Below are 55,656 nucleotides of genomic sequence, written 5' to 3'. Positions count from 1 at the left end.
CCGGCCGCGCCAGCACCGCCGTGCCGCCGAGCAGGCCCCCGCCCACCTGCCACAGCGGCCCGAGCAGCACCATCCCGGCCACCATCGCCACCACCATCCCGGCCAGGTGCCGGGTCCGCGCCCACCCGGCCCACCGCCGGGGTACGACCACAGTCATCTCCGTCATGCCCCGACCCTGCCGCCGCCGGGCGCACCGGAGAAGGCGCGTCCGTCACCGGGAAACCGTGCGGAACGCACGATCCGGCCGTGACATCTCGCAGGGGCGGGCGGGCCGGCGCACGCCCTAGGATCGGCGGGCATGACAGTCGATTCCGCCGACCACCGGCTGCGCCGGGCCCGGCGGGTCACCCTGCTGTCGCTGGCCACCAACGTGTGGACCACCGTGCTGCTGCCCGCCGTCGGCCTGACCCGTGAACCCGACCCGGTACGCGTCGCGCTCGGCGCCGCCGGGCTGCTCGCCTTCACCGCCGCCCAGATCGCGGTGCTGCACGCCGCCGTCACGCCGTGGCTGCCCGTACCGGCCCGCCGTCGCCGGCACGCCGCGCTGACCGTTGCGGCGCTGCTCAGCCTGCCGCTGCTCGGCCCGGTCGCGGCCGGATCCTGGCCCACCTGGGCGTGGCTGGGCGCTTCCCTGGTCGGCATGGCGCCGCTGCTGTTCCGGCCCGTCGTCGCGGCGGTGGCGGCGGCCGGCGTCCTCGCGGTGTCCGCCGCCGTCACCGCCCTGACCGGTGGGTCGCCGGCCCGGGCGCTGCTGGTCACCGGCGTCGTCGGCGCCGGGATCGCCGCGCTCACCTGGGTGCAGGTCTGGTTCTGGGACCTGCTCGTCGAGGCCCGGCAGGGTCAGGCCGCCCAGGCGCGGCTCGCCGCGGCCGAGGAACGCCTGCGCTTCGCCCGGGACGTACACGATCTGCTCGGCCACGATCTGACCGTGATCGCGCTCAAGGCCGAGCTGGCGGAGCGGCTGGCGCCGCGCGACGCCGGCCGGGCCGCCCGGGAGGCGGCCGAGGCGCGGCGGCTGGCCGGCTCGGCGCTGACCCGGGTCCGGGCGGCGGTGCACGGCTACCGCGCCGTCGACCTGGCCGAGCAGGCCGCCGCGGTGGGGGAGGTGCTGCGCTCCAGCGGGGTTCGCACGACTGTGGTCCCGCCGGCCGGTGAGGTGCCCGCGCCGATCGCCGCCGACCTGGCCGCCGTGCTGCGCGAGGCCGGGACGAACGTGCTGCGGCACAGCCGGGCCGGCTGGTGCCGGATCGAGATCACCCGGGAGGACGGCTTGGTGACGCTGACCGTACGCAACGACGGCGTCCGGGACGACGGCGGACCGGACGGGCTCAGCGGCGGCCTGCGCGGCCTGGCCGACCGGCTCGCACCGGCCGGCGGCCGGGTCCGGGCGCACGCCGCCGACGGCGTGTTCAGCCTGGTGGCGACAGTGCCGGTGACGCCGTGATCCGGGTTCTGCTGGCCGACGACGAGGAGCTGATCCGGCTCGCGCTCGCCGCGCTGCTCGACCTGGAACCGGACATCGAGGTGGTCGCGCACGCCTGCGACGGGCGCAGCGCCCTGGACGCGGCGCTGGCCCACCGCCCGGACGTCGCCGTGCTCGACCTGGAGATGCCACCGCCCGGCGGCGTCGAGGTCGCCGCCGAGCTGGCCCGGGCGCTGCCCGGCTGCGCCCCGGTGATCCTCACCGGACACGGCCGGCCCGCCCAGCTCCGGCCGGCGCTCACCGCCGGGGTACGCGGGTTCCTCGCCAAGGGCGCCCCCGGCGGCGCGCTGGCCGACGTGATCCGCCGGGTGCACTCCGGCGCCCGCTACGTCGACCCCGCGCTCGCGGCCGACGCGCTCACCCTGCCGGAGTGCCCGCTCACGCCGCGTGAGCTGGAGACGCTGCGGCTGGCCGAGCTGGGCACCCCGGTCGCGGTGATCGCCCGGCGGACCCATCTGGCCGCCGGAACGGTCCGCAACCACCTGAGCGCCTGCGTGCAGAAGCTCGGCGCCGCCGACCGGGCGGAGGCGGTACGGCGGGCGCGCGAGGCCGGCTGGCTCTGACGTACGGGGCGTCGCGGGCGGCTGACGCCGACTAGCCTGATCACGTGCGGACGGTCGAACTGCTCTGCTCGCCCGAACTGGAAGCGGCGGTTCGCGCTGCCTGGGACCGGCTCGCCGCCGCCGGGCTGCCCAGCCTGGCCCGCAACACGCACCCGACGAACCGGCCGCACCTGACGCTCGCCTCGGTCGAGGAGTTCCCGCCCGGCGCCGAGCAGCGCCTCGCCGACCTCTGCGACGCGGCGCTCCCGCTGCCGGTGCGGCTGGGCCGGGTGGCGGTGCTCGACGGCAGCGCGCCGCTGGTGTGGCTGGTCCGCCCGACACCGCAGCTCGTCGCGCTGCACGGCGCCGTCTGGGACGTGCTCGCCGAGGCGTCCGGCGGGCACTCGTGGCACCAGCCCGGCCGGTGGGTGCCGCACCTGAGCCTGGCGCTGCGGTTCGGCGCGGCGGACCGGCGCCGCGCCCGGGCGGTCGCCGGCGCGCACCCGCCGGCCGGTGCGTTCGTGGCGGCGCGCAGCTACGACGGCGACGCGCGCACCACTAGCGAGCTGACCACCGCCTGCCCGCGTTCCGGCGGCTGAGCCGGGGCCGCCCCCCACGTGAGGGGACGGCCCCGGACGTCAGCGGTGGAAGCGCAGGTAGTCGAACTCCGCCGTGACGGCCGGCGTCGCGCCGCCGTGCGCCACCAGCCCGATCCGGGGCGTCGTGCCGGCCGGGAACGTCCACACCGCGCCCCACGTCCAGTGCTTCCCGTCGCGGCTGGACCCGGCCCGGAACTCGTGCTCGCCGTCGACCGGGTCGATCCGGTGGGCCAGCCGCAGCCAGGTGGTGGTGCCCGGGGTGCCGACGATGCTGCCGCCGTACACGGGCTGCCCGGCGAAGGGCAGCTCGTAGCCGTACTCGACCTGCCGGGTGTTCCAGATCGCCACCTGGGTCAGCCGGGCGAACCGGTCGTCGTCGACGTACGCGACCAGGCCGGCCTGCTGGTAGTTGCGCACGCTGTCCTCGCCCAGGTCCAGCGTCACCTTCGTCTCGGCGACGTAGTTCCCGGCCGGCGCGTCGCACAGCAGCACCGAGGCGGTGTTGCCGGTGCCGGACAGGTCGGCGTCCTGGACCGGCCAGCGCAGCGCGCCGCCTGCCACGGTGGCGGCCGGGTCCTAGCGTACCCACTGCCAGGCCGGGTCGAGCCCGCCGGTGAACTCGTCGGAGTAGCCGCGCAGCACCGGGCCGACCCGCGGGTCGGGGGCGGCGTGCCGCGCCGGGCGGTACAGCCGGACGGCGCTGACGTTGTCGAACTCGGCTCGGCCGCCCTCGGCGCGCACGGACACCTCACCCGTCGCGGGGCGGGGCAGGCGCACCGACACCTGGGCGACGGGGTCGCCGAGGCGGGACGGGCTGAGCGTGGCGACGAGCTGCCGCCCGCGTACCTCGATCGCGAGATTGTGCCGGTCGCGCAGGTCGAGGCCGGCGGGCAGCGCGGTGGACGCGGCGCCGGCGCTCAGGCGGCCGCGCCCGACGCGGACGTCCACGCCGTGCAGCCGCAGCCCGGCGGTGGCCGCGCCGGTCAGCCGCAGGTCGGTCTCCACGCGCAGGTCGCCGCCCATGCGGGTACGCGAGGTGAGCGTGCCGCTGCCGGTCAGCACCCCGTCGGCGGCCTGCCAGCGGCCGTGCCCGGCCCGCCAGCCGCGCAGGTCGGCGGTGGCGAAGCGGGCGTCGACCGGGCCGGTGGTGACGGGCGCGGTCCGGGCGGTCCCGGAGGGGCCGGCGCCCGCGTTGACGGTGGGCCACCCGTCGATCCAGTCGAGCCGGTCCAGCAGCATCGGCCGCTCGTTGACGCCGAACGGCTCGTCCAGGTACGGGTCGGCGCGGTCGATCGCGTGGTAGGCGATCCAGTCCTGCCCGGACAGGTCGGTGAGGACCGCGTTGTGCCCGGTGCCGATCCAGCGGTTGCCGTTCTGGGTGAGCACCGGCGTGCCGCCGGCCCGGGACACGTCGAGGCGCTGCCCGTCGCGGTCGGTGAACGGGCCGCGCGGGTCACGCGACCGGCCGACCTGCACGGAGTAGCCGGTGGCCGGGCCGGCGCAGCAGTTCGCGGTGGAGGCGAACAGGTAGTACCAGCCGTCGCGGCGCAGCACGTACGCGCCCTCGAACTTGTTGTCGATCGCGACCGGCGTCGGCGTGCCGACCGCGCGCAGCCCGTCCGGGGACAGTTCGGTGACCGAGATGCCGCCGTAGTAGCTGCCGTAGTAGAGCCAGTGGCGGCCGTCGGCGCCGGTGAGCTGGCTCGGGTCGATGGTCCACAGGTAACCGCCGCCGGCGCCCGGGCGCGGCGCGACCACGGGCGTGTCGGCGAACGTCCACGGGCCCGCCGGGCTCGGCGCGGTGGCCACGCCCACGGCGGTGTCGAACGTGTCGTCGGAGACTGTGGTGTCGGTGACCGTCACGTACATCACCCACCGGCCCGCCACCCGCCGCACGTCGGGGGCCCAGAACGCGGCGCCGGGCGCGGCGTAGGCGGGCCGCTGGTCCGGGGTGAACGCGTCGCCGGCGTAGGTCCAGCCGACCAGGTCGGCGGAGCGGGCGATCGGCACCCGGTGCGTGCGGCCCTCGCCCTCGCGCAGCGGGTCGGAGGTGCCGAAGGCGTACCAGAGTCCGTCGTCGCCGCGTACCACGACCGGGTCGGCGAAGGTGTCGGCGAACCCGGCGGAGACCGGGTTGCGGTAGTGGTCGGGCCGGGCGGCGGACGCGGGGGCCGCGCCGGCGAGCAGAAGCGTGAGTACGGCGGCGAGCGCGCCACCGCGGCGGAGGTGTCCCATCGGGCCTGCCCTCGGGAGTAGACGGAGGTGCGGTGCCACCGTTTCTACAACGTTGGAGAGAGTGCTGTAAAGAACCCCGTGACCGTTCGGCGCGGCCCGAACCGTGCCCGTGTCAGCATGGGCCGATGACCACCGGTGCCGACGGCCGCGGACTCGCCGGATTCGCCGCGCTGCTCGCCGACCCCACCCGGGCCGGCTTCTGCCTCGCCCTGCTCGACGGCCGCGCCTGGACCGCCGGGGAGCTGGCCCGCGCCGCCGGGGTCGCCGCCTCCACCGCGAGCGACCACCTCACCCGGCTGGTGGCCGGTGGCCTGCTCGTCGAGGAACGGCAGGGCCGCCACCGGTACGTCCGCCTCGCCGGCCCGGCCGTCGCCCAGCTCGTCGAGGACCTGGCCGCGCGGGCGCCCGCCCCGGCCACCCCGCCCCGCACGTTGCGCGCCGCGTCGGCCGGTGTCGCCCTGGCGTACGCCCGCACCTGCTACGACCACCTGGCCGGGCGGCTCGGCGTGCTGGTGTACGACGCCCTGCTCGACCGCGGCGTGCTCGACCGCTCCGGCGGCCTGGCGCTGACCGGCAACGGCGTGACCTGGCTGGCCGGTCTCGGCGTACCGGTCGAACCGCTGCGCGCGACGCGGCGGCCGCTGGTGCGCGACTGCCTGGACTGGACCGAACGGCGTCCGCACCTGGCCGGCGCGCTCGGGGCGGCGCTGTGCGGGCGCTTCCTCGACCTCGGCTGGACCGTGCGGGGCGCCGGGCGAGCGGTGCGGCTCACCACGTCCGGTCGGGACGCGCTGGCCGAGGCGCTCGCGCTCGACCCGGCGCTGCTGGCCCCGCCCGCGTCCCGCGGCAGCGGCCCCGCCCGCGCCTGACCCGCCCGTGCCCGCGGCACCGGTCCCGCCCGTGCCGGACCGCCGGGTGGGCCCGGCCGTATCGTTCGGTCCGGACCGAACTGTCGGCGCCCTACGGTCGGACGATGGATTCACCGACGATCACGGCTGCTCCGGGCACACCGCCCTGCGGGCCGCCGACCTCCGACGACGGCGGCTGGGTGGTCACCCGCTACGCGGACGTGGTCTCCGTCCTGACCGATCCCCGCTGCGTGGTGCCACCCGCCGAGGGAGCGCCGGAGGGCGGCCTGGCATGGCTGCGCGCCTCGGTGAGCCGGTTCAGTCCGCCGGACCGGCATGCCGCGCGGCGAGCCGTCGGGGTGGCGGCGCTCGACACGCTCGACCCACCGGAACTGCGCGCGGCAGCGGAGCGGCTGACCGGGCGGATCGTCGACCGCGCCGCGACCGGGGACCGGGTGGACGTGACCGGTGACCTGGCTCGGCGCGTACCCCTTGCGGTGCTCGCGGAGCGGCTCGGCCTGGCCGACCCGGCGGCGGCCGTCGCGGAGGTGACGGCGGTGGCCGCCGCCTACCACCCGGGTGCCGGCCCGGCGGCGGTGCGGCGGGCGGACCGGGCGGTGGCGGCGCTGCAGGCCATGTCGCCGCCCGCTCCGGCTGAGGTGACAGCGAACCGGCTCGGGCTGCTGGTGCAGGCCGCCGACGCCACCGCCGGGCTGATCGTGGCCGCCGTCCGGCACGGGCTCGCCGCGCCGGACGGGCTCGGGACCGACGCGTTGCTCGCCGAGGTGCTGCGCCTCGACCCACCGGTACGGGTCACCCGCCGGGTCGCCGCCGACGCGCTGAGCCTGGACGGCCAACCGGTACGCGCGGGGGAGCGGCTGCTGCTGCGGTTCGACGCCGCCAACCGCGACCCGGCGGCCTTCGCGGAGCCGGACCGGTTCCGCGCCGGCCGGGCGGGTGCCGCGCTGACGTTCGGCGCCGGTCCCCGCGGCTGCCCCGGGCAGCGGCACGCGCTCGCCCTGGCCGCCGGTGTGGTCGGCGTGCTGCGCCGCCGCTGCCGTCCCGCCGGCCCGGCCCCTGACGTCCCGACGGCCCGACTCGAGGTGATCCTGCGATGACCGACCGGTACCGCGCGTTCCGTGACCTGCACCGGCCCGGCGAACCGCTGCTCCTGCCGAACGCCTGGGACCACGCCTCCGCCGCGGCGCTCGCCGCCCGGGGCCACCCGGCGATCGGCACCACCAGCCTGGGCGTGGCGGCGTCCGCCGGTCGGCCGGACGCGGTCCGCGCCACCCGCGCCGAGACGCTGGATCTGGCGTACCGGCTGCGGGACCTGCCGACGCTGCTCACGGTGGACGTCGAGGACGGCTTCCACGACGACCCGGCGGAGGTCGCCGCGTTCGTGGGCGAACTGGCCGGGCTCGGCGTGGCCGGCGTGAACCTGGAGGACGGCCGCCCGGACGGGCGCCTGGCCCCGGCGGAGCACGTCGCCGCCGTGATCGCGGCCGTCCGCGCCGCCGTGCCGCAGATCTTCGTCAACGCCCGCACCGACGCCTGGTGGCTGGGCGTGCCGTCGCCGCTGGCCGAGGCGCGGCGGCGGGCGGCGCTGTTCCGGGACGCCGGCGCCGACGGCCTGTTCGTGCCGGGCGCGCCGGACGACCTGGTCGGCGTGCTCGCCGCCGAGGCGGGGTTGCCGCTGAACGTGCTGTACCGGCCGGGCGGACCGGACCTGGCCGCCCTCGGGCGGCTCGGGGTGGCCCGGGTCAGCACCGGGTCGCTGCTGTTCCGGGCGGCCCTCGGCGCGGCGCTGCATCTGACCGACGCGATCGGCGCCGGGCGCGACGCGGGCCTGCCGGCGCCGCCCGGGTACGAGGAGGTGCAGGCCCTGGCCGGGCCGTCCGCCACCTGATCGGGCACTTCGGAGGAGATGGGACGATCGCCGCCCTCTCGGCTCATTACGGTGTGTGCAGGCCCAATCACGCCGTGTCCTGACCGAGAGGGGACGGAAACCATGCGAGTGCCCAGCCGCAGCCCCGGTCGCCAGCCCGGTCCCGCCGTCACGTCCACCGCTCCCGCGCGGCGGGTGCCCGCCGCCGGGCGGCGCGCGGGCAGCGAGCCGGACCTGTCCGCGTACCGGGCGGCGGTTGCGGAACTCCTGGTCGAGGTGGGCGCGCTCGCCGACGCGCCGTCCACCACCGCCCGCCAGGTGCTGCTCGACCAGCGGCTGCGCGAACCGGCCATCGCCGCCGTCCTCGACGCCACCCCGCAGGGCCTGATCGGCGCCCGGGAGACCCTGCTGCTGGAGATGGCCCGCTACCAGCCCAACGCGCGCAGCTCGGCGCAGGACCTCACCGCGCTGGTCCGGATCTACCTGCTCTCCCGCGTCGACGTGCTCTGGTGGCGGGACAGCCCCACGTTCCTCACCGACGACCAGGTCCGCGCCAGCACCGAACTGGTCGACCTGGAGTGGCTGCGCCGCCGCGGCCTGATCGAGTTCCGCTACCAGGAACAGCCCGCCACAGTGGTGGGACGCGGACTGCGGGCGGTCCGGCGACGGCTGCGCCCGGAGGCCACCCCGCGTACCGCCGGGCTGCTGTTCCGCCGGGCCCGCCGCGAGATGATCGCCTTCCTCAACGACCTGGCCCGGGAGTTCACCGCCGTCGCGCCGGACGGCACGCCGCCGCTGTGGGTGACCAGCCTGGCCCGCAGCGCCGAGCACCAGTACCGGCTGCGCCGCCTCGGGTACGCCGCGATGGTGCCCAGCGGGCACTGCCTCGGCTGGGCCGCCGACGTCGAACTGGAGTGGTACGACCGCTTCGGCGCCCGCCCGGCGCTCGCCGGCCTGCTGCTGGCCCGCCAGGACGCCGGCGAGGTGAACGTGGTCGACGAGGGACAGGCCTGGCACGTGTGCCTCGCCCCGGCAGCCCGCCGCCGGTACCGGCGGGCGTACGAGGCCGAGATGGGGGTGTGACCCGGTGTGCGGCATCGCGCTGAGCATCGGCCCCGAAGCGGACCCGGCGACGTTCCGGCGGATGCTCGCCGCGCTCGCGCCGCGCGGTGAGGTCACCGAGACCCGGCAGGAACACGGCCTCCTCGCCGGCGTACGACGGCTGAAGATCGTGGACCGGGAACGGTCCGTCCAGCCGTGGATGTCGCCGGACGAACGGCACCTGCTCTGCTTCAACGGCGAGATCTTCAACCACCACGAGCTGCGCGCCGAGCTGACCCGGCTCGGGCACCGGTTCCGCACCACAGGCGACACCGAGGTGGTGCTCGCCGCGTTCCACCAGTGGGGCGAGAACGCGGTCCGCCGGCTGCGCGGCGAGTACGCGTTCGTGATCGTCGAGCGGGACACCGGCCGGGCGTACCTGGCCCGCGACCCGCTCGGGGTCAAGCCGCTGTACTGGTCCCGCCTGCCCGGCTGCCTGCACCTCGCCTCCGAGGTCAAGGCGCTGGTCGGGCACGGCGCGCCGATCGGCGAGGTGGCGCCCGGCCATCACGGCTGGGTCGAGCCCGGCCGCCCGGTCCGGCTCGGCCCGCACGTCGACCTGCTCACCCTCGGTGACGGCCTGCCGGTGATCGACGACCCGGACGAGGCCGCACTGCTGGTCCGCGTCGCGCTCACCGACGCGATGCGCGCCCGGCTGGACACCGACCTCACCGTCGGCGTGGTGCTCTCCGGCGGCCTGGACAGCTCGCTGGCGCTGCTGCACGCCCGGGAGCTGCACCCCGACTGCGTGGCGGTCACCGTCGGCGTGCCGGAGAGCCCGGACGTCGCGTACGCCCGGCGGCTCGCCGCCGACCTCGGCGTACCGCACGAGGTGATCGAGCTGCGCCCGCGCGACATCCGGCTCGCCGACGTCCGCGAGGCGATCCGGATCTCCGAGCTGACCGAGTACGGCGACATCATCAACGCGGTCGTCTCCGTGCCGATCTTCCGGCGGCTGCGCGAGCTGGGCGTGCGGGTGGTGCTCACCGGCGACGGCTCCGACGAACTGTTCGGCGGGTACCCGATGTACCACCGGGTCGGGCCGGAGCGCTCCCGCCGGCTGTTCCTGCACAAGATCCGCAACCTGTGCCGGACCGAGCTGCAACGGGTGGACCGGGCCAGCATGGCGCACGGCGTGGAGGCCCGGGTGCCGTTCCTCGACTTCAGCGTCGTCGAACTGGCCATGCGGCTGCCGCTGAACGTGAAACTGCGCGACGGTCAGGAGAAGTGGATCGTCCGGCGGGCCTTCGCGGACGTGCTGCCCTCCTACGTCCGGCAGCGGCCGAAGAACCCGATGTCGTACTCGTCGGGACTGCACGAGCGGGCCCGCCTCTACAAGCCGCTGTTCGCCCGGCTGCACCGCTCCTTCGGCTACGACCTGCTCGAACCGGTCCGCCGGGACTTCGACAGCGTGCTCACCCGTTGCGGCAACGACCTCGACCGGGCCATCGCGGAGGGCATGGCCCGGCCCGACTACACAGTGCTGGAACACGCCCGGGACCTGGTCGGCGCGGCCCGCTGGAACGCCGCGCCGATGGTCCGCCGGCTGGTCAACCCGCGCCGTACCAGAGGCGACGAGGCGCCCCTGCCCGGATGAGCCCGGTCACCGCCGCAGGTCGACGTCGGCGGCCGTGCCGGAGACCGGGTCCATGCAGTGGACCGTCGCGCCCGGACGCAACCGGGCGTCCGAGGCGTACCGCCGGGCCAGCTCCCGCCCGGCGGCGGCGTCGCCGCGGTCGGCGGCCACCAGCAGCGCGGCGACCTCGTCGACGAGCGTGAGGTCGGCGCCGGTCAGGTCCTCGGTCATCGCCCCGAAACCGTCCCAGAGCAGCACCTCGTCCTTGTGCCGGTGGGCCAGCTCCAGCAGCACGTAGTCGTGGATGAACCAGTCGCCCCGGAACGGCAGCGACGGGTCCACGCCGTACGTGCCGGGGTCGATCCGGCCCGCCCGGTACGCCAGCCACACCCGGGCCGCCGAGTCGAAGTGCCCCGCCTCCGGGTCGATGTCGTAGCCGTCGAACGGCCGGTCGCCCGCCGGGTCCAGCTCCGGGTCGGACCAGACCCAGCGCTCGCCGTCCCACCACTCGGCGAGCACGTGGTCGTGGTGCCAGCCGGGCACGAAGTAGCTCGCGAACCCGATGCGGCTGCGCGCCGGGACGCCGTGCTGGCGCAGCGCCGCGACCGTGAGCAGCGTGTGGTCCCGGCAGCAGCCGGCGACCCGCTCGGCGGCCGGGCGCTCGGCGGCCAGCGGCAGCGGGAACCGGGACTGGTCGGCGTCGAGGATGCGGTCCAGCCAGCGCAGGTTCACCTCGGCCCGGCGGACGTCCGGCAGCTCCACGCCACCGGCACGGTAGTGGACGATCACGTTGCGGGCGGTCGCCGCGACGGTGGGCAGGTCGGCGGGCACGGCGTCGAGCAGCGCCGCGTGGTGGCGGGGATCGCTGTACGGGGAGTGGGTCCGGTAGTCGTCGACGTCCATCCGGCCATTCTCGGCGCCGGATGCGGCCGGCGGGTGCCCGCTCGGCGCCCAATTTCACGGCACCCGAACACCAGGTCCGATCGCCGCCAGCGGCGCGGACCGGGCCGCGCCAGGCTGGGACCGTGACGACGACCCGTACCGCGTTCGGAATCCGCCCGCTGCCCGCCGAGGAGCTCGCCGGACTGCGCCGCACCGGCCGCGACGCCACCGGGCAGCCGCCCGAGCGCCGGCGCGCCACCGGCGGCGAACCGCTGCGCTGCTGCCTGCGCGACGCCCGGCCGGACGAGGATCTGCTGCTTTTCGGCTACGCCCCGCCGCTGCCGCCCGGCCCGTACCGCGAGGTGGGGCCGGTGTTCGCGCACGCCACCGGCTGCGCCGGCCCGGACGACGTGACGTCGTACCCGTCCCGGTGGCGCGGACGCGAGCAGGTGCTGCGCGCGTACGACAGCCGGGGCCGCATCGTGGGCGGACGGCGACACGACGGCGGCGACCCGGAGGCGGTGATCGCGGAGCTGTTCGCCGATCCGGCGGTGGACCTGCTGCACAGCCGCAACGTCGTGTACGGCTGCTGGATGTTCGCCGTCGTGCGGAGCTGACCGGGTTCCGGATGGACATCGGCGGACGCCTCTTCTAGCGTCGCGGTATGCGGAGGACCCTCATCGCCGGCGGGCTCGCGCTGCTCCTGCTCGGCACGGCCTGCGGGGAGAGCCGCCGGTCCGGCCCGCCGGCCGCGGCCGGCTCACCGACCGCCTCCCGGCAGGACCCGGGGCAGGTCGAGCGGACCCTGGCCAGCCTCCGCAAGATCGACGATCTGCCGATGTACGAGATGACGTACGACGGCGACTACGACCCGACCGCCGGGCTGGCCGGGTCGACGCCGCCGAGCCCGGTCGGCTGCTCGCTGTTCGCCGCGCTCGCCGACCGGCAGCGGCCGGTGTTCGCCCGCAACTTCGACTGGGAGCCGAACCCCGCGCTGGTGCTGCGCACCGACCCGCCGGACGGGTACGCCTCGATCTCGCTCGTCGACATCTCGTACCTGGGCGTGCCCGCCGACCCGACCGGGGACCGGCGGCTGCTGGACGCGCCGCTGCTGCCGTTCGACGGCATGAACGAGCGGGGCCTCGCGGTCGGGCTGGCCGCCGACGACGGGGCACGCGCCGAGCCGGTGCCCGGACTGCCGAAGGTGGGCTCGGTGCGCATCCTGCGCCTGGTGCTCGACTCGGCCGCCACGGTGGACGAGGCGGTCGCAGTGTTCCGGCGCTACAACCTCGACTTCGACGGCGGGCCGCCGCTGCACTACCTGCTGGCCGACGCGACCGGCGCGTCGGCGGTGGTGGAGTTCGTCGACGGGAAGCTCACCGTGGACCGTCGACAGGGCCCGTGGCAGGCGCTGACGAACGTGCCCGCCGTGGGTGTGCCGGACCGGGAACTGCGGCAGGACCACAGGTACGGGGTGCTGGCGAAGGAACTGGACCGCACCGGTGGAGTGGTCGACGCCGCCGGGGCGCTGCGGCTGCTGAACGCGGTACGCCAGTCGCACACCCGCTGGTCGGTGGCGTACGGGCTGCGCAGCGGCGAGGTGCGGGTGGTGACCGCCGGCGGCGGCACCCGCGACTACCGGCTGCCGATGAGCAACTGACCGCGGCCGCGGTGGCGTCGCGTCCCGTTCCGTCAGACGATCGGCTGCCGGTACCTGGCGGCGAGTGTGGACAGGTCCGGCTCGCCGAACCGCTCGACGAGTGCCGCGAACCGGTCGGCCTTGTCCGCGCCGAAGCGCCGCACGGCCACCGCGTAGGAGGCGGCGGAGACGAACGACGGTGGCGTGGTCTTGCTGTGGAACTTGTCCGCGTACATCACGAGGTGTTCCTCGGCGGTGACGGCCGTGTAGTCGGCGGCCGGGATCGGCAGCCCTTGCCGGCGGACGTCCGCCCTGGTGATCCCGACGCCGGTGTGACGGGAGCAGAACCGGGCGATCACCTCGGGCAGCCCCGCCTCCCGCGCCAGCGTGTGGCCCAGCACGCCGTGGCGTACGTAGTTCCGCTCGTCGATCCGGCCGTTCGCGTCGTAGAGGCGGTAGACCCCGATGTCGTGCAGCAGGCTGCCGGCCCGCACGACGGCGACGTCCGCGTCCGCACCGCTGCGGCCGAGCAGTTGTTCGGCGATGTCGCACACGATCCGGCAGTGCGTCCAGACGAGGCGTAACGCCTCGCGGGACGGCGCGAGCCGTTCGTGCAGCGCCCGGATCAGGGCGTCGCCCGGCACCGCCGTCCGGTCGTCGATCGTCACCGGCGCACGTGTCCGTTCCCGTCCCCGGGACCGCACCGGGCCCGGTCCCCCTCGAAGGGGGCACCGGGCCCGGCGGCGGTCAGCGGGTCACCAGCTCAGGTAGCCGGCCTGGGTCTGCACGTTCAGCTCGGGCACCAGCAGGAACTGGGCCAGCCAGGTGCGCGGGTCACGCAGCTCCAGCACGTCCAGTCCCTTCTGGATGTCGCTGGAGTAGATGTGGCCGTTGTACCAGTAGGCCGACCAGGACCCGCCGGTACGCAGCTGCGAGGCGTCCAGCGGCCCGCGCTCCCAGTAGGCGATCTCCTTGGGCTTGCGCGAGTCGGTGAAGTCCCACACCGAGATGCCGCCCTGGTACCAGGCCTGGACCATGATGTCGCGGCCGGGCACCGGGATCAGCGAGCCGTTGTGGGCCACGCAGTTCTCCGTGTCCGTGTTGACGCGGGGGATCTTGTAGTAGCTGCGGAACTCCAGCTTGCGGGCGTCGCCGCGGCCGGTGATGTCGTAGATGGCGTCCGCGCCGCGGTTCGGGCCGACCACCTCGTTGCAGGTGGCCGCGCCGCCGCCGCCCAGCTCGTCGGTGAAGACGACCTTGGTGCCGGCGTTGTTGAACGTGGCCGAGTGCCAGAACGCGAAGTTCTCCGCGTCGGTGACCCGCTCGATCACCCGGGGCGCCTCACGGTTGGCGATGTCCAGTAGGACGCCGTCACCCATGCAGGCGCCCGCGGCCAGGTCCTTCGACGGGTACGCGGTGATGTCGTGGCAGCCGGTGGTGGCCGACGACTGGCCCGGGACGCCCGGGTAGCCGCCGTCCGGGAAGAGGTTCGGCGTGGCGACCACGGAGGCCGTGGTGGGGTTCTTCACCGGCACCTTGACGATGGAGATGGAGTCGTGCGGCGGCTGGCAGTCCGGGAACTCGGCACGCGGGCTGTACGAGGAGACGTACAGGTAGACGTTCCGCTTGTCCTTGCCGGGAACCAGGGTGTGGGTGTGCGAGCCGCACGCCGTCTCCACCGACTTGATGTAGCGCGGGTTGCGCTTGTCCCGGATGTCGAAGATCTTGATGCCCTCCCAGGACTCCTTCACCGACGCCGGCTGGGTGGTGCTGGCGCAGGAGTCGTCGCTGCGGGAGGAGTCGGTCGACAGGAACAGCAGGTTGCCGTGGACCGAGATGTCGTTCTGCGAGCCGGGGCAGAGCACCTGCGACACGATCGCGGGGCGGCTCGGACGGGAGACGTCGTAGACGACGAACCCGTCGTAGTTGCCGACGAACGCGTACCGCCCCTGGAAGGCGATGTCGGTGCCGAAGGCGGCCGTGGTGTCGAACGGCGCCTGCTTCGGCAGGTTCGCCACCTGACGCAGGTTGGGGCTGCTGGAGATCTCGTCGACACCGGGGACGGCGTTGTCCACGGTGGCCGGCGCGGCCTGGGCGCGGGGGATCTCCTGCGCGCTGCTCGGTGGCGCGGTGAACACGCCGGCGAGCAGCAGGCCGGCGGCGGCCAGGCTGACGATCCGGATGCGGGACGTGCGGATGTTGATCATCGGCAACACCCTTCGAAAGGGGGTCATGATTCGCCACACCTTACCTATTGACGACGCCCATCAATGTGACCTGGGTCACACTCGGGAACTTTCGTCTATGGATAGGATCGCTGTCACCTTGACCGGAGGAGGCGTCGTATGACCAGCCGGCAGGCGCGAGTGTGGGTGGGCGTCACAGCACTGGTGACCCTCGTGGTGGTCGGAGCGGTGACGCTGACCGGGCGCGACGACGCCCGTACCCCGGAGGCTGCCGGAACCGTCGCGGTGGCCGGGCCGAGCGCGAGCGCCGCCGCGTCGGCGCCGCCGGTGGTGGTGCCCGGGCGGCCGGGGGAGCCCGCCGCGACCCGCCCCGCCGAGCAGGTCCGGGGCGCCACCACGCCGCGGTGGAACAGCCTCGACGTCTGGTACGTCCGGATGATGATCCCGCATCACGAGCAGGCCCTGGAGATGGCATCGCTCGCGCCCGGGCGCACCGCCGACGCGCGGATCCGCGCCGTGGCCGAGCGGATCCGTGCCGCGCAGGGTCCGGAGGTCGGCCTGCTGCGCGCCTGGCTCAGCACGCGTGACCTGCCCGCCGACGTGCCCGGGCACGACCACGGGAGCATGCGCGGGATGCAGTCCGCCGAGGCGATGCGGCGGCTCGCGGACGCGCGCGGCGCGGCGTTCGACCGGCTGTTCGTGCAGATGATGTCCGATCACCACCGGGGCGCGGTCGTCATGTCCACCGACCTGCTGAAGGTCGGCGTGGACCAGCCGATGCAGGAGTTCGCCACAGCGGTCGCCGTCGAGCAGTCCGCCGAGATCACCCGCATGCAGGCCCTCCTGACCCCCTGACCTGGGAGCGGGCGGGGGAGGGCGAGAGGGCGGGCCTAGGCTGGGGGATCGTGAACCGCCTGATCCTCGGTCGTCCGCTGCGGGGCGTCGCGTTCGACGCCGCCGTCTGCGGGCTCGTCGTGTTCTTCGTGCTGTCCGGGTACCTCGCCGGGCTGACCGGGCTCGCGGCGTCCGCGGTCGGCCTGGCGATGGCGGCGGTGCTGTTCGTCCGGCGTACCCACCCGTCGGTGGTGGGCGCCCTGGTGGCCGCGCTCGCGCTGGTCCAGGTGATCGCCGGCTGGGGCCCGCTCAGCTACGACGTCGCCGTGCTGATCGCCCTCTACAGCGTGGTCAAGTACGCCGACCGGCTCCGCGACGGCATCGCGGCCGGGATTGTCGCCGCGATCGGCGGAGTGCTCGCCGCGCTCCAGTCACCCGGCGCCGGGCCCTGGTGGATGGGCGCGTTCTTCTACACGCTGATCGTCGGCGCGGTCTGGCTGGCCGGGCTGAACCTGCGGACCCGCCGGCTCTACGTGGTCAGCCTGGAGGAACGTGCCGCCACGCTGGAGCGGGAACGGGAGGCGGAGGCGCGCGCCGCCGTCGCCGAGGAACGCACCCGCATCGCCCGTGAGCTGCACGACGTGGTCGCCCACAGCATGGCCGTGATGATCGTGCAGGCGGACGGGGTGCGGTTCACGCTCGACCGTGATCCGGCCACCGCCCGGGAGGCGGCCAAGGTGGTGGCGGACACCGGCCGGGCGGCGCTGGAGGAGATGCGGCGGCTGGTCGGCGTACTCCGGGAACCCGACCGCCCGGAGCCGCTGCCGGCGGCGGACGTGCCGGCTGCCGAGCCGGCGCACCGCCGACCCGCGCTGGTGGAGCTGCCCGCGTTGCTCGACCGGTTCCGCGCCGCCGGGCTGCGGATCACCTGCGGCGGCGCCGGCACCCCGCGGGTGCTGCCGCCCGGCCTGGAGCTGACCGTCTACCGCGTGGTCCAGGAGAGCCTGACCAACGCGCTCAAGCACGCGGGCGTCGGCGCGTCGGTGGAGCTGACGCTGGACTGGGCCGCGGACGCCGTCGTGGTCCGGGCGGTGGACGACGGCGGCGGCGCTCCGGTGGTCCGGCCGGCGCCGTCCGGCGGGCACGGCCTGGTCGGCATGCGGGAGAGGGTCGGGGTGTACGACGGCAGCCTCGCCGCCGGCCCCACACTCGCCGGTGGCTGGCGGGTGCAGGCGCGCCTGCCGCTGCCGGCGGCGGCCGGCATCGAGGAAGGGAGCGCGGCGGCGTGACCGTGCGGGTGATGATCGTCGACGACCAGGCGCTGGTGCGGGCCGGGTTCCGGATGGTGCTCGACTCCCAGCCGGACCTGGAGGTGGTCGGCGAGGCCATCGACGGCGCGGACGCGCTGCGGGTGCTGAACCGGGTCGAGGCCGACGTGGTGGTGATGGACCTGCGCATGCCCACCATGGACGGGGTGGAGGCGACCCGGCGAATCTGTGCCCGCCCGGACGGCGGCCCGCGCGTGCTGGTGCTCACCACGTTCGACACCGAGGCCGACGCGTTCGCCGCGCTGCGCGCCGGGGCGAGCGGGTTCCTGCTCAAGAACGTGCCGCCGGAGGAGCTCATGGCCGCGATCCGGGTGGTCGCACAGGGCGACTCGGTGGTGGCCCCGTCGATCACCCGGCGGCTGCTCGACCGGTTCGCCGGTCAACTCGGTCCCGCGCCGGCGGCGGACCCGCGGCTGGCCCAGCTCACCGAGCGGGAGCGCGAGGTGCTGCTGCTGGTGGCGCAGGGGCTCTCCAACGCCGAGATCGCCGCCCGGGTGCACGTCGCGGAGGCGACGGTGAAGACGCACGTGGGCCGGATCCTGGCCAAGCTCCAGCTCCGCGACCGGGTGCAGGCGGTGGTCCTGGCGTACGAGAGCGGCCTGGTCACGCCCGGCGGCTGACCGGTCGTACGTCTCAGGTCGTACGGGTTGGCCCGGTGGGGGACGACCGTGGTCGCACCGAGGTCGAGCGCGCAGGTGGAGATCAACCAACCGGTGCCGGACCTAGCGTCGGAAGGGTCTTCAGACCGTGTCCGACAGGAGCACCACAGTGTCCGCACCACCGACCACAGGCGTCGCCCTCGCCGCCCGCGCGCTGCGCAAGGAGTACGGCGCCGGGCAGTCCCGCGTCGTCGCGCTCGACGGCGTCGGCCTCGACCTGGCCGCCGCCCGGTTCACCGCCGTCATGGGCCCGTCCGGCTCCGGCAAGTCCACCCTGCTGCACTGCCTGGCCGGCCTCGACCGGCCGACCGCCGGTACGGTCCACATCGGTGACGCCGACCTGACGCGCCTGGACGACCGGCGGCTCACCCGGCTGCGCCGGGACCGGATCGGTTTCGTCTTCCAGAAGTTCAACCTGCTGCCCACGCTCACCGCCGAGGAGAACATCGTCCTCCCGCTGGCGATCGCCGGCCGCCGGCCGGACGCGACGTGGCTGCGTCAGGTGGTCGCCGCGGTGGGCCTGACCGACCGCCTCGGGCACCGTCCGGCCGAGCTGTCCGGCGGGCAGCAGCAGCGCGTCGCGGTGGCCCGCGCGCTGATCACCCGGCCGTGGGTGATCTTCGCCGACGAGCCGACCGGCAACCTCGACTCGCGCTCCGGCGCGGAGGTGCTGCGGCTGCTGCGCGAGGCGGTGGACACGCTCGGCCAGACCGTCATCATGGTCACCCACGACCCGGCCGCCGCCGTGCACGCCGACCGGGTGGTCTTCCTCGCCGACGGCCGACTGGTCGACGAGCTGCACGAGCCGACAGTCGGCGAGGTCCGGGACGCGCTCAGCCGGCTCGACCCGGCCGTGGCCCCGGCGGGGCGGTGACCGGGATGCTGCGCCTGACCCTGCGCCAGGTCCGCGCCGACGGCCTGCGCCTGCTGCTGTCCTCGCTGGCGATCGTGCTCGGCGTCGCGTTCGTCGCCGGCACGCTGATGTTCACCGACGGCATGCGCGCCGGGGCGTACGAGCGGGCCGGTGAGTTCGACAGGCACACCGACCTGGCCGCGTACGCCGGGACCGACCCGCTGCCCCCGGCGTTCGTGGACCGGGTACGCGCCGTCGACGGGGTGGCCGCCGCGGCGGGGGAGCTGACCGGCTCCGCCGGAGTCGTCGGCGCCGACGGCCGTCCCGTGCTCGGGTACGCGGTGCTCGCCGCGATCCCCACCGAGCCGGACCTGCAGTCCTACGACGTGGTGGCCGGGCGGCTGCCGCAGCGCCCCGGCGAGGTGGTGCTGGACGACGAGACAGTCGCCGAGCAGCGCTTCACGCTGGGCGGGCCGGTGTCGATCGGCGGGCGGGACGGCGCGGCCCGCCCGTACACCCTGGTCGGCACCGTCGACGTGGACGGCAGCTCCCGCGACGTCGGCGGCCCGTACATCGGGCTGACCGGCCCGGACGCGCTCGTCGTCAGCGGCGAGAAGGGCTTCGGCCGGATCATGGTGGCGGCGCGGCCCGGTGTGGACGCGGTGGCGCTGGCCGACCGGATCCGCGCCGTGGTGGGGCCGGACGTGACGGTCCGGGACCGCGACGCCGTCCTCGACGCGGCCGTCGACGACGCGGTACGCGACCTGCGGCAGTTCGGGATGCTGCTGGGCACGTTCGCGGCGGTCGCCGTGGTGGTGGCCGGCTTCGTGATCGCCAACACCTTCGCCATCGTGCTCGCCCAGCGTTCCCGGCGTACCGCGCTGCTGCGCCTGGTCGGCGCCACCCGGGGGCAGATCTACCGGGCCACGCTGTCCGAGGCCGCGGTGACCGGCCTGCTCGCCTCGGTGGCCGGGGTGGTGGCCGGCGCGGCGGTGGCCGGCGGCCTCGGCCTCCTGCTCGCCGGCACCGGCGCGCCGCTGGGCAGCGGGCTCACCCTGACCCCGCGTACGCTGCTGGTCTCGCTGGGGCTGGGGACGCTGCTCACGGTGGCGTCGGCAGCGCTGCCGGCCTGGCAGGGCACCCGGGTCGCCCCGGTGGCCGCGCTCACCGACGCGGCGGTCGACCCGGTCCGCCCGGCCGGGCGGATCCGGCTGGCGGTCGGCGCGCTGGCGCTCGCCGCCGGTGTGGCGGCGCTGGTCGGCGCCGGGGCCACCGGCCAGGTGGTACTGGTCGCGGCCGGCGGGTTGCTGGCCTTCGGCGGCATCGTGGCGTTCGGCCCGGTGCTGGTGCCGGCGCTGGTACGGGTGCTCGGCGGGCCGTTCCGCGCGGCGTTCGGCGCCACCGGCGCTCTGGCCGTGTCGAACGCGGTGCGCAATCCACGACGGGTCGCCGCCACCGCGACGGCCATGGTGATCGGCATCGGGCTGGTCTCCGCCTTCGTGGTCGGCGCGGCGAGCGTCAAGTCCGGCATCGAACGCGCGGTGGACGCCCGGATCGGCGTGGACTTCCTGGTCACCGGCATCGGCGGTGACCTGCCGGCCACGCTCGCCGGCGATCTGGCCGCCCGTCCGGAGCTGGGTGTGGTGCACGAGCAGCGCAGCCGGGTGGTCGACGACGTGCAGCTGCGCGCCGCGCATCCGGCGCTGGTCCGGCGGACGCTGTCGGCCGTGGACGCCGGTGACCCGGCGGACCTGGGGCCGGGGGCGGTTCTGGTGCACCGCGAACTGGCCGCCGCCCGGGGCTGGACAGCCGGCTCCACGATCACGCTCGCCGGGCGGCCGTTCCGGGTCGCCGCCGTGGTGGCCGACGAGGAGCCGGTCCTGGCCGGCAGCCCGGTGCCCGCCGGTCACCTGGTAGACGTGGCGGACAGCGACTTCAGCGCCATGTTCCCCGCCGAGCGCGGCCATCTGGCCGAGGTGGACCCGGCCGCCGGGGTGAGCGTCGACGCGGCCCGGGCGGCTGTCGAGTCGGTGCTGGCCCGCTACCCGACGGTGAACGTGATGGACCAGGCCGCGTACAAGAAGATGCTTACCGGCACCGTCGACCTGGTGCTGGGGTTCGTCACCGCGCTGCTCGGCCTGGCCGTGGTGATCTCGCTGGTCGGGGTCGCCAACACGCTCAGCCTGTCCGTCGTGGAACGCACTCGGGAGACCGCGGTGCTGCGCGCGGTCGGGCTGAGCCGGGCCGGGATGCGGGGCGTGCTCGCGGTCGAGGCGGTGCTCACCGCGCTCGTCGGCACGCTGCTCGGCATCGCGCTCGGCACCGGGGCGGCGGCCGGGGCGATGTCCGTGGTCGCCCGCATCGGTGGTGACTTCACGCTGGTGCTGCCCTGGGGACGGATCGGGCTGATCGTCGCCGTGGCGGTGGTGGCCGCGCTGCTCGCCTCGGTCCTGCCGGCCCGCCGCGCCCTGTCCCGGCCGGTGGTGGCGTCGCTCGGCGCGGACTGACCGCCCGGTCCCGGACACGGACGAGCCGGCTCCGCCGTGGGCGGGGCCGGCTCGTGGGTGCCGTGGGTCAGGGCTGCGTGGCCGGCTGCCCGCCGGTGTCACCGCCGCCGGTGCCGGTGCCCGGGTCGGCGGTGGTCGGGTCCGGCGCGGGCGGCGTGGTGGGCGCCGTCGTCGTCGGCGCGCTGGACGGCGTGCTGCTCGGCTCGTCCGTCGGGGCCGGCTCGTCGGTCACGCTCGGCTGCGCCGACGGGGTCGCCGAGGTGCTCGGCGTCACCGAGGGCGTGGCCGACGGCCGGCCGCCCGGACCGGCCGGGCGGTAGGTGTACTCGTCGTCCGCCGACGGCTCGTCGACGACCGGCTCGGCGGCCTGGTCGCTCGGCGCCACCGCCGGGGCGGTCTTGTCGATCTTCGTGGCCGGTTCGGCGGTGTCGTTCGCGGCCGCCACCAGTGCGCCCAGCGCGCCCATCGCCACCAGCACCGCGCCCAGCGCCCCGACGAGCGTGCCGCGCCGGCCCCGCCGCCGGGACGTCGCCACCGCGGCGCCCGGGCGGACCGCCGGCTGGTCGTCCCGCGACCGCGCCGGACCCGCCGCGCCGCGCAGCGCCACAGTGGCCGTCGGGGAGTCGGTACGCGCGGCCCGCGCCGCGTCGGCCATCGCCGCCGCGCTCGGGTAGCGGTCGGCCGGATCCTTCGCCAGCGCCCGCGACACCAGCTCGCGCACCGACGCCGGGATCTCCGCCGGCAGCTCCGGCGGCTCGTCGTCGAGATGGCGTACGGCCACCTGGAGCGGGTTGTCGCCGGTGAACGGCGGGCTGCCGGTGAGGCAGCAGTACGCGACCGCGCCGAGCGCGTACACGTCGGTGGCACCCGAGACGGGCCGGCCGGCGGCCTGCTCCGGCGCCATGTAGAGGGCGGTGCCGGGCACCGCGTTCGTGCTGGTGATGCTCGTGACGTTGGTCGAGCGGGCCACCCCGAAATCGACCAGGACCACGGTGCCGTCGTCCTGCACGAGCAGGTTGCTCGGCTTCACGTCGCGGTGGACGATGCCGCGGCCGTGCGCCGCGTGCAGCGCCTGCGCCACCTGGGCCACGATCGACATCGTCTCGGCGACCTCGAGCTGCCCGGCGGTTTCGATCCGCCGTGACAGCGGCTCACCGGCGACGAACTCCATCACCAGGTAGTCGGCCCGGCCGCCGCCGGGCAGGTCGTCCTCGCCGCAGTCGAAGACCTGGACCACGCCGGGGTGGCGCAGGGAGGCCATGATCCGGGCCTCGGACCGGAACCGGGCGATGAAGTCGGGGTCGGACACCAGGGCGGGAAGCAGCACCTTCACCGCTACCGGGCGACCGAGGACAAGGTCGGTGGCACGCCAGACGTCGCCCATGCCGCCGGTGGCGACACGGTCATCCAGGCGGTACCGACCGCTGAGTACGACGTCTGAGGACAGCACCCCCATACCGTACCCACAGCAGGCGCGAAGTATTTCCCGCGATATCCGCGTCCGGTGCCGCCGGGCCGAAAGGACGGTGTCCGGCAGCCGGGACGCCGATCGGCTGATCGTGATCGACCCGGTACGATCGGCCAGAAAGTTACGCGCCCCCGTGCTCCCGGCCCGCCGTGCCGACCGTGGTCCATCTCGGGGGAGCGTAGCGCCCGCCCTCGGCGTTACCACGACACGCCGATGCCGGGGCTAGACATTTCTCTCTGTTTTCCCGGTCCCCGGCGGCTTGCCGAACCACCCTGCCCGTCCCGGCGTCGGCCCGACTCCCGGCCGCCCCCGGACGCCGGTACGGTATGTCCCGCCGACGCCCGATGCCGCGCGGCAGTGTCCACGGCACCCCGCACCCTCGTGCTGGTGCCTGATCAGCTCACCGGGGGGCCGAGTGCGGATGGCGGTGTGGTCACTGGCACCCGTCGACGCCCGGGGCCGGGCCGTCACGGGACGGCGAGCGTGACGGCCGAGCTGAACGAGGCGGTCGCCGGGGCGCAGGCGGGCGACGAGGAGGCGTTCCGGTTCCTCTACCGCAGCCTGCAACCCGCGCTGCTGCGCTACCTGACCGCGCTCGTCGGCGCCGACGCCGAGGACGTGGCCTCGGAGGCGTGGCTCCAGATCTCGCGTGACCTGCCGTCGTTCACCGGCGGCGAGTTCCGCGCCTGGGTGGTCACGATCGCCCGTAACCGGGCCATGGACCATCTGCGCCGGCAGCGGCGGCGTCCCTCCGTACCGGTGCCGGTGCAGGCCCTCAACGACCTGGCCGCCGACGCCGACACCGCCGACCGGGCCGGTGAGGCCATCGCCACCGAGAGCGCGCTGGCGCTGATCCGTACGCTGCCGCCGGCCGAGGCCGAGGCGGTGATGCTGCGGGCCGTCATCGGCCTGGACGCGGAGACCGCCGGGCGGGTGCTGGGCCGGCGGGCCGGCGCGGTGCGCACCGCCGCGCACCGGGGCCTGCGGCGGCTGGCCGCGATGCTGGAGCGCTCGGCGGCGCAGGCCGCGCCGGACGACACCCGGGACGCCGTCGCGCCGCGTCCCCGGACCGAGCGCCAGGTGCCGCACGCGCCCGAGGCCGAGCCGGCGGAGGGCTGACGTGAGGGGAGACGACGGCATGCACGCTCGCCGGTCCGGCGGGCCCGCCGACCGGGCGGAGTCCGACCGGCTGCTCGACGCCGCGCGCGCCGGCACGCCGCCGGAGGCCGACGCCGATCCGCTGACCCGGCTGTTGTCCGCCGCCGCCGGACCGGCGTCCCCCGGCGAGGTCGCCGGAGAGGAGCAGGCGCTCGCCGCCTTCCGGGCGGCCCGCGCCGGGACCACGGCGGCGCCGGTGCCGGTGACCGCGCCGCGCCCGCGCCGGCGCCTGCGGATCGCCGCCGCGCTCTCCGGGCTCGCCGCCACCGCTGTCGCCGGGGTGGCGTTCGCCGCCGTGCGCCTGGACCGCCACCCCGAGCCGGTGGTCCCGCCCGCGACGGTCGGCCCCACCGGCGCCGGACCGACCGGCACCGGCCCCGCCGTCACCGGGCCGTCCCGGCCGGCGCCGAGCACCCCGGCCGGTGACGCGTCCGGTGCGGCGTCGCCACCGGCGCCGACGCCGTCCGGGACACCGAGCGTCAAGGCCGGGCCACCCGCGCCCCCGGTGAGGGCCGGCCTGGCCGGTCACTGCCGCGCCTACCTGGCCAAGTCGGAGCGGCAGCGGGAGAAGGCGCTCACCACGCCGGGCTTCGCCGACCTGGTGGCCGCCGCCGGCGGCCCCGAGCAGGTGGAGGGCTACTGCCGCAACCTGGTCGGCGCGCCGGCGGACGACCCGGACGACGAACCGGAGCCCGAGCGCCCGGGTCCGCGGACGGACGACTGAACGCCGCGGCGCAATCAGATTCCGGACAAAATTTCATCTCTCCGGGCAAGCGGAACTCGTCTGCTAGACAGAGGATGGTGGACGGCGTCCCGTGCCGTCCCGGCCGGGCGCGTCGCCACGACGTCGTCGTCCATCGCCGAGGAGGAGCCGTCCGATGGTGATGTCGCCGGATCTGGACCGGGCAGTTGTCCTGGGAGACGAGGAGGCGGCCCGGGGCCACCTCGCCCGGATCTGCTTCAAGACCGGGCCACCCGCGCTCGTCGGCGTCGAACTGGAATGGACCGTGCACGACGCCGCGGACCCGGCCCGGCCGGTGGACCGCGAGCGACTACGCGAGGCGCTGGGGCGGCACAGCCCTGTGACCCTCGACCCCACCAGCCCGGCCGACGAGCTCCGGCGCGGCGGCGCCGTGACCGTGGAGCCCGGCGGGCAGGTGGAGATCTCCGCGACACCGCGATCATCGGTCGCCGCGCTGATCCTGGCCACCGAGGCCGACGTCGCCGAACTGCGGGCCCGGCTGGACGCCGCCGGCCTGGTGCTCGGCCGCAGCGGCATGGACCCCTGGCGCCTTCCCCGGCCCGTCGTGGAGACCCCGCGCTACCGGGCCATGCGGTGTGCCTTCGACCGCCGTGGCCCGGCGGGACGGGCGATGATGTACAGCACCGCCGGCCTCCAGGTCTGCCTGGACGCGGGCGAGCCGGAGCATCTGGCGCAGCGCTGGGCCGCCGCGCACGCCGTCGGCCCGCCACTGCTCGCCGCCTTCGCCACCGCCGACCGGCACGCGGGGCGCCGCACCGGCTGGGCCTCCGCCCGGATGGCCACCTGGCTGGCCATCGACCCGGCCCGGACAGGTCCGGTCTGGTCGCCCGGGCGTGCCGAGGAGGATCCGGTGGCGGCCTGGACCGGGTACGCGCTCGCCGCGCCGCTGCTCTGCGTACGCGGCGACGGCCCGGACTGGACCGCGCCGCCCGGTGTCACGTTCGCCGACTGGTTGGCCGGGGCGCTGCCCCGTCCGCCCACCACCGACGACCTGGAGTACCACCTCAGCACGCTGTTCCCGCCGGTCCGCCCGCGCGGCTACCTCGAACTGCGCTACCTGGACACCCAGCCCGGCCCGGAGTGGACCGTGCCGCTTGCGGTGCTGGCGGCGATCTTCGCCGATCCGGCCACCACCCGGGACGCGCTGGCGGCTGCCGCTCCGGTCGCCGACCGGTGGCGCGCGGCGGCCCGGTGCGGGCTGGCCGAGCGCCCGCTGGCGGTTGCCGCGGCGGCGCTGTTCGACCTGGCCCTGACGGCCCTGCCCCGGCTCGGCCTGCCGGCCGGCCTCCACGACGAGACCCAGCGAGCGATCCGGCGGCACCGTGCCGCCGCGGAGAGGGGACACCGGTGACCACCACCGAGCGACTACGCGACCGGATCGCCGCGGAGCTGGAGCGCACCCGGGCCCGTACCGCGCTGCTGACCGACGCGGTGGACGACGACGACCTGGTCCGGCAGCACTCCACACTGATGTCGCCGCTGGTGTGGGACCTGGCGCACGTCGGCAACCAGGAGGAGCTGTGGCTGGTCCGTGACGTCGGCGGCCGCGACCCGGTGCGCCACGACATCGACGACCTCTACGACGCGTTCAAGCAGCCACGCAAGGACCGGCCGGCGCTGCCGCTGCTGCCGCCGGCCGAGGCCCGCGCCTACGTGCGGACGGTGCGGGACAAGGTGTTCGACCTGCTCGACGGCATCCGCTTCACCGAGCGTCCCCTCGTCGCCGACGGGTTCGCGTTCGGCATGATCGTGCAGCACGAGCAGCAGCACGACGAGACCATGCTCGCCACCCACCAGCTGCGCGCCGGCGCCCCGGTGCTCGACGCGCCGCCCCCGCCGGAGCCCCGCGCCCGGGCCGGGGGGGAGGTACGGGTGCCGGCCGGGCCGTTCACCATGGGCACCTCCACCGACCCGTGGGCGCTGGACAACGAGCGCCCGGCCCACACCGTCGACCTGCCCGCGTATCTCATCGACGCCGCCCCGGTGACGAACGGGCAGTACCGGGCGTTCATCGCCGACGGCGGGTACGACGAGCCGCGCTGGTGGAGCGAGGCCGGCTGGCGGCACCGCGTCGAGGCGGACCTGAGCGCGCCGATGCACTGGCGGCGCGACGGGGACGGCTGGGCGTACCGCCGGTTCGGCCGCTGGTCGCCGGTGCGCGACGACGAGCCGGTGGTGCACGTCTGCTGGTACGAGGCGGCGGCGTACGCGGCGTGGGCCGGCAAGCGGCTGCCGACGGAGGCGGAGTGGGAGAAGGCGGCTCGCTGGGATCCGGCGACCGGCCGGTCCCGCCGCTACCCGTGGGGCGACGAGGACCCCACCACGGAGCACGCCAACCTGGGGCAGCGGCACCTGTGGCCGGCGCCGGTGGGCGCGTACCCGGCCGGCGCCTCGCCGCTGGGCGTGCACCAGCTCGTCGGCGACGTCTGGGAGTGGACCTCCTCGCCCTTCCGGGGCCACCCGGGCTTCACCGCGTTCCCGTACCGGGAGTACTCGGAGGTGTTCTTCGGCGACGACCACCGGGTGCTGCGGGGCGGCTCGTTCGGCACCGACCGGTCCGCCTGCCGGGGCACGTTCCGCAACTGGGACTACCCGATCCGGCGGCAGATCTTCAGCGGATTCCGCTGCGCCCGTGACGCCGGACCGGAGGAGTGAGCCGGCCCGATGTGCCGTCACCTCGCGTACCTCGGTCCACCTGTGCCCCTGGGCAGCCTGCTGTTCGACCCGCCGTACGGGCTGCTGCGCCAGTCGTGGGCGCCGCGTGACATGCGCGGCGGCGGCACGATCAACGCCGACGGCTTCGGCGTCGCCTGGTACCCGGACGACGGCGACCCGGTCCGCTACCGGCGGGCCCAGCCGATGTGGAGCGACACCACGCTGCCGGAGCTGGCCGCCGTGACGCGGGTGCGGGCGGTGCTGGCCGCGGTCCGCTCGGCCACCGTCGGCATGCCGCTGCACGAGACCGCCGCGGCGCCCTTCGCCGAGGGGCGGTGGCTGTTCAGCCACAACGGCGTGGTGAAGGGCTGGCCGGACAGCCTGGTCCCGCTCGCCGCCGGCCTGCCGGTCCGCGACCTGATCACCCTCGACGTGCCGACCGACTCGGCGCTGCTGTGGGCGCTGGTCCGGCACCGGTTGCGGGCCGGCGCGCCGCCGGACGAGGCGGTGGCGGACACCGTCGCCGCGGTCGCCGCCGCCGCTCCCGGTTCGCGGCTGAACCTGCTGCTCACCGACGGTACGACGGTGGTGGCGAGCACGGCCGGGCACGCGCTGTCGGTGCGCCGCGGCCCGGACTCGGTGCTGCTGGCGTCCGAACCGTTCGACGACGACCCGGCCTGGCGGGCCGTGCCGGACGGCCGGCTCGTGGTGGCGACCACGGGCGGGCTCGACGTGCGGGAGACGACCGCCGTCTGAACGATCCGTACCCATCGCACGAGAGGACACCCGATGAGCGCCGAGCCGCTGGAGATCCACCTGGAGCAGCAGGACCTCGACCGTGGGTTGCGGGAGGACGTACGGGTCGGGCTGGCCGCGACGCCGAAGTGGCTGCCGCCGAAGTGGTTCTACGACGCCCGGGGCAGCGAGCTGTTCGAGGAGATCACCCGCCTGCCGGAGTACTACCCGACCCGGGCCGAGCGGGCGGTGCTGGCCGCGCACGCGGACGACGTGGCCACGATGACCGGCGCGAAGACGCTGATCGAGCTGGGCTCGGGCTCGTCGGAGAAGACCCGGCTGCTGCTGGACGCGTTCACCCGCCACGGCGACCTGGGCACCTTCGTGCCGCTGGACGTCTCGGTGAGCGCGTTGCGGTCGTCCACCGAGCAGATCGCCGCCGCGTACCCGGGGCTGCGGGTGCGCGGGATCGTCGGCGACTTCACCCGCCACCTGGACCGGCTGCCCACCGGCGGCCGCCGTCTGGTGGCGTTTCTCGGCGGCACGATCGGCAATCTGATGCCGGTGGAGCGGGCCGAGTTCCTCACCGCGATGCGCGCGGCGCTGGAGACCGGCGACTGGTTGCTGGTCGGTACCGACCTGGTCAAGGACCCGGGCGTGATCGTGCCCGCGTACGACGACGCGGCGGGCGTCACCGCCGAGTTCAACCGCAACGTGCTGCGCGTGATCAACCGCGAGCTGGGTGCGGACTTCGACGTCGACGCGTTCCGGCACGTGGCGGTCTGGGATCCGCGGCGGGAGTGGATCGAGATGCGGTTGCGCGCCGAGCATCCCACCCGGGTGCGGGTCCTGGACACCGACGTGGTGTTTGCCGCCGGCGAGGAGTTGCGTACCGAGGTGTCGGCCAAGTTCCGGCCGGAGGGGATCGCGGCCGAGCTGACCGCCGCCGGGTTCGACCGGCGGGCGTTCTGGACCGACCCGGACGGGCTGTTCGGGGTGAGCCTGGCCCGGGCCGACTGAGGGCCGCCGTGGCCCCGCCCACACCCGGTGACCGGGCCTGCCGGTGATCGGCTAGGCTGGGCGGCGCGAAGGGGAGTAGCCCCCAATGTCGTGGTCGACACACTGGTGCGTTCCGCATCCGGCCACGCGGCCCCGGTCTCCGGGGCGGGCGAGACCTTCGACTCAGGCTGTCGCAGCCGGGTCGAGGGCGCCCCCGTTCCTCCTCCCGGCTTGATCGGGAAGGTTCACATGGAGGGTTTCCTCGTCGCGCTGGTGGTCAGCTTCGGCGTCATCTTCGTCGCCGAGCTGGGCGACAAGTCCCAGCTCATGGCACTGACGTTCGCCACGCGGTTCAAGCCGGTGCCGGTCCTCATCGGCATCACGATCGCCACCGCCGTCGTCCACCTGGCCTCGGTGGCCATCGGGTACGGCCTGAACGCCGCCCTGCCCACCGACTGGATCTCGCTGATCGCCGGTCTGGCGTTCCTCGGCTTCGGCGCCTGGACGCTGCGCGGTGACAAGCTGACCGAGGAGGAGAAGCGCAAGGCCGAGCGCGGCGGCCGGTCCGCGGTCATCGCCGTGGGCGTGGCGTTCTTCCTGGCCGAGCTGGGCGACAAGACCATGCTCGCCACCATCACGCTGGCCACCAAGTACGGCTGGTTCGGCACCTGGCTCGGGTCGACGCTCGGCATGGTGGCCGCGGACGCGCTGGCGATCCTGGTCGGCCGGATGCTCGGCCGGCACCTGCCGGAGCGGACCATCCGCTACGGCGCGGCGGTGCTGTTCGCCATCTGCGGCCTCTGGCTGATCTTCGAGGCGGTCTCCGAGCTGACCTGAGCCGCCCCCCTACGGCGGCGCCCGATGATCGGAGACCGCCTCGGTGGGTAAGTAGCCCGGGATGAGCGCCGTGGCGGTGACCGCCCGGCGGAGGACGAATCGGCACGACCGGGAGGTTCCGCCCATGAGCAGGCACGACGAGCCCAACGAGTACGGCTTCGCCGGGGGCGCCACGGCGCCGCAGCCGCCACCGGGCGGGCGCGAGGACGAGCAGGACCGCGCCGAGCAGGTGGCCGTACCCGGTGACGACCTCACCGGCCCGGCCGCCGAGGCGCTCGAGGAACCGGAGCGCAAGCGCGAGCCGCGCCCGGCCGAGCGCCGGCGCTGAGGCGTGACCGGCATGCGGCGGGTGTGACCGGTGGTCGCACCCGCCGCACCGGCTCAGGCCGGGCCCTCCTGGTAGACGTCCGGGACGCCGTCGCCGTCGGCGTCCCGGCTCTCCCGTTCGCTGATCCGCCGGTAGACCCGGTTGCGGCGGATCAGCACCACCGAGGCGAGCAGTGCGGAGATCAACGAGCCGAGCAGCACCGCCACCTTGACGCCGTCCTCCTCCGGGCTGCCGGTGCCGAACGCCAGCTCGCCGATGAGCAGCGAGACGGTGAAGCCGATGCCGGCCAGCAGCGCCAGCCCGAGCAGGTCGGCCCAGGTGATCTCCTCGTCCAGCTCGGCCCGGGTGAACCGGGCGAGCAGGTACGTCGACCCGAACACGCCGATCACCTTGCCGAGCACCAGCCCGGCGGCCACCGCGATCACCACCGGGTTGGTCAGCACGCCGCCCACGTCCACGCCGACCAGGGTCACCCCGGCGGCGAAGAAGGCGAAGACCGGCACGGCCAGGCCGGCGGAGACCGGCCGCCAGCGGTGCTCCAGCCGCTCGGCCAGGCCGGGCGCGCCGTCGCGGCCGCGCAGCACCGGCACTGTGAAGCCGAGCAGCACACCCGCCACCGTGGCGTGCACGCCGGAGGCGTGCACCAGCGTCCAGGCGGCCACCGCGAGCGGGATCAGCGCCCACCACCAGGTCCGCCGCCGCTGCACGAGCAGCCCGAACACGGCGATCGGCAGGAGTGCGCCGAGAAGCGGCAGCGGCTGGAAGTCGGCGGTGTAGAACACCGCGATGATGGTGATCGCGAACAGGTCGTCGACCACCGCGAGGGTGAGCAGGAACGCGCGCAGCCCCTGTGGCAGGTGGGAGCTGACCACGGCGAGCACGGCGAGCGCGAAGGCGATGTCGGTGGCCGTGGGGATGGCCCATCCGCGCAGGCCGGCGCCGCCGGCGCTGAGTGTCACCGCCAGGTAGATCAGTGCGGGCGCGATCATGCCGCCGAGCGCGGCGATCACCGGCAGCGCGGCCCGCCGGGGGTCGCGCAGGTCACCGGCGACGAACTCGCGCTTGAGTTCCAGGCCGACCACGAAGAAGAAGATCGCCAGCAGCCCGTCGGCGGCCCAGGTGCGCAGGTCCAGGTCCAGGTGCAGGCCGGCGCCGCCGGGCCAGGGCACCCAGTGGCTCAGTTCGGCGTACGCGGCACGCCACGGCGAGTTGGCCCAGATCAGGGCGAGCACCGCACCGAGCAGCAGCAGGCCGCCGCCGACCGTCTCGGTGCGCAGCACGTCGGCCAGGAAGCGGGTCTCCGGCCAGGAGCGGCGGGACAGCAGGCGGGACCGGTGCGGGGTGTGCTGGGGCATGCGGCGTCCGTTCGGAAGCTGGGGTCGGCGGAACCATCGCCGACCAGGCTTCCCGGCACACCGGGATCAACCCTAACGGGCGCCGCCACCGGCGGCGAGCCGAGCCGGGCCGATGGGACACCCGTCTCATCCCGTGGTCGGGCGTCCCATCGGCCGGCGGGTCAGCGTTGTCCGGGCAGCGCCGGCAGGGACACCCCGGCCGGGTCGCAGAACGCGGCCATCCGCTTGATCAGCTCGTCCGCGTCGGCGTACGGGTCGAGCCCGCGGATCTCGTCCGGGTCCAGCTCGGGCACCGGGACGTGGGAGATCAGTGGGTGCAGTGGCCGGCTGTCCACCTCGTCGGCGCCGAACAGGTGCTCGTGCAGTTTCTCGCCCGGGCGCAGACCGGTGAAGACGATCTCCACCGGGCGGTCCGCCTCGGCCGCCAGCCGGCGTGCCACGTCGGCGATCCGGACCGGTTCGCCCATGTCGAGCACCAGCGCCTCGCCGCCCCGGCCGATCGTCGCGGCCTGGAGCACCAGGTGCACCGCCTCCTGCACGGTCATGAAGTACCGCGTCACGTCGGGGTGGGTGACCGTGATCGGCACCCCGGCCCGGATCTGCGCCTGGAACGCGGTCAGCACCGAGCCGCGGCTGCTGAGCACGTTGCCGAACCGGACGCTCAGGTACCGGCCGCCGAGCCGCTGCGCGTGGTACGCGGTGAGCCGCTCGGTGATCCGCTTGGAGTAGCCGAGCACGCTCGCCGGGTTGGCCGCCTTGTCGGTGGAGATGTTCACGAACTCGGCGACGTCCCGGCACGCCTCCAGCACGTTCAGCGTACCCATGATGTTGGTCTTGATCGCCTCACCGGGATGGCGCTGGAGCAGCGTGAGGTGCTTGAGCGCCGCGGCGTGGAACACCACGTCGGGCTGCCGGTCGGCGATCACGCGGGCGATGCCCTCGGCGTCGCGGATGTCGGCCAGGATCAGCTCCGGCCCGTCCAGCAGCGCGCGTCCGTGCAGGGACATCTGCAGGGCGTGCAGCGCGGACTCGTCGCGGTCGAGCATCATCAGCTCGTCCGGCTCGCAGCGGGCGATCTGGCGGCACAGTTCCGAGCCGATCGAGCCGCCGGCGCCGGTGACGAGCACCCGGCGTCCGGCCAGCCCGCCGCGCTCGACGCTCAGCTCGGCCACCCGGTGCGCGCGGCCCAGCAGGTCGGTGAGCTGGAGGTCGCGGACGTCGGTGGCGGCCACCGGGCGGTCGAGCACCTCGCGTACCGGCGGCAGGACCTTGAACGCCGCCCCGGCCTCCAGCGTGCGGGTGCGCACGTCGCGCAGCAGCTGCGGGTCGGAGCCGCTCATCGAGAAGATGACGGTGCTCGCCCGGGTGGCCCGGACGGCGGCGGCGATCTGCTCCCGGCCGCCGAGCACGCGCAGCCGCTCCAGCCGCAGGCCGCGGCTGTCGGGTGCGTCGTCGAGCAGGCCCACCGGCCGGTAGCTGCTGTCCGGGTCGTGCAGCAGCACCCGGACGAGGCGCTCGCTCGCCGCGTCCACCCCGTAGATCAGGCAGCGCTCGGCGTGCCCGGCGGCGGGCGGCCGGCGGTCGGCGTGGGCCCGCCAGAGTCCCCGGGCGGTCGCCATCACCACGAGCGCCACCGCGCCGCCGACCAGCGGCGTGCTGGCCGGAATCGGGTGCCGCGCCCACGGCAGCAGGGCGACGAAGCCGACGGCCGCGACGAGCGCGACGGTGGTGGCCAGGCCCTGCGCGTCGCCGGCGCTGCCGATCGGGTACCGGCCGTAGAGCCGGGACCGCAGCAGCGTGAGCGCGGCGTACAGCGCGGCGCAGGCCAGTGCCAGGCCGAGCGTACGGGCGCTGGCGGCGGTGGTGAGGTCGAACTCGTACCGCGTCCAGGCCGCGCCGAGAAAACCTCCGCACCACGCGGCCGTGTCCAGCGTTAACAGGGAAAGGGTGGCGGCGCGGTGGGTGATCCGGCCGGGGGGTCGAACGGCTGTGATCGCATCACGATCCATGGGCTGCCCTCTGTGTCCTATCCGTATTGAAAGGATTAGACCGTCTGTGCCTGTTCGGTCGTTTACTGTCGTCCAGTCACGTAACGTCGTGAATAGGCGATTCGATCCTGGCACGGCGACTGGTGTTTTTAGGGGGCTTTCGTGCAGTTTCATCGGCAGACCGGCGTGTCACGAGGGGGAGCGTGATGGACGTTCTCGGCTACCTGCGCCTGGTCCGGCGCCACTGGTGGATCGTGCTGGTGACGGTGATGCTCGGCCTGGGCACCGCCGCGCTGGTGACGGTCCGGACGGCGCCTCGGTACGAGGCCTCGGTGACGTTCTTCGTCACCACGCCCAGCCAGGGGGTCACCGACGCCTACCAGGGCGGTCTCTTCCTCCAGCAGCGGGTGAAGTCCTACGGTGACCTGCTCACCAGCGACCGGCTGGCGCAGAGCGTGGTCGCCGACGCGCCGCTCGGCCTCACCGCCGACCAGGTGCGCAGCCGGATCCACACCACCGCCACGACCGGCACGGTCCTGCTCAAGGCGACGATCACCGACACCGACCAGACCCGGGCGTTGAAGACCACCGAGACGCTCGCGGCGAAGTTCACCGAGCTGGTACGCAAGGTCGAGACGCCACCGGACGGCAAGGCCCCGCCGATCAAGATCGAGGTGGTCAGCGGTCCCCGTGTCACCTCCAACCCGGTCTCGCCGCAGCCCACCCGCAACCTGGTTCTGGGCGGTCTGCTCGGCCTGCTCGCCGGCGTCGGCCTGGCCGTGCTGCGCGGGATGGCCGACGTCCGGATGCGTGACGGCGCCGGGCTGCAACGGGTGACCGGCAGTCCGCTGCTCGGCGAGATCCCCTACGAGACCGGCGCACGCTCGGCACCGCTGATCGTCGGCGACGCGGCCACCTCGGCCCGCGCGGAGGCGGTCCGCAAGCTGCGGACCAACCTGCGCTTCGTGGACGTGCACGAGCCGGCCCGGGTCATCGCGGTCACCAGCGCGCTGCAGGGCGAGGGCAAGACCACGATGGCCTGCAACACCGCCATCGCGCTGGCCGAGGCGGGCTGGCGGGTACTGCTGATCGACGCCGACCTGCGCCGCCCCAAGGTCGCCGACTACCTCGGGCTCGACGGCGGGGTCGGCCTCACCGACGTGCTGGTCGGCGACGTCCAGGTCGGTGACGTGGTGCAGCGCTGGGGTGAGAAGTCCCTGCTGGTGCTGCCCAGCGGTGCCACCCCGCCCAACCCGAGCGAGCTGCTCGGCTCCAAGTCCATGGCGGACCTGCTGGTCGCGCTGCGGGACTCGGCGGACATCGTGGTCATCGACACCGCGCCGCTGCTCGCGGTCACCGACGGGGTGGTGGTGGCCGTGCAGGCCGACGGCGCGCTCCTGGTCACCCAGCAGGGGCGTACCTCCCGCAGCCAGGTCGCGGCGGCGGCGCACGCGCTCAGCTCGGTCTCGGTGCGCCTGCTCGGCTGCGTGCTCAACATGGCCAAGGTGGCCAAGTCGGACGCCTACCAGTACGAGGCGTACAAGGTGGTCGTGCCGCCCGCGGCGCCCTCCGTGCCGGCCGACCGGGCCGGCGCCCGCCGGGGCGCGAAGGCCGTGGGCGACCGGACGCAGGAACTCACCCGGCTGTCGCGATGAGCGCGAGCACGGGCCGGATCGACCGCTCGATCTCCTCGGCGCAGCGCCGGAAGTCGGCCGGCGAGCCGCCGATCGGATCGCGCAGGTCCTCCGCGCCGGGGGCGGCGGGTTGCAGCCGCCCCCGGGCGCGGACCGCGGCCGACACCGCCGCCCGCAACGGCGTGCCCGCGTCCGCCTCCGCTTCGGCGGGGCGGGCCTCGGCCGCCAGCCGGGCGAACTGCCGCAGCGTGAACGTCCGGGTCAGCGCGGTCGGCGCCAGCGCGGTGCACGCCGAGCGTTGCCGGCGGGTCGCGGTGAGCACCAGCGCGGCCCCGGTCAGGTGCTCCGGGCGCAGCCGGCGGGTCCGGAAGGCCGCCGGGTCCGCGCCGGTGGCCGCGGTCACCTCGACCGCGTACGGGTGCATCGCGCCCCCGTCGATCGCGTCCGTCCCCGCGCTGGCCACCGCCAGCGGCAGGCCGGCCAGCATCCGGCGGGCGATGAACTCCGCCATCGGTGACCGGCACATGTTCGCGTGGCAGACGAAGAGCACCTCGTCGACCATCTGCACCCCTCTCGTCGGCACGGTCGCGACGGAGGGTGCCGCGACGGCGTTCTTCCGGCGGTCGCGGCCGGACGCAGAGGGGATGCGGGAATGGTACGCGGTGCGATGCCCGGCCGTCCGGAAAGCCGCGCCGGGAGCGCGGCCATGAGGGTCGGCATCCTCACCTACCACTTCCCGCCGGAGCCGTCGTTCGTCCCGGGCAGCCTGGCCGAGGAGCTGGTGGCCCGGGGCCACGAGGTACGGGTGCTCACCGGCTTCCCGGACTACCCGGGCGGCCACGTCTATCCGGGCTGGCGGCAGCGCTGGCGGCACCAGACGCACAGCGAGCGGCTGACCGTGCGCCGGGTGCCCCGGTACGCCGCGGGCGACGGTTCCGCCCGTGCCCGCACCACGAGCTGGCTGTCCTTCGCCGGCAGCGCCACGCTCGCCGGCCGGGGCCTGCTGCGTGACGTCGACGTGCTCTACGTCCACGGCCACCCGGCGGTCACGTTCGCCGCCACCGGGCTGCTGCGGCTGCTCGGCCGTACGCCGACCGTGCTGCACGTGCAGGACGTGTGGACCGAGCGGGACGGGCGCGCGGAGCGGGACAGCGGGTGGCCGGCGCGGCTGGAGGCCGCGACCCGTCGCCTCTACCGGGAGGCGGCGGTGGTGGCGGTCGGTTCGCCGTCCATGGCGGATCTGGTCCGCGCCGGCGGGGCCGACCCGGGCCGGGTGCGCACCGCGCCGAACTGGACCGACGAGCGCATCTTCCGCCCCACCCAGGCCGGCCCGGCGGTGCGGCGGCTGGTCCGCCGGGACGACCGCTGCGTGGTGATGCACGCCGGCACGATCGGCGCGCGCCAGGATCTGGAGACGGCGGTCCGCGCGGCGGCGGCGCTCGGCGACCGGATGGACCTGGTGCTCGTGGGATCGGGTCCGCAGGAACGGCGGGTGCGAGGGCTCGCCGCCGACCTCGGCGCGGACAACGTCCGGTTCCTGGAGCGGCGCTCCGCCGTCGACATGCCGCAGCTCTACGCCGCCGCCGACTACCAGCTCGTGGCCCAGCGCGACCTGCCGGAACTGCGGGGCCGGGTGCCCGGCAAGCTGCAGGCCGCGCTCTCCTGCGCCGCGCCGGTGGTCGCCTCCGCGGCGGGGGAGACCGCGGAGGTGGTGGAGCGGGCCCGCGCCGGTCTGTCCTGCCCGCCGGAGGACTGGGCGGCGCTGGCCGACCGCTTCTGGCTGGCCGCGGCCATCCCGCCGGCCGCCCGGCTCGACATGGGCAGGCGCGGCCGCGACGCGTACCTGCGGGACATGTCGATGCGCTCCGGGGTGGACCGGATCGAGGCGCTGCTGCACGAAGCGGCCGACCGCTCGTCGAACCGAACAAAGCTCGCACACAGCCGATAAGTCGCCAGAGTGTCGAATAACGCCTCGAACATGCACTTTCTCGTGCTAAAAACCACTCGATTGCGAATTGTGTCCGATTCGACCGACAGGTAAGGGGAAATCCGTGACCGGACCTGGTGCCACGCCCGGCCGGCGGCGCCGTTCGCGACGGCGGCGGCGTGCCCGGGTCCGCCGGATCCTGCTGACCGGGCTGGTCGTCGTGTCGGTGCTGCTCGGCACCGGCGGCTGGGTCGCGTTCCGGGGCTGGCAGGCCCGCGCCCACCTGGTCAACGCCGCCGGACTGGCCCGGGAACTCAGCGCCCAGGTGCTCGACGGCGACGTGGCCCGGGCCCAGCGCACGCTCGCCGCGTTGCAGGAACAGGCCGCCGCCGCGCGCGGCGAGACCGGGGATCCGGTGTGGTGGGTCGGCCAGCAGACCCCGTACGCGGGGGACAACCTCGCCGCGGTGCGGCAGATCTCGGTGGCGGTGGACGACCTGGCCCGGCTCGCGTTCCCCACGCTGCTGCGCGTGGACCTCGCCTCGCTGGTGCCGAAGCAGGGCAAGCTGGACCTGGCCCGCCTGCGCGCCGTCTCGGACGAGGTCTCCGCCGCCGACCAGGCGGTGCGCACGACCGCCGACCGGCTGCGGCAGGTGCCCACTGGCGACCTCGTGACGCAGGTACGCGACGCGGTCACCGCCCTGCGCGCGGAGCTGGACCAACTCGGCGAGCTGACCTCGGCCGCCGATCGCGGCGCGCGGCTGCTGCCGCCACTGCTCGGCGCGGACGGACCGCGCAGCTATCTGCTGGTCTCGCAGAACCCGGCCGAGCTGCGCGCCACCGGCGGCATGTTCGGCGCCTACGCCGTCCTGCGCGCCGAGGGCGGCCGGATCCGCCTGGTGAAGCAGGGCAGCTCGTCCGGCATGGGCCCGTTCGAGCCACCACTGAAGGTCGACGCGGAGGCGAAGCGGCTCTGGGGCGACCTGCCGGGCCTTTATCCGGCGGACGTGAACCTCACCCCGGACTTCCCGGCCGCCGCCGCGCTCTACCGGGAGATGGTCCGCCGCCGTACCGGCACCACAGTGGACGGGGTGCTCGCGGTGGACCCCGTGGTCCTGTCGTACCTGCTCGGCGTGGTAGGCCCGGTGAACGTGCCGGACGGGCCGTCGCTGGGCGCCGCCACCGCGGTACGGACGCTGCTCAGTGACTCGTACCGGGACCTGGACACGAAGGACCAGGACGAGTACTTCGCCAAGGCCGCCGCGGGCGTCTTCGACACCCTGTTCACCAAGACGGTCGACCCGCGCGCACTTTTGACCGTTTTTAGCCGTTCAATCAACGAACGTCGGATATTGTTCTGGAGTGTCCGATCTGAAGAGCAGCGCGCACTGGCCGGCAGCCGGCTGGCCGGTCAGCTCCCGGAGAAGGACTCCGTGCCGACTGTCGGCGTGTTCCTCAACGACGGCAGCGGCGCGAAGCTCGGCTACTACCTCAGGTTCTCGGCCACCGTGACGGTCGGCGAATGCCACCCGGACGGGCGCCGCGAGCTGCGGCTGCGGGTCACGGTGCACTCCACCGCCCCGAAGTCGGGCCTGAGCAAGTCGGTCACCGGACTGGCTCTGGCCGGCGACAAGTACACCGCACGCACCTTCGTCTCCGTGCACACGCCCACCGGCGGCGCCGTGCTCACCGGCCGGCTGGACGGACGGGACACCGCGATGGGCAGCGGCACCCACGGCCGCCGCCAGGTGGCGGTGGCGAACGTGGAGACCCGCCCGGGGCAGACCCGGACGCTCGACGTCACGGTGCTCTCCGGCCAGACCGGCGCCGGGACGGCCGAACTGGTGCACACGCCCACCGTCACCCCATGGACCACCCAAGTAGTCAACGCACCAAGCTGTGAACAGTAGGAGGGAATCCATCATGCGGCTATCCCGCATCATCATGGCGCTCACGGTGGGCCTGGCCGTAGCGGCCGTGCCGACCGCGGCCGGGGCGGCGCAGCCGCAGCCCCCGGTCTACCCGCCCGAGGTCGCGTCGCTGACCGTCTCACCGACGACCATCCGGCTCGGCGAGACGTTCACCCTGCGGGGTTCGAACTTCGCGCCGAACGAGTCGGTGCGCATCGACGTGGCGATCTCGGGTCTGCCCGCGGCCGCCCCGGCCGAGGGGACCGCGCGGCGCAGCGACGGCAGCACGGTGGCGATGGCGCCGGTCGCCTACACGCCCAACCGGGCCCAGCCGCAGCCCGCGCCGACCACGTTCACCGTGACGGCCGACGCCAGCGGCAACTTCACCGTCACCTACCGGCCGACCCGGCCGGGCCGGTACACGTTCACCGCCACCGGCCTGACGTCCGGGCGGATCGCGAGCGCGACCGGCACCGTCCTGCCGCCGCGGCCGACCAAGTCGCCGCACCACGGCGGGCTGCCGGTCACCGGTGACAGCATCGGCACGCCGCTGAAGCTCGGTGGGGGCCTCGCCGCCGCCGGTGCGGTGCTGCTGCTGGCCTCGATGGCCTGGCGTCGCCGCCGCCTCGGCTGATCCGAGGCGCGCCGGGGACGACCCGGCTCGATCGTGAGTGCCCGCCGGACCCCGTCCGGCGGGCACTCACGTGTCCGGGCGACACGACACAATGAGCCATGGACGCGACACCGTGGACCGATCGGACCGGCCTGCTCACGCTGCCCGGGGGCGCCACCGTACGCGGCCGCAGGGTCGCCGGGCCCGCGTCGCCGGCCGACTTCGCCCTGCTGCTGGCACCCGGTCCCGAGCCGGAGTGGCCGTCCCGGCGGGTCCGCTGGCCCGACTTCTGGATCCCGGCCGACCGCGCCGACGCCCTCGACGCGCTGCGGGAGGCGTGGCGGCGCGCGTACGCGGGGGAGCGGGTCGAGGTGGCCTGTCACGGCGGCGTCGGGCGCACCGGCACCGCGCTGGCCGCGCTCGCCGTGCTGGACGGGCTGCCGCCCGCGCGGGCGGTGGCCTGGGTCCGGTCCCACTATCACCGGCGCGCGGTGGAGACGCCGTGGCAGCGGTGGTGGCTGCGCGGCGTGCGCTGACACCCCGCCCCGGTCACCGACCGGGACCGCCCGATCGGCACGGCGTCACGACACCGGTGAGCCGTCCCGACCTGATCATCGGGCTCGGTAGGGTGCCTTCTCATGAGAGCCCGGGTCCTGGCCGCCGCCACCGCCGTCACCCTGCTCGCCACCGGGGTGCCCGCCCCGGCCACCGCCGCCCCGGCCACCACACCCGCCGTCGCGGCCACCACACCCGCCGCCCCGGCCGCCGCGCCCGCTGCCGCCGCGCCCTGCCCGCGCCTGCCCGCGCCGAAGGTCAGCCGGCCGCCCCGCCCGACACCGCCGGCCACGACGCCCGAACAGGCGGCGGTGGGCGGCGAGGCGCTGGCCGGCGCCGGCCTCGTCGCGCCACCCGGCAGCCCTGCGCCCCCGGCGGTCACCGCCACCACCTGGCTCGTGGCGGACCTGGACACCGGCGCGGTCCTCGGCGCCTGTGGCGCGCACGTCCCCGGCACCCCGGCCAGCACCCAGAAACTGCTGCTGGCCGCCACCATGCTGAGCCGGCTGGACCCGAAGCAGGTCGCCGTCGCGACCCGCGCCGACCTGGACATCGAGCCGGGCAGCTCGGCCGTCGGCCTGCTCGTCGGCGGCCGCTACAGCGTGGAGACGCTGTGGCTGGGCCTGCTGCTCCAGTCCGGCAACGACGCCGCGAACATGCTGGCCCGCCTCGGCGCCGGCAGCGCGCAGGCCGGCGTCGCCGAGATGAACGCGCAGGCCCGCCGACTCGGCGCCGGGCAGACGCACGCGGTCACGCCGTCCGGCCTGGACGGTCCCGGCCAGTTCACCAGCGCGTACGACCTGGCGCTCATCGCGCGGGCCTGCTTCGCCGACGCCGCGTTCCGCCGGTACGCGCTCACCGAGCGCACGCAGATCCCGGCCCAGCCCGCGCTGAAGAAGGGCGGGTTCCAGATCCAGAACGAGAACCAGCTCATCTACCGCTATCCCGGCGCGCTCGGCGGCAAGACCGGCTTCACCGAGCTGGCCCGGCACAGCTACGTCGGTGCCGCCCAGCGGGACGGACGCCGCCTCGTGGTGACGCTGCTCGGCGCCGAGGCCCGCCCGGTACGCGGCTGGCAGCAGGGTGCCCAGCTGCTCGACTGGGGCTTCCGGCTGCCCCGCGACGCCTCGGTCGGCCGGCTGGTCGAGCCGGGCGAGCGGGAGGCCGAGGCGGCGCAGCCCCGGCAGGCGGCGGCCGCCGAGCCCACCCGTACCGCCGCCCCGCCGTGGCGGGGGCCGGCCCGGACGGCGCTGCACCGCATCGGCGACGGGGACTGGCGGGTGATCGTGCCGGTCGCCGGTCTGCTGGCGCTCACCGTGGGCGGGGTGGCGGCGGTGTTCGCCGCCCGCCGGGGCCGCGCCCGCAGGCGGGGACGCCGCCGCGCCTGAGCGGGCGGCACCCTACCGCGCGGTCCCGGCCCCGGAACGCGAATCCCGGAGCCGGTGACCCGTTCGGGTCGGCGTGGCTAGCCTCCGGGTCATGAGGACCTGGGGACCCTTCGTGGCGCTGGCCGCCGCCCTGCTGCTGCCGGCGCCGGCGACACCTGCGACGGCCGCCGTCCGCGCGCCCGCGCGCCGGCTGCCGGTCGCGCCGCCCTGCCCGAACGTGCCGGCCCCGTCGACCCGGCCACCGCAGCCGCCGCCCGCGCCCGACCCGGCCGCACGGGCCGTCGGTGGCGCCGCGCTCGACACCGCGGGCCTGGTCGTCCCGCCCGCGTCGACGGTGCCACCTGCGGTGACCGCCACCTCGTGGGTGGTCGCCGACCTGGACAGCGGTGCGGTGCTCGGCGGCTGCGGCCCGCACGAGTACGGCGTACCGGCGAGCGTGCAGAAGCTGCTGCTGGCCGCGACCATGCTGCCCCGGCTGGACCCGGACCGGGAGGTGACGGTGACCGCCGGGGACCTGGCTGTCGAACCGGGCAGCTCGGCGACCGGGCTGGTCGAGGGCGGGCGCTACCGGATCGAGACGATCTGGCTGGGCCTGCTGCTGCGCTCCGGCAACGAGGCGGCCAACGCGCTCGCCCGGCTCGGCGGCGGCCCGGACGGGCCGGCCGGCGGGGTACGGGCGATGAACGAGGAGGCGCACCGGCTCGGGGCCCGGCAGACGCACGCGGTCACCCCGTCCGGGCTGGACGGGCCGGGGCAGTTCACCAGCGCGTACGACCTGGCACTCATCGCGCGGGCGTGCTTCGCCGACCCGGCGTTCCGCAGGTACGCCGCCACCCGGAACGCGCAGATCCCGGCCCAGCCGGCGCAGCGGGCGAAGGCGTTCACCATCTCCAACGACAACATGCTGCTGGACCACTATCCGGGTGCGCTCGGCGGCAAGACCGGCTTCACCGACCTGGCCCGGCACACGTACGTCGGCGCGGCCGAGCGTGGCGGGCGGCGCCTGGTGGTCACGCTGCTCGGCGCCGAGGTGACCACGCAGCGGGGCTGGCAGCAGGGCGCGGCGCTGCTGGACTGGGGGTTCGCGCAGTCCCGCGACGCCGCGGTCGGACGGCTGGTCGAGCCGGGGGAGCTGGACCGGTCCGCGCCACCGGCGGGCGGGGCGGCCTCGGCGCTGGCCGGACACGCCGGTCTGACCGGTGGCGGGGCGGCATCCGGCCCACGGCCCGGCACCGGAGTGACGGTCGCGGTGGGCGTGGTGCTGACGGCCGGGGGAGCGCTGTTGCTGGCCCGGCGGCGCCGCAACGCCGCCGCCGTCGCCATGTCGGCCGGGCCGGTTCTGCGGGAGCCGGAAATTCCGGAACAGGACTGAAAGGAGCGACCCGGATCAGCGGCCGGCGGGCCCCGCGGTGCTGTCCCGCACCACGAGTTCGGTGGCCAGCTCGACCCGGGGCGAGTCGATCTCCTCGCCCTGGGCCAGCCGCAGCACGGTACGCGCGGCGAGCCGGCCCATCTCGACCAGCGGCTGTCGCACAGTGGTCAGCGGCGGTGAGGCCCAGCGCGCCTCGGGCAGGTCGTCGAAGCCCACCACGCTCACGTCGTCGCAGACCCGCAGCCCGCGGCGGCGCACCGCCTCGTACACCCCGAAGGCCATCTGGTCGCTGGCGGCGAAGATGGCCGTCGGCGGGTCGTCGAGGTCGAGCAGCGCGCCACCGGCGGTGAAGCCGGAGGCGTGGTAGAAGTCGCCGGGCTGCACGAGCCGGTCGTCGGCGGCGACTCCGGCGGCGGCCAGCGCGGCCCGGTAGCCGTCCAGCCGGGCGCGGCTGCACAGCAGGTGCGGCGGGCCGGCCACGAAACCGATCCGGCGGTGGCCGAGCTCGAGCAGGTGCTCGGTGGCGGCCAGGCCGCCGGTCCAGTTGGTGGCGCCGATCGCCGGCACGTCCGTGGCGGCCAGGCCGGCCGCCGGGTCGACCACCACCACCGGCACGTTGAGGCGCCGCAACTGAGCCTGCACGGCCGGGCTCAGGTGCGAGGTCACCACGATCACACCGTCGGACGCGCGGGCGCGCAGGTTGTGCAGCCACTGCCGGGTGGAGCTGGACTCGCGGTGGATCGCCGAGACGACGGTACCCACCCCGGCCGCGTGGCTGACGTCCTCCACGCCGCGGATGATCTCCACGGCCCACGGGCTGTCCAGGTCGTTGAAGACCAGGTCGACGAGGTCCGCCCGGCGTACCGTACGGCTGCCCCGGCGCCGGTAGCCGTGGTGGCGCAGCAGCTCCTCGACCCGTTCCCGGGTGTCCGGCGCGACGTCGGAACGCCCGTTGAGCACGCGCGACACGGTCGGGACCGAGACGCCGGCCTCCCGTGCGATCGCGGTGATGGTCACCCTGCGCTCGTCGTCCGCGCTCACCCGTGTTCCCTTCGCCGGCTGCCGGAACCGACCGGTAGACCGTCCCGCCCCACGCACATCTTGCCGTACGCCGAGGGCTTGACGACAGGCCGGACCGGCCCTAGCGTTCGCACGAGTTGCGGAAACCTTCCGGAAATGCGCCCGCCATCTTCCGACGGCTCGCCGTCCACCCCCGACGAACGACGAGGAATCCGAGTCGTGTTCACCGACCTGACCGAGGCCGAACTCCGTACCCACCGCAGCGACCTGCACGAGCCGCCGGACTTCGACGCCTTCTGGGCTGACACTCTGGCACAGGCGCGCTCGTGCGGCGACCCCGTGTCGGCGACTCCGCTGCCGACGCCGCTGACCGGGGTGGACGTCTTCGACGTGACGTTCCCCGGCTTCGCCGGACAGCCGATCCGCGCCTGGCTGCGGGTGCCGCGCGGCGCCGCCGGGCCGCTGCCCACGATCGTGCAGTACGTCGGGTACGGCGGCGGGCGCGGCCACGCGCTGGAGAACCTGCTCTGGTCGGCGGCCGGCTTCGCCCACCTCCAGATGGACACGCGCGGCCAGGGCTCGGGATGGAGCCGGGGCGACACACCCGACGTCGCCGCCGCCGGGCCGCAGGCGCCGGGCATGGCAACCCGGGGCATCGAGGACCCGAACCGGTACTACTACCGGCGCTTCCTCACCGACGCGGTCCGCGCCGTGGACGCCGCGTGCGAGCTGCCGGCGGTCGACCCGGACCGGATCGCCGTACTCGGTCACAGCCAGGGCGGGGCCGCCGCGCTCGCCGCCGCCGCGCTGGCGCCGAGGGTGCGCGCGGCGGTGGCGCTCGTGCCGTTCCTCTGCGACATCCCGCGCGCGATCACGATCACCGACGCCACGCCGTACCGGGAGATCCGCGACTACCTGGCCGTGCACCGGGACCGCGAGGAGCAGGCGCTGCGCACGCTCGGCTACGTCGACGGCGTCGCGTTCGCCCGCCGCGCCACGGTTCCGGCCCGGTTCTCCGTCGCGCTGATGGACGAGATCACGCCGCCGTCCACCGTCTACGCCGCCTACCACGAGTACCGGGGCGACAAGGACCTGACGGTGTGGCGGTTCAACGGCCACGAGGCGGGCGGCATGGACGACGACGCCGCCGCCGTGGACTTCCTCCGTACCGTGCTGGGCGGCTGACCACCGGTTCCGCCGATGCGGCCCGGCGGCCCGCCGGGCCTGGTAGACACGGCGGGTGGGCACCGGCAGACGCGCGACGGCGGTCCTGGCCGTCGCGGCCGTGCTGCTCGCCGCCGCCTGCCAGCGGCCCGCGCCGTCCCCGTCACCGTCCGCGCGCCCGTCGCCCACCCCGACCGGCCCCCGCGCCCCGGCGGGCTTCGTGGACCTCACCGCCGTCGACCCCACCGTCCGCACCGACATCCGGTACGCGGGCCCGCACAACTTCGTCGGCCGGCCGATCGACGGGTACGCCGAACCGCGCTGCCTGCTCACCCGCCCGGCCGCGCAGGCGCTGCACCGGGTGCAGACCGCCGCGCTCGCCGGTGGGCACAGCCTCAAGGTGTACGACTGCTACCGCCCGCAGCGCGCGGCGGACGACTTCGTCGCCTGGGCGAAACTCCCCGGCGAGCAGCGGATGAAGGGGGAGTTCTACCCCGGCGTGCCCAAGGACCGGCTGTTCGTCGACGGCTACATCGGCGCCCCCACCGCGCACAGCCGGGGCAGCACCGTCGACCTGACCCTGGTCCCGGTCTCCGCCGCCGCTCAGCCCGCGTACACGCCCGGCCAGCCGCTCGTGCCCTGCACCGATCCGGCGGGCCGCCGATTCGCCGACGACTCGATCGACATGGGCACCGGCTTCGACTGCTTCGACCCGCGCGCCCACACCGCCGACGCGCGGATCAGCGACACCGCCCGGAGCAACCGCGACCTGCTGCGCCGGCTGATGTCCGCGCAGGGCTTCGAGAACTATCCGCTGGAGTGGTGGCACTACCGGTACGTCGACGAGCCGTACCCGGACACCTGGTTCGACTTCCCGGTGGCCGGTTCGTCGCTGCGGTGACGCGGTCGTTCCACCATGATCGATCGCGGCTAGGCTGGGCGCTCATGGAGACCGAACGGATCGGGCCGCCGCTGCTCGCCGGCGAGCGGGAGTCGCTGCGCGCCTTCCTCGACTTCCACCGGGCCACGCTGGCCCTCAAGTGCGAGGGGCTGACCGTCGAGCAGTTGCGCCGCCCGGCGTCGCCGCCGTCCACGCTGTCCCTGCTCGGTCTGGTCCGGCACATGGCGGAGGTGGAGCGCACCTGGTTCCGCCGGGTCATCGCCGCCGAGGACGTACCGCTGGTGTGGTCGGACAGCGGCGACTTCCAGCAGGCGTACGACGCCCGCGACGCCGACCCGGCGGAGGCGTTCGAGGCGTGGCGGCGCGAGATCGAGCACGCCCGGCGCATCGAGCGGGAGGCCGAGTCGCTCGACGTCACCGGCCACCAGGCACGCTGGGGCGAGGACGTCTCGCTGCGCCTGGTCATGTTGCACATGCTGCACGAGTACGCCCGCCACAACGGGCACGCCGACCTGATCCGCGAGGCGATCGACGGCACCGTCGGGGTCTGAACCGGCGCGGTCAGCGCGTGCGCAGTGGCAGCCAGGCCAGCACGTCGGAGATGCGCGCGTCCCAGTACGCCCAGTCGTGGTCACCCGGACCGAAGTCGACGGTGACCGGCACGTCCCGTCTCCGGGCCACGTCGAGGAACCGCAGGTTGTCCTCGTACAGGAAGTCCTCGGTGCCGCAGGCGACGTAGAGCGCCGGGAGGTCGTCGCCGGCGCGCTCCAGCAGCCCCACCGTGTCGTCGTCGGCGGGCACCGGGCCGTCACCCCAGACGGTGTGCCACACCGCCGGGTCGACCGGATGGGTCGGATGGTGGCGGCGGCGCGTCACGTCCAGCGCGCCGGACAGGCTGGCCGCCGCCGCGAACCGGTCCGGGTGGCGCAGCGCCCACTTCACCGCCCCGTAGCCGCCCATCGACAGGCCCGCGACGAACGTGTCCTCCCGGCGGGTGGACAGCCGGAAGAACGACCGGCACACCTCGGGCAGTTCCTCGCTGAGGAACGTCCAGTACCGGTTGCCGTGCGCCTCGTCGCAGTAGAAGCTGCGCTGCACCTGCGGCATCACCACGGCCAGCCCCAGCGGCGCCACGTACCGCTCGATCGAGGTGCGCCGGGTCCACACCGTGTCGTCGTCGGTCAGGCCGTGCAACAGGTAGAGCACCGGCGGGTCACCGCCGGCGGCCGTGCCCGGCACGCCGATCCCGGCCGCGCCGCGATCCGGCAGCAGAACCGTCATCGACGTGCCCATGCCGAGTGCCTCGGAGAAGAAGTCACAGCGGATCAGCGCCATGAGGCGGCAGCGTACCTCGGAGGGGTTCGATGGGGGCGTTCCTATTGCCCCGGGACGGTCGTACGGGAAAAGATGGCCGTGCGTGCCGGAAACACACCCGTAACCTGCGCGCTGCTGGTCTCTGTCACGAGGAAGTGGGAGTCAGTCATGAGCGACGTGTCGGCCGCACTGGGTGTGCGCCTCTACCCGGACCTGGTCGAGCCCGGCGGTCTCGCCCCCGCGCTCGTGGCGACCGCCGCCGCGCACCAGCTCGACGTCGGCGAGGTGACCGCGCCCGAGCAGGGGCGCAGCCGGTTCACCTGCGCCGAGATGACCTCCGCCCGGGGCGTCGTCTGCGTCAGCCTCGGCTCCCAGGCCCGATACTTCATGATCGACCTGCGGGTCGACGGCGACGTCCAGGCCCGGGGCGACGCCACCGACCTGCTCCAGGTCGCGCAGGTGGCCGCCGCGTGGCGGGCCGGCATCACGCTGGCCGAGCTGACCGCGCGCTACCCGTTCATGGAGGAGATGCGGCGCCACCCGGTGGCGCACGCCGGCTGAGGCCGGGCACCTCAGCCCTGCCCGACCCAGGTCGACCGCCGCTCCCGGACGCGTCGTGTTGATCTAGGGTGATGCGATGACCGCCGGGCGCGTGACGACCGTACTGTTCGACTTCGCCTGGACTCTGTTCGCCAGAGACTCGGAACGTTGGGTGGGCAACGCGGCGGCATCGATCGACCGGGCATTGGCTGCCGGCGAGGCGCACCGTATTGCCGGCGACTTCGCGGAACTGTTGCGGGAGACGACCACGGATCCGGCCCACATCGCCCGAGATCTGGATCCGCGAGTCTGGGATCGGGCGATTCTCACCGTGCTGGAACAGATTCCTGGGGTTGACCAGGCGCTGGCGTCGGCCATGCACGAAACACACGCCGAAGCGATCGAGCCGTACGCCGACACCGTCGCCACCCTGTCCGCATTGCGTGACAGCGGTGTTCGCATCGGCGTCGTCAGCAACGTCGGCTGGGACATCCGCAAATGCTTCGCCAGGCACGGACTCGACGGCCATGTCGATGCGTTCGTACTGTCCTACGAGGTCGGCCTCGTCAAACCGGACCCTCGGATCTGGGTCGCCGCCCTCGCCGCCCTCCATGCCGCACCGGGCCAGACCCTGATGGTCGGTGATCATCCCGCTGGCGACGGCGGATCGGTTGCCGCCGGCATACCAGCGCTGATCCTGCCGATGGTGGATTCGCCCGCGCAGAAACGCGGATTCGAATACCTGCTCAGGCTTGCCCAGGTTACGTCCTGACGGGTCTGTCGCTGGTCCTCACGTAAAGCTCCTCGTGAAGTTGATCCCTCCGCAGAGACCTCCTTCATACGAGGACTTCACTCGCAAATTCACGTTGCCGCCGGTGCGCGGCGCCCCGTACCGTGAGCGGCAACGTTCTGATCCACCAGGGGAGTCCACCGTGTCGCAGCAGAACCGCACCCGCGCCGAGCGGCAAGCGCCGCGCGCCGGTGCCCTGCTGCCCGAACCGGGCACGGGCCGGCGACGGCAGTGGCAACCCGGGTGGTGGCGCGTCTAGCGCCGGCGCGACGATCCGCGCGAACCGCCCGCCCCGACACCGGAGCTGGGCGGTTCTCCGTGTCCGGGGCATCCTCACCGACGGCACCGCGCCGTCGAGGGGCCGTTGGAGCAACTGGCAGCTCACCCGGCTCTCATCCGGGAGGCTACGGGTTCGAGTCCCGTACGGCCTACGTCAGACGGACATGAGCAAGGAGGCGACGATGGGTTTCACCCCGCTGGCCGGTACCCGGGCACCGGTCCGGGTCTGGACCGACCCGTACGCGATCGAGGCGCAGGCGGCCCGGCAGCTGCGCAACATCGGCGCGCTGCCGTGGGTGCAGGGCGTCGCGGTGATGCCGGATGTGCACTTCGGCAAGGGCGCCACCGTCGGCTCGGTGATCGCGATGCGGCAGGCCGTGTCGCCGGCCGCGGTCGGCGTGGACATCGGCTGCGGCATGTCCGCGGTACGGACCTCGCTGACCGCCGCCGACCTGCCCGACGACCTCGCGCCGCTGCGTTCGGCGATCGAGGCGGCGATCCCGGTCGGCTTCGCGATGCGTGACGACGCGGTCGATCCGCGCCGGATCCGGGGACTGGAGCAGGCGGGCTGGGACGACTTCTGGCGGCGGTTCGCGACGCTGGACCGGAAGGTGGCCCAGCTCCAGACGCGGGCGCAGCGGCAGCTCGGCACGCTCGGCGGCGGCAACCACTTCATCGAGGTCTGCCTGGAGCAGGGCGGCGCGGACGACGGCCGGGTCTGGCTGATGCTGCACTCCGGTTCCCGCAACATCGGCAAGGAGCTCGCCGAGCGGCACATGGCGGTGGCGCGCGGCCTGCCGCACAACACCGGCCTGCCGGACCGGGATCTCGCGGTGTTCCTCGCCGGCACGCCGGAGATGGAGGCGTACCGGCGGGACCTGTGGTGGGCGCAGGAGTACGCCCGGCGCAACCGGGCGGTCATGCTCGCGCTGCTCTGCCAGGTGGTCCGGGAGGCGTTCCCGCACGCCGGCTACGACGAGCCGATCTCCTGCCACCACAACTACGTGGCGGAGGAGAGCTACGACGGGGTGGACGTGCTGGTGACCCGCAAGGGGGCGATCCGGGCGGGGAAGGGGGACCTGGGCATCATCCCCGGCTCGATGGGCACCGGCTCGTACATCGTGCGCGGTAAGGGAAACCTCGACGCGTACTGCTCGGCGTCGCACGGCGCCGGGCGGCGGATGTCGCGGGGGCAGGCGAAGCGGACGTACAGCACCGCGGATCTGGCCGCGCAGACCGCCGGGGTGGAGTGCCGCAAGGACGCCGGTGTGGTCGACGAGATCCCCGGCGCGTACAAGGACATCACCGAGGTGATGGCCCGGCAGGAGGACCTGGTCGAGGTGGTCGCCCACCTCAAGCAGGTCGTCTGTGTGAAGGGTTGACCGGTGGGGCCGGCGTCGAGGGGGCGCCGGCCCTATCGGGTACGCCGGGCGACGCGTACGCCGATGGCGACCGCGCCGATGACGAGCAGCGCGGACAGGAGCTGGAGGCCGGGGGAGTCGTCGGCCTCCCCGTACACGAAGCCGGCGACGCCGAGCGCGACGGCGAGCAGGGCTGCGGCGGCGGCCAGGTATCTCATCGTTCCTCCTCGTCGGCGACCCATTCGAGCAGGTCGCCGGGCTGGCAGTCGAGCACGCGGCACATGGCCTCCAGGGTGCTGAACCGGACGGCCTTGGCGCGGCCGTTCTTGAGCACGGCGACGTTGGCCGGGGTGAGCCCCACGCGCTCGGCGAACTCGCCGACGCTCATCTTGCGCTTGGCCAGTTCGACGTCGATGCGCACGACGATCGGCATCAGATCACCGCTTCCATGTCGGTGCGCAGCGTGGTGGCCTGGCGCAGCAGCGCGCGCAGGACGACCATCAGCAGCCCCAGCACGCTGACGCCGGTGACCAGCAGGAACAGCAGCAGCGGCAACCCCGGGTCGTCGGCGTTGAAGCCGACGTAGCCGAACACGCCGACGAGCACCACCCAGGCGGCGGCGACCGCCCAGACGATCCCGTCGACCCAGCCCAGGGACGCCTCGGTGAAGATGCGGTCGTTCTTGACCAGGGTGAGCAGGTGCCAGGTGCAGACGATCACCACCTGCACGCACAGCACCCAGAAGATCGTCACCGCGGTGGCGGGCCACCGCAGGTACGCCATGTCCGGGTTCTCGCGCGCCATGTGCGCGAACTGCCCGGGCAGCGACATGGTCTGGAACAGCACCAGGATCGCGAACAACAGGACCAGGAAGGCGCGGAGTGGTGTCACCGCGCGTTGCGCCGTCAACATGCATCGACTATCGCGCGGAACCTATCGAAAGTCAATCGGTATTGCTCGTGTGGCGGCCGACGGCGTAGCGGACGTGTACGGCGTACCGCGAGTGGTGCACGGCGCGGATCTCCAGGTCGACGTCGCGGTCGAAGCCCTCGAACAGCCGCTTCCCGGCACCGAGGACCACCGGCGCGGTGGACAGGCCCAGCTCGTCGACGACGCCCGCCGCGAGCGCCTGCCGGATGACGTCGGCGCCGCCGCCGATGACCACCGCGCCGTCACCGGCCGTGCGCCGGGCCGCCGCCAGCGCCTCGTCGAACCCGTCGACCATGAGGAAACCGGCGTCCGGGCCGGGCTGGTCGGCGGTGCGGTGGGTGAGCACGACCAGGGGCGCCTCGAACGGGTTCCGGCCGCCCCACGCGCCGGCGGCGTCGTACATGCCCCGGCCGCACAGCGCGGCACCGGTGCCCGCCAGCATCTCGTCGAAGTACGCGCGGTCCTCGCCGGTCATGCCGGCCCCGGGCTCGCGCGGCGAGTCGTACGTCCACGGACCGCCCATCACCCAGTGGTGCAGCCGCTCGCCGCCGACACCGAGCCCCTGGCCCGCGTGGTCGTCCGGGCCGGTGACGTACCCGTCCAGGGAGACGGTGACGAACGCCCGTACCCGGCCCCGCGCTTCACTGGTGCTCATGCTTCCTCCCGGAGATCGGAGATCGGAGAACACCGACACCGGAGAAGACCGTCCACCGGCGCCGGACTCATCGCCGCCTCCGGTCCGGCGTCAGCCGTACACCGGATGCTCGGCCTGGAACGCCAGCCGCCGGTCAGCGCCGGCGGCCAGCTCGGCGAGCACGTCGTCGAGGTCCAGGAACGTCTGCCAGCGCTCCTGGCCGGTGATGCCGGCGAGCCGGTCGACCACGAGCTGCTCCAGGTCGGTGACGCGGCGGCCCTTCCACACCTTGTCGGCGAGGCTGACGAGCAGGTCCTCCAGCTGCACGCCGGGGGAGTGCCAGGCGGCGTGGGTGACCGCGAAGCGGGCCCGCTCCTCCGGTACGCCGAAGCGCAGCAGCAACTGGTAGCCCGCCTCCTCGTGCGCCGACCCGGGGCCGGTCAGCTCGCCGGGATGCTCGACCTTGCCGAGGTCGTGCACGGCCGCGCCGAACAGCACCGCCTGCCTGTCGAACGGCACCGCACCGAACCGGTCGGCGAACGCGGCGGTCAGGTGCCAGGCGACGTCGTGCACCAGCCGCAGGTGCGCGCCCAGGCGCGGCGGGGCGGCGAGGGCGTCCAGCAGCTCGACAGCCACGCCGGGCAGCGGGAGCAGCGGCGGGTCGCCCGGTTCGGTGAGAGCGCGGCGCAGCGCGTCGGAGGTCATCGGGGCGAGCGTACCGGTCTCCGGTGCGCTCACCAGCGGTGATGGACGAGCAGCCGAGCGTGAAGCGGCCACTCGTCCGATTCCGGTGCGTCGATCCACTCGCGAGTGTGAGGGCCACGTCTCACACGGGGGTTGTTGAATGACCGCAATGAATCGTCGTGCCCTGCTGCGCACCGCCGCGCTGACCGGGCTGGCCGCCGCGACCGGGCTGGCCGCCGCATCCAGGGCCGCGTCCGCCGCACCCGCCGCCGGTGTGGTGAACGGGTCGTGGCTGGTCAGCGTCGGCTGGGGTGTGCTCCAGGTCGATCCGGGCCGCACCACGCCGCGCGAACTGCTGCCGAACGGTGACCACGCCAAGGCCTCGCCGGACGGCCGGTACGTGGCCTGGGAGAACACGGCCCGCTCGGGCGACGGCTCGCTGGAGCCGGTCGTGGCGGTGCACGACCGGATCACCGGCGAGAGGCGCACGTTGCTCGCCGACCCGTTCGGCGTCTACTACGGCGCGCCGACCTGGTCGCCGGACGGCACCGAGATCGCGCTGGTCACCGGCGAGAACCGTGACCGGCTGATCGCCGTCGACGTGGCGACCGGCGCCACCCGCGTACTGGTCGAGGGGCACGTCATGACCGACCCGGACTGGTCCCGGGACGGCTCGATGATCGTCGTGAGGTGGCGCAGCCGTTCGCAGGGCTGGCAACTGCGCGTGCTCGAACTCGCGACCGGCGCGGTGCGGCCGATCTACACGCCGGTGCCGGGCGAGACGTTCCTCTCGCCGGCCTTCACGCCGGACTCCGGGCGCGTGGTGTTCTGCACCGACCGCTGGTATCCGGACCTGGAGACACTCAACCAGTCCCTCGCCTCGGTGCGGATCAACGGGACCGGGCTGAAGAAGCTCACCGACGAGCCCCGGTTCTACCTGTCGCCGGTGTTCTCCCCGGACGGCCGCTACTGCGCCGCGCTGTCGATCCCGCCGGAGAACGAGTACCCCGACGGCAGCAACATCATCGTGTCCACCAGCGGCTTCGGCGAGCAGTGGTGGATCCCCGGCGACGAGTACGACGACAGCACCCGGCTGGACTGGGCGCGGGCGATCACCACGGAGGTGCCGGCATGACCACGATGAACCGCCGAACGCTGTTGCGCGCCGCCGCGCTCACCGGCGCCGCCACCGCGACCGGGCTGGCGGGCGGGCTGGCGGCCGCCGCCCCCGCCTCGGCCACCGCGGGCGTCAACGGGCCGTGGATCGTCACCGGCAGCGCCGGCGTGCTGCAGATCAACCCGGGCCGCACCACCCCGCAGGTGCTGCTGCCCCCGGGCGCCGACGCGGCCGCCTCGCCCGACGGGCGCTACATCGCGGTGCCCGACTACGAGGGCCAGCCCGTGCTCCTGCTCCTCGACCGCGTCACCGGTCAGGTCCGCACGTTGATCAGCGACGCTCCCGGCAACAGCTACGGGTGGCCGACCTGGTCCCCGGACAGCACCGAGATCGCCCTCGTGGTCAACGGCTCCGCACTGGTCGCTGTCGACGTCGCCACCGGTGGCCGGCGCGTCCTCGTCGAGGGGCACAGCATGATGCGACCCAACTGGTCCCGCGACGGCTCGATGATCGTGATGGAGTGGACCAGCCGGTCCAACGGCGGGCAGTTGCGCGTGCTGGAACTCGCCACCGGCAAGGCACGACTGGTCTACCAGCGCGTACCGGGCGAGTTCGCGGATCACGCGGTCTTCACGCCCGACTCCCAGCGGATCGTGTTCAGCACCAACCGGTGGTACCTGGACCAGGAACGCCACAACCTGTCGCTGGCGTCGGTGCGGATCGGCGGCACCGGGCTGAAGCTGCTCACCGACGAACCGCGGTTCATCATCTCGCCGGTGTTCTCACCGGACGGGCGCTACTGCGCCGCGCTGTCCGTCCCGGACAGCAACCCGGACGCCGACGGCGGCAACATCATCGTCTTCACCAGCGGCTTCGGCGAGCCGTGGTGGATCCCGGGCGACGAGTACGACGACAGCATGCGCCTCGACTGGGCGCCGGCCGTCTGACGCACCCGATCGACGCGGCGGCCGGACGATCGGCCGCCGCGTCGGCGTACCCGGGGCGGATGTGCACCCCGGAAGGCGGAAGCGGTGCGAGGCTTGGAGCGGACGCCGCCGAAGGGGCCGGCGTCCGCTGTGGAGGGGTGATGGCCGAGCCGCCGACCGGGACGTCGTCGCACCGCGCGCAGGCGCACGGCAGGCACGCCAACCATCACCGCTACCACGACGGCGCCGAGGTCGACGGGTACGTCGACGACCCGTACCACCGGGTGCGCCGCGCGGTCGCGGCCCGGCTCATGGCCGAGGGGGTGACCCGGCGCGGTCCGGTGCTGGAACTGGGCTGCGGGCCGCGCGGCATGCTCGACCCGGCCGCGCTGCCCGGCCCGGTGGTGCTCGCGGACACGGCCGAGACGGCGCTGCGCACGGCCCGCGCGGCGGCCGGCGGGCGCGCGCTGCCGGTCCGTCTGGACGCCACCCGCGGGCTGCCGTTCCGGGCGGGCAGCTTCGCCGGGCTGCTCGCCGGGGAGCTGATCGAGCACGTGTACGACCCGCTGGCGCTGCTGCGGGAGTGTCACCGGGTGCTGGTGCCGGACGGCCTGCTGGTGCTCACCACCCCGAACCTCGCGCCGGTGCAGGACCGGCTGGCGTTCCTCGCCGGCCGGGCGCCGCGGCAGGTCGATCCGCTGCACCCGTATCTGTGGCTGCACATCCGCCCGTTCACCGCCTCGCTGCTGCGCCGGACGCTGCGCCGGGCCGGGTTCACGCCGGTGGCGCTGCGGTCCAACGAGGTCGGCTGGCGGCTGCCGGGCGGCCGGTGGGTGGCCTCGCGCCGGCTGGCCCGTGCCGCGCCGGGCCTCGGCGGCTCGCTGATCTGCGCCGCCCGCCGGCAGGGCGCACCGCCACCATCCGGGAACAGGGCGTGATGGCGACATTGACAGCGGGCTATCATGGAGGTTCCGTCGTCGACCGGGGGATGTCATGACGCGCCTGCTCGCCTGGGTCGTGACCAATCTCGACGCGTTCATCGGCCTCGTCCTGGCGCTCACGGTGTCCGTGCTCGGCCTCACCAACGCGGTCGACCAGGAGGTCGTCAACAGCGCGATCCTGCTGGTCCTGGGCCTGCTCGCGCAGGCGATG

General features: G+C 74.7%; 57 protein-coding genes and 1 tRNA gene (2 of these 58 only partly in view). 41 read left to right on the top strand and 17 right to left on the bottom strand.

Going from position 1 to position 55,656, the window contains the following annotated elements:
* A protein-coding gene (locus V6U82_RS00815; RefSeq protein WP_334458571.1) for a hypothetical protein crosses the window boundary here: on the bottom strand, positions 1–166 show its 5' portion. The gene continues 662 nt to the left of window position 1, outside the view; 166 of the gene's 828 nt are visible here — the first part of the coding sequence; it begins with the start codon at positions 164–166; its stop codon lies off the left edge, out of view.
* A gap of 132 nt (positions 167–298) precedes the next feature.
* Here V6U82_RS00815 and V6U82_RS00810 point away from each other — a divergent pair, with 132 nt between their 5' ends.
* The 3 genes from V6U82_RS00810 to V6U82_RS00800 are packed head-to-tail and all read left to right on the top strand — an operon-like array spanning position 299 to position 2,624.
* Positions 299–1,444: a sensor histidine kinase gene (locus V6U82_RS00810; protein WP_334458570.1), complete on the top strand. Its 1,146-nt coding sequence runs from the start codon at positions 299–301 to the stop codon at positions 1,442–1,444.
* Complete coding sequence (locus tag V6U82_RS00805; RefSeq protein ID WP_334458569.1) at positions 1,441–2,046, top strand: response regulator transcription factor; 606 nt, start codon at positions 1,441–1,443, stop codon at positions 2,044–2,046. Before V6U82_RS00810 ends, V6U82_RS00805 begins: the two co-directional genes overlap by 4 nt.
* Before the next feature lie 44 nt (positions 2,047–2,090).
* Positions 2,091–2,624 (top strand): 2'-5' RNA ligase family protein, encoded by a 534-nt coding sequence (locus V6U82_RS00800; protein ID WP_334458568.1) that lies wholly within the window; start codon positions 2,091–2,093, stop codon positions 2,622–2,624.
* 39 nt (positions 2,625–2,663) lie between these two features.
* On the opposite strand, the gene V6U82_RS00795 is transcribed toward V6U82_RS00800, so the two are convergent.
* A complete protein-coding gene (locus tag V6U82_RS00795; protein ID WP_334458567.1) occupies positions 2,664–3,185 on the bottom strand; it encodes a hypothetical protein in 522 nt (173 codons plus the stop codon).
* Positions 3,186–3,200: 15 nt separating this feature from the next.
* Positions 3,201–4,859: a family 43 glycosylhydrolase gene (locus tag V6U82_RS00790; protein ID WP_334458566.1), complete on the bottom strand. Its 1,659-nt coding sequence runs from the start codon at positions 4,857–4,859 to the stop codon at positions 3,201–3,203.
* 125 nt (positions 4,860–4,984) lie between these two features.
* Between V6U82_RS00790 and V6U82_RS00785 the strand changes: the two genes are divergently transcribed.
* From V6U82_RS00785 to V6U82_RS00765, 5 genes are all read left to right on the top strand, one after another.
* The gene (locus V6U82_RS00785) at positions 4,985–5,728 is read left to right on the top strand and encodes an ArsR/SmtB family transcription factor (protein ID WP_334458564.1); all 744 of its coding nucleotides are present in this window, start codon (positions 4,985–4,987) and stop codon (positions 5,726–5,728) included.
* 104 nt (positions 5,729–5,832) lie between these two features.
* Positions 5,833–6,825 (top strand): cytochrome P450, encoded by a 993-nt coding sequence (locus V6U82_RS00780; protein WP_334458562.1) that lies wholly within the window; start codon positions 5,833–5,835, stop codon positions 6,823–6,825.
* On the top strand, positions 6,822–7,616 hold the full coding sequence (locus V6U82_RS00775) for an isocitrate lyase/PEP mutase family protein (RefSeq protein ID WP_334458560.1): 795 nt from the start codon (positions 6,822–6,824) through the stop codon (positions 7,614–7,616). The genes V6U82_RS00780 and V6U82_RS00775 overlap by 4 nt, the downstream gene beginning before the upstream one ends.
* Before the next feature lie 102 nt (positions 7,617–7,718).
* On the top strand, positions 7,719–8,678 hold the full coding sequence (locus tag V6U82_RS00770) for a hypothetical protein (protein ID WP_334458559.1): 960 nt from the start codon (positions 7,719–7,721) through the stop codon (positions 8,676–8,678).
* A gap of 4 nt (positions 8,679–8,682) precedes the next feature.
* Complete coding sequence (locus V6U82_RS00765) at positions 8,683–10,293, top strand: asparagine synthetase B family protein (RefSeq protein WP_334458558.1); 1,611 nt, start codon at positions 8,683–8,685, stop codon at positions 10,291–10,293.
* A gap of 6 nt (positions 10,294–10,299) precedes the next feature.
* On the opposite strand, the gene V6U82_RS00760 is transcribed toward V6U82_RS00765, so the two are convergent.
* Positions 10,300–11,175, bottom strand: coding sequence for a transglutaminase domain-containing protein (locus tag V6U82_RS00760; RefSeq protein WP_334458557.1), 876 nt, complete (start codon positions 11,173–11,175; stop codon positions 10,300–10,302).
* A gap of 122 nt (positions 11,176–11,297) precedes the next feature.
* Between V6U82_RS00760 and V6U82_RS00755 the strand changes: the two genes are divergently transcribed.
* Complete coding sequence (locus tag V6U82_RS00755) at positions 11,298–11,771, top strand: DUF1203 domain-containing protein (RefSeq protein ID WP_334458556.1); 474 nt, start codon at positions 11,298–11,300, stop codon at positions 11,769–11,771.
* Positions 11,772–11,818: 47 nt separating this feature from the next.
* Positions 11,819–12,814 (top strand): carcinine hydrolase/isopenicillin-N N-acyltransferase family protein, encoded by a 996-nt coding sequence (locus V6U82_RS00750; RefSeq protein WP_334458555.1) that lies wholly within the window; start codon positions 11,819–11,821, stop codon positions 12,812–12,814.
* Between the two features lie 32 nt (positions 12,815–12,846).
* Here V6U82_RS00750 and V6U82_RS00745 read toward each other — a convergent pair whose 3' ends face one another.
* Both V6U82_RS00745 and V6U82_RS00740 read right to left on the bottom strand, forming a co-directional pair.
* Positions 12,847–13,461, bottom strand: coding sequence for an HD domain-containing protein (locus tag V6U82_RS00745; RefSeq protein ID WP_181726735.1), 615 nt, complete (start codon positions 13,459–13,461; stop codon positions 12,847–12,849).
* Positions 13,462–13,548: 87 nt separating this feature from the next.
* On the bottom strand, positions 13,549–15,000 hold the full coding sequence (locus tag V6U82_RS00740) for an LVIVD repeat-containing protein (RefSeq protein WP_334458554.1): 1,452 nt from the start codon (positions 14,998–15,000) through the stop codon (positions 13,549–13,551).
* Between the two features lie 138 nt (positions 15,001–15,138).
* Here V6U82_RS00740 and V6U82_RS00735 point away from each other — a divergent pair, with 138 nt between their 5' ends.
* From V6U82_RS00735 to V6U82_RS00715, 5 genes are all read left to right on the top strand, one after another.
* Positions 15,139–15,834, top strand: coding sequence for a DUF305 domain-containing protein (locus V6U82_RS00735; protein ID WP_334458553.1), 696 nt, complete (start codon positions 15,139–15,141; stop codon positions 15,832–15,834).
* Between the two features lie 50 nt (positions 15,835–15,884).
* Positions 15,885–17,102 carry a sensor histidine kinase gene (locus V6U82_RS00730; protein ID WP_334458552.1) on the top strand — a complete coding sequence of 406 codons (1,218 nt, stop codon included), beginning with the start codon at positions 15,885–15,887 and terminating at the stop codon, positions 17,100–17,102.
* On the top strand, positions 17,099–17,761 hold the full coding sequence (locus V6U82_RS00725; RefSeq protein WP_128139207.1) for a response regulator: 663 nt from the start codon (positions 17,099–17,101) through the stop codon (positions 17,759–17,761). Before V6U82_RS00730 ends, V6U82_RS00725 begins: the two co-directional genes overlap by 4 nt.
* Positions 17,762–17,909: 148 nt before the next feature.
* A complete protein-coding gene (locus V6U82_RS00720; RefSeq protein ID WP_334458551.1) occupies positions 17,910–18,674 on the top strand; it encodes an ABC transporter ATP-binding protein in 765 nt (254 codons plus the stop codon).
* Between the two features lie 5 nt (positions 18,675–18,679).
* Entirely contained in the window at positions 18,680–21,160 is a 2,481-nt protein-coding gene (locus V6U82_RS00715; RefSeq protein WP_334458550.1) for an ABC transporter permease, read from the top strand.
* 67 nt (positions 21,161–21,227) lie between these two features.
* On the opposite strand, the gene V6U82_RS00710 is transcribed toward V6U82_RS00715, so the two are convergent.
* The gene (locus V6U82_RS00710; protein ID WP_334458549.1) at positions 21,228–22,610 is read right to left on the bottom strand and encodes a serine/threonine-protein kinase; all 1,383 of its coding nucleotides are present in this window, start codon (positions 22,608–22,610) and stop codon (positions 21,228–21,230) included.
* 501 nt (positions 22,611–23,111) lie between these two features.
* Between V6U82_RS00710 and V6U82_RS00705 the strand changes: the two genes are divergently transcribed.
* From V6U82_RS00705 to V6U82_RS00670, 8 genes are all read left to right on the top strand, one after another.
* Positions 23,112–23,747 (top strand): RNA polymerase sigma factor, encoded by a 636-nt coding sequence (locus V6U82_RS00705; protein ID WP_334458547.1) that lies wholly within the window; start codon positions 23,112–23,114, stop codon positions 23,745–23,747.
* 1 nt (position 23,748) lies between these two features.
* A complete protein-coding gene (locus tag V6U82_RS00700) occupies positions 23,749–24,510 on the top strand; it encodes a hypothetical protein (RefSeq protein WP_334458546.1) in 762 nt (253 codons plus the stop codon).
* Positions 24,511–24,664: 154 nt separating this feature from the next.
* Positions 24,665–25,900, top strand: a complete 1,236-nt coding sequence (gene egtA / locus V6U82_RS00695; protein ID WP_334458545.1) for an ergothioneine biosynthesis glutamate--cysteine ligase EgtA — start codon at positions 24,665–24,667, stop codon at positions 25,898–25,900.
* A complete protein-coding gene (egtB, locus tag V6U82_RS00690) occupies positions 25,897–27,204 on the top strand; it encodes an ergothioneine biosynthesis protein EgtB (protein WP_128137943.1) in 1,308 nt (435 codons plus the stop codon). The genes egtA and egtB overlap by 4 nt, the downstream gene beginning before the upstream one ends.
* 9 nt (positions 27,205–27,213) lie before the next feature.
* Complete coding sequence (gene egtC / locus V6U82_RS00685) at positions 27,214–27,960, top strand: ergothioneine biosynthesis protein EgtC (RefSeq protein WP_128137942.1); 747 nt, start codon at positions 27,214–27,216, stop codon at positions 27,958–27,960.
* 33 nt (positions 27,961–27,993) lie between these two features.
* A complete protein-coding gene (egtD, locus tag V6U82_RS00680) occupies positions 27,994–28,959 on the top strand; it encodes an L-histidine N(alpha)-methyltransferase (protein WP_128137941.1) in 966 nt (321 codons plus the stop codon).
* Positions 28,960–29,187: 228 nt separating this feature from the next.
* The gene (locus V6U82_RS00675; protein ID WP_128137940.1) at positions 29,188–29,775 is read left to right on the top strand and encodes a TMEM165/GDT1 family protein; all 588 of its coding nucleotides are present in this window, start codon (positions 29,188–29,190) and stop codon (positions 29,773–29,775) included.
* 124 nt (positions 29,776–29,899) lie between these two features.
* Positions 29,900–30,103 (top strand): hypothetical protein, encoded by a 204-nt coding sequence (locus tag V6U82_RS00670; protein ID WP_128137939.1) that lies wholly within the window; start codon positions 29,900–29,902, stop codon positions 30,101–30,103.
* 53 nt (positions 30,104–30,156) lie between these two features.
* Here the strand turns inward: V6U82_RS00670 and nhaA are convergent, their stop codons facing one another.
* Positions 30,157–31,458, bottom strand: a complete 1,302-nt coding sequence (nhaA, locus tag V6U82_RS00665) for a Na+/H+ antiporter NhaA (protein WP_334458543.1) — start codon at positions 31,456–31,458, stop codon at positions 30,157–30,159.
* A gap of 161 nt (positions 31,459–31,619) precedes the next feature.
* Positions 31,620–33,467: a nucleoside-diphosphate sugar epimerase/dehydratase gene (locus V6U82_RS00660; protein ID WP_334458542.1), complete on the bottom strand. Its 1,848-nt coding sequence runs from the start codon at positions 33,465–33,467 to the stop codon at positions 31,620–31,622.
* Between the two features lie 185 nt (positions 33,468–33,652).
* On the opposite strand from V6U82_RS00660, the gene V6U82_RS00655 reads away from it, so the two are divergent.
* Positions 33,653–35,101 (top strand): polysaccharide biosynthesis tyrosine autokinase, encoded by a 1,449-nt coding sequence (locus tag V6U82_RS00655; protein ID WP_334459026.1) that lies wholly within the window; start codon positions 33,653–33,655, stop codon positions 35,099–35,101.
* Here V6U82_RS00655 and V6U82_RS00650 read toward each other — a convergent pair.
* Positions 35,082–35,663: an arsenate reductase/protein-tyrosine-phosphatase family protein gene (locus V6U82_RS00650; protein ID WP_334458540.1), complete on the bottom strand. Its 582-nt coding sequence runs from the start codon at positions 35,661–35,663 to the stop codon at positions 35,082–35,084. The genes V6U82_RS00655 and V6U82_RS00650 overlap by 20 nt on opposite strands.
* A 123-nt stretch (positions 35,664–35,786) precedes the next feature.
* Between V6U82_RS00650 and V6U82_RS00645 the strand changes: the two genes are divergently transcribed.
* The 6 genes from V6U82_RS00645 (at position 35,787) to V6U82_RS00620 (ending at position 42,844) form a co-directional block, all read left to right on the top strand.
* Positions 35,787–37,028: a glycosyltransferase family 4 protein gene (locus tag V6U82_RS00645; RefSeq protein WP_334458539.1), complete on the top strand. Its 1,242-nt coding sequence runs from the start codon at positions 35,787–35,789 to the stop codon at positions 37,026–37,028.
* Positions 37,029–37,131: 103 nt separating this feature from the next.
* Positions 37,132–38,916 carry a DUF4012 domain-containing protein gene (locus tag V6U82_RS00640; protein ID WP_334458538.1) on the top strand — a complete coding sequence of 595 codons (1,785 nt, stop codon included), beginning with the start codon at positions 37,132–37,134 and terminating at the stop codon, positions 38,914–38,916.
* Positions 38,917–38,929: 13 nt separating this feature from the next.
* On the top strand, positions 38,930–39,550 hold the full coding sequence (locus V6U82_RS00635; RefSeq protein ID WP_128138550.1) for a hypothetical protein: 621 nt from the start codon (positions 38,930–38,932) through the stop codon (positions 39,548–39,550).
* Positions 39,551–39,648: 98 nt separating this feature from the next.
* The gene (locus V6U82_RS00630; RefSeq protein WP_334458536.1) at positions 39,649–40,065 is read left to right on the top strand and encodes a protein-tyrosine phosphatase family protein; all 417 of its coding nucleotides are present in this window, start codon (positions 39,649–39,651) and stop codon (positions 40,063–40,065) included.
* 102 nt (positions 40,066–40,167) lie between these two features.
* The gene (locus V6U82_RS00625; protein WP_334458534.1) at positions 40,168–41,472 is read left to right on the top strand and encodes a D-alanyl-D-alanine carboxypeptidase family protein; all 1,305 of its coding nucleotides are present in this window, start codon (positions 40,168–40,170) and stop codon (positions 41,470–41,472) included.
* Between the two features lie 91 nt (positions 41,473–41,563).
* The gene (locus tag V6U82_RS00620; protein WP_334458532.1) at positions 41,564–42,844 is read left to right on the top strand and encodes a D-alanyl-D-alanine carboxypeptidase family protein; all 1,281 of its coding nucleotides are present in this window, start codon (positions 41,564–41,566) and stop codon (positions 42,842–42,844) included.
* 15 nt (positions 42,845–42,859) lie between these two features.
* Here the strand turns inward: V6U82_RS00620 and V6U82_RS00615 are convergent, their stop codons facing one another.
* Positions 42,860–43,885, bottom strand: a complete 1,026-nt coding sequence (locus V6U82_RS00615) for a LacI family DNA-binding transcriptional regulator (protein ID WP_334458531.1) — start codon at positions 43,883–43,885, stop codon at positions 42,860–42,862.
* Positions 43,886–44,083: 198 nt separating this feature from the next.
* On the opposite strand from V6U82_RS00615, the gene V6U82_RS00610 reads away from it, so the two are divergent.
* From V6U82_RS00610 to V6U82_RS00600, 3 genes are read left to right on the top strand one after another with little or no spacing between them, the layout of a single operon-like run.
* Positions 44,084–45,049 carry an acetylxylan esterase gene (locus V6U82_RS00610; RefSeq protein WP_334458530.1) on the top strand — a complete coding sequence of 322 codons (966 nt, stop codon included), beginning with the start codon at positions 44,084–44,086 and terminating at the stop codon, positions 45,047–45,049.
* 55 nt (positions 45,050–45,104) lie between these two features.
* Entirely contained in the window at positions 45,105–45,929 is an 825-nt protein-coding gene (locus tag V6U82_RS00605; protein WP_334458529.1) for a M15 family metallopeptidase, read from the top strand.
* A 44-nt stretch (positions 45,930–45,973) separates the two neighbouring features.
* Complete coding sequence (locus V6U82_RS00600; protein WP_128137807.1) at positions 45,974–46,480, top strand: DinB family protein; 507 nt, start codon at positions 45,974–45,976, stop codon at positions 46,478–46,480.
* 10 nt (positions 46,481–46,490) lie between these two features.
* On the opposite strand, the gene V6U82_RS00595 is transcribed toward V6U82_RS00600, so the two are convergent.
* Positions 46,491–47,264, bottom strand: coding sequence for an alpha/beta hydrolase (locus tag V6U82_RS00595; protein ID WP_334458528.1), 774 nt, complete (start codon positions 47,262–47,264; stop codon positions 46,491–46,493).
* Between the two features lie 147 nt (positions 47,265–47,411).
* On the opposite strand from V6U82_RS00595, the gene V6U82_RS00590 reads away from it, so the two are divergent.
* The 4 genes from V6U82_RS00590 (at position 47,412) to V6U82_RS00575 (ending at position 50,234) form a co-directional block, all read left to right on the top strand.
* Positions 47,412–47,804: a hypothetical protein gene (locus tag V6U82_RS00590; protein WP_013286540.1), complete on the top strand. Its 393-nt coding sequence runs from the start codon at positions 47,412–47,414 to the stop codon at positions 47,802–47,804.
* 76 nt (positions 47,805–47,880) lie between these two features.
* The gene (locus V6U82_RS00585) at positions 47,881–48,555 is read left to right on the top strand and encodes an HAD family hydrolase (RefSeq protein WP_334458524.1); all 675 of its coding nucleotides are present in this window, start codon (positions 47,881–47,883) and stop codon (positions 48,553–48,555) included.
* Between the two features lie 376 nt (positions 48,556–48,931).
* Positions 48,932–49,004, top strand: a tRNA-Glu gene (locus tag V6U82_RS00580).
* 30 nt (positions 49,005–49,034) lie between these two features.
* Positions 49,035–50,234: an RtcB family protein gene (locus V6U82_RS00575; protein WP_128137812.1), complete on the top strand. Its 1,200-nt coding sequence runs from the start codon at positions 49,035–49,037 to the stop codon at positions 50,232–50,234.
* Between the two features lie 32 nt (positions 50,235–50,266).
* Here the strand turns inward: V6U82_RS00575 and V6U82_RS00570 are convergent, their stop codons facing one another.
* The 5 genes from V6U82_RS00570 to V6U82_RS00550 all read right to left on the bottom strand — a co-directional run bounded on the left by V6U82_RS00570 (position 50,267) and on the right by V6U82_RS00550 (position 52,482).
* Positions 50,267–50,431: a hypothetical protein gene (locus V6U82_RS00570; protein ID WP_302906360.1), complete on the bottom strand. Its 165-nt coding sequence runs from the start codon at positions 50,429–50,431 to the stop codon at positions 50,267–50,269.
* The gene (locus V6U82_RS00565) at positions 50,428–50,646 is read right to left on the bottom strand and encodes a helix-turn-helix domain-containing protein (RefSeq protein ID WP_013476639.1); all 219 of its coding nucleotides are present in this window, start codon (positions 50,644–50,646) and stop codon (positions 50,428–50,430) included. The genes V6U82_RS00570 and V6U82_RS00565 overlap by 4 nt, the downstream gene beginning before the upstream one ends.
* On the bottom strand, positions 50,646–51,125 hold the full coding sequence (locus tag V6U82_RS00560; RefSeq protein ID WP_334458522.1) for a DUF2975 domain-containing protein: 480 nt from the start codon (positions 51,123–51,125) through the stop codon (positions 50,646–50,648). Before V6U82_RS00560 ends, V6U82_RS00565 begins: the two co-directional genes overlap by 1 nt.
* 31 nt (positions 51,126–51,156) lie before the next feature.
* Entirely contained in the window at positions 51,157–51,798 is a 642-nt protein-coding gene (locus tag V6U82_RS00555) for a dihydrofolate reductase family protein (protein ID WP_128137810.1), read from the bottom strand.
* Between the two features lie 90 nt (positions 51,799–51,888).
* Positions 51,889–52,482: an HD domain-containing protein gene (locus V6U82_RS00550; RefSeq protein ID WP_128137813.1), complete on the bottom strand. Its 594-nt coding sequence runs from the start codon at positions 52,480–52,482 to the stop codon at positions 51,889–51,891.
* Positions 52,483–52,630: 148 nt separating this feature from the next.
* Between V6U82_RS00550 and V6U82_RS00545 the strand changes: the two genes are divergently transcribed.
* The 4 genes from V6U82_RS00545 to V6U82_RS00530 all read left to right on the top strand — a co-directional run.
* Positions 52,631–53,596, top strand: a complete 966-nt coding sequence (locus tag V6U82_RS00545; RefSeq protein WP_334458521.1) for a TolB family protein — start codon at positions 52,631–52,633, stop codon at positions 53,594–53,596.
* Entirely contained in the window at positions 53,593–54,525 is a 933-nt protein-coding gene (locus V6U82_RS00540; protein ID WP_334458519.1) for a TolB family protein, read from the top strand. Before V6U82_RS00545 ends, V6U82_RS00540 begins: the two co-directional genes overlap by 4 nt.
* A gap of 140 nt (positions 54,526–54,665) precedes the next feature.
* Complete coding sequence (locus V6U82_RS00535; RefSeq protein ID WP_334458518.1) at positions 54,666–55,442, top strand: class I SAM-dependent methyltransferase; 777 nt, start codon at positions 54,666–54,668, stop codon at positions 55,440–55,442.
* A 55-nt stretch (positions 55,443–55,497) separates the two neighbouring features.
* On the top strand, positions 55,498–55,656 hold the 5' portion of the coding sequence (locus V6U82_RS00530) for a hypothetical protein (RefSeq protein ID WP_128139110.1). The gene runs 843 nt beyond the window's last position; the window shows 159 of its 1,002 coding nt (coding positions 1–159); it begins with the start codon at positions 55,498–55,500; its stop codon lies beyond the right edge, outside the window.

It is taken from the genome of Micromonospora sp. CPCC 205554 (assembly GCF_036902745.1).
GTDB lineage: Bacteria > Actinomycetota > Actinomycetes > Mycobacteriales > Micromonosporaceae > Micromonospora > Micromonospora tulbaghiae.
The sequence above is the reverse complement of the archived record's forward strand: the minus strand, read 5'-3'. Positions and strand labels throughout refer to the sequence as shown.

Coding starts and splice junctions, on each gene's coding strand:
- V6U82_RS00810 (WP_334458570.1), top strand. CDS start 299: ATGACAGTCGATTCCGCCGACCACCGGCTGCGCCGGGCCCGGCGGGTC.
- V6U82_RS00790 (WP_334458566.1), bottom strand. CDS start 4,859: ATGGGACACCTCCGCCGCGGTGGCGCGCTCGCCGCCGTACTCACGCTT.
- V6U82_RS00785 (WP_334458564.1), top strand. CDS start 4,985: ATGACCACCGGTGCCGACGGCCGCGGACTCGCCGGATTCGCCGCGCTG.
- V6U82_RS00780 (WP_334458562.1), top strand. CDS start 5,833: ATGGATTCACCGACGATCACGGCTGCTCCGGGCACACCGCCCTGCGGG.
- V6U82_RS00775 (WP_334458560.1), top strand. CDS start 6,822: ATGACCGACCGGTACCGCGCGTTCCGTGACCTGCACCGGCCCGGCGAA.
- V6U82_RS00770 (WP_334458559.1), top strand. CDS start 7,719: ATGCGAGTGCCCAGCCGCAGCCCCGGTCGCCAGCCCGGTCCCGCCGTC.
- V6U82_RS00760 (WP_334458557.1), bottom strand. CDS start 11,175: ATGGACGTCGACGACTACCGGACCCACTCCCCGTACAGCGATCCCCGC.
- V6U82_RS00750 (WP_334458555.1), top strand. CDS start 11,819: ATGCGGAGGACCCTCATCGCCGGCGGGCTCGCGCTGCTCCTGCTCGGC.
- V6U82_RS00740 (WP_334458554.1), bottom strand. CDS start 15,000: ATGATCAACATCCGCACGTCCCGCATCCGGATCGTCAGCCTGGCCGCC.
- V6U82_RS00735 (WP_334458553.1), top strand. CDS start 15,139: ATGACCAGCCGGCAGGCGCGAGTGTGGGTGGGCGTCACAGCACTGGTG.
- V6U82_RS00715 (WP_334458550.1), top strand. CDS start 18,680: ATGCTGCGCCTGACCCTGCGCCAGGTCCGCGCCGACGGCCTGCGCCTG.
- egtA (WP_334458545.1), top strand. CDS start 24,665: ATGGTGATGTCGCCGGATCTGGACCGGGCAGTTGTCCTGGGAGACGAG.
- egtC (WP_128137942.1), top strand. CDS start 27,214: ATGTGCCGTCACCTCGCGTACCTCGGTCCACCTGTGCCCCTGGGCAGC.
- egtD (WP_128137941.1), top strand. CDS start 27,994: ATGAGCGCCGAGCCGCTGGAGATCCACCTGGAGCAGCAGGACCTCGAC.
- V6U82_RS00675 (WP_128137940.1), top strand. CDS start 29,188: ATGGAGGGTTTCCTCGTCGCGCTGGTGGTCAGCTTCGGCGTCATCTTC.
- V6U82_RS00670 (WP_128137939.1), top strand. CDS start 29,900: ATGAGCAGGCACGACGAGCCCAACGAGTACGGCTTCGCCGGGGGCGCC.
- nhaA (WP_334458543.1), bottom strand. CDS start 31,458: ATGCCCCAGCACACCCCGCACCGGTCCCGCCTGCTGTCCCGCCGCTCC.
- V6U82_RS00660 (WP_334458542.1), bottom strand. CDS start 33,467: ATGGATCGTGATGCGATCACAGCCGTTCGACCCCCCGGCCGGATCACC.
- V6U82_RS00655 (WP_334459026.1), top strand. CDS start 33,653: ATGGACGTTCTCGGCTACCTGCGCCTGGTCCGGCGCCACTGGTGGATC.
- V6U82_RS00645 (WP_334458539.1), top strand. CDS start 35,787: ATGAGGGTCGGCATCCTCACCTACCACTTCCCGCCGGAGCCGTCGTTC.
- V6U82_RS00635 (WP_128138550.1), top strand. CDS start 38,930: ATGCGGCTATCCCGCATCATCATGGCGCTCACGGTGGGCCTGGCCGTA.
- V6U82_RS00630 (WP_334458536.1), top strand. CDS start 39,649: ATGGACGCGACACCGTGGACCGATCGGACCGGCCTGCTCACGCTGCCC.
- V6U82_RS00625 (WP_334458534.1), top strand. CDS start 40,168: ATGAGAGCCCGGGTCCTGGCCGCCGCCACCGCCGTCACCCTGCTCGCC.
- V6U82_RS00620 (WP_334458532.1), top strand. CDS start 41,564: ATGAGGACCTGGGGACCCTTCGTGGCGCTGGCCGCCGCCCTGCTGCTG.
- V6U82_RS00600 (WP_128137807.1), top strand. CDS start 45,974: ATGGAGACCGAACGGATCGGGCCGCCGCTGCTCGCCGGCGAGCGGGAG.
- V6U82_RS00595 (WP_334458528.1), bottom strand. CDS start 47,264: ATGGCGCTGATCCGCTGTGACTTCTTCTCCGAGGCACTCGGCATGGGC.
- V6U82_RS00590 (WP_013286540.1), top strand. CDS start 47,412: ATGAGCGACGTGTCGGCCGCACTGGGTGTGCGCCTCTACCCGGACCTG.
- V6U82_RS00585 (WP_334458524.1), top strand. CDS start 47,881: ATGACCGCCGGGCGCGTGACGACCGTACTGTTCGACTTCGCCTGGACT.
- V6U82_RS00575 (WP_128137812.1), top strand. CDS start 49,035: ATGGGTTTCACCCCGCTGGCCGGTACCCGGGCACCGGTCCGGGTCTGG.
- V6U82_RS00570 (WP_302906360.1), bottom strand. CDS start 50,431: ATGAGATACCTGGCCGCCGCCGCAGCCCTGCTCGCCGTCGCGCTCGGC.
- V6U82_RS00565 (WP_013476639.1), bottom strand. CDS start 50,646: ATGCCGATCGTCGTGCGCATCGACGTCGAACTGGCCAAGCGCAAGATG.
- V6U82_RS00560 (WP_334458522.1), bottom strand. CDS start 51,125: ATGTTGACGGCGCAACGCGCGGTGACACCACTCCGCGCCTTCCTGGTC.
- V6U82_RS00555 (WP_128137810.1), bottom strand. CDS start 51,798: ATGAGCACCAGTGAAGCGCGGGGCCGGGTACGGGCGTTCGTCACCGTC.
- V6U82_RS00550 (WP_128137813.1), bottom strand. CDS start 52,482: ATGACCTCCGACGCGCTGCGCCGCGCTCTCACCGAACCGGGCGACCCG.
- V6U82_RS00545 (WP_334458521.1), top strand. CDS start 52,631: ATGAATCGTCGTGCCCTGCTGCGCACCGCCGCGCTGACCGGGCTGGCC.
- V6U82_RS00540 (WP_334458519.1), top strand. CDS start 53,593: ATGACCACGATGAACCGCCGAACGCTGTTGCGCGCCGCCGCGCTCACC.
- V6U82_RS00535 (WP_334458518.1), top strand. CDS start 54,666: ATGGCCGAGCCGCCGACCGGGACGTCGTCGCACCGCGCGCAGGCGCAC.